At 58.6% G+C, this 57,671-nt stretch carries 51 protein-coding genes and 1 pseudogene (1 of these 52 running past the window's edge); 49 read left to right on the forward strand and 3 right to left on the reverse strand.

Features of this window, described 5'->3' with window-relative positions; all coding sequences use genetic code 11:
- From ACLBWT_RS21370 to ACLBWT_RS21440, 15 genes and pseudogenes are all read left to right on the forward strand, one after another.
- Positions 1–217, forward strand: a pseudogene (locus ACLBWT_RS21370) (polysaccharide biosynthesis protein); the annotation flags it as partial.
- A 750-nt stretch (positions 218–967) separates the two neighbouring features.
- Complete coding sequence (gene yabN / locus ACLBWT_RS21375) at positions 968–2,509, forward strand: bifunctional methyltransferase/pyrophosphohydrolase YabN (protein ID WP_447665142.1); 1,542 nt, start codon at positions 968–970, stop codon at positions 2,507–2,509.
- 231 nt (positions 2,510–2,740) lie between these two features.
- Positions 2,741–3,043: an HU family DNA-binding protein gene (locus tag ACLBWT_RS21380; RefSeq protein ID WP_159442458.1), complete on the forward strand. Its 303-nt coding sequence runs from the start codon at positions 2,741–2,743 to the stop codon at positions 3,041–3,043.
- Position 3,044: 1 nt separating this feature from the next.
- Positions 3,045–3,326 carry an RNA-binding S4 domain-containing protein gene (locus tag ACLBWT_RS21385; protein ID WP_021881315.1) on the forward strand — a complete coding sequence of 94 codons (282 nt, stop codon included), beginning with the start codon at positions 3,045–3,047 and terminating at the stop codon, positions 3,324–3,326.
- 243 nt (positions 3,327–3,569) lie between these two features.
- A complete protein-coding gene (locus tag ACLBWT_RS21390; protein ID WP_447665143.1) occupies positions 3,570–4,523 on the forward strand; it encodes an ABC transporter permease in 954 nt (317 codons plus the stop codon).
- A gap of 13 nt (positions 4,524–4,536) precedes the next feature.
- Positions 4,537–5,481 (forward strand): iron chelate uptake ABC transporter family permease subunit, encoded by a 945-nt coding sequence (locus ACLBWT_RS21395; RefSeq protein WP_447665189.1) that lies wholly within the window; start codon positions 4,537–4,539, stop codon positions 5,479–5,481.
- Complete coding sequence (locus ACLBWT_RS21400; RefSeq protein ID WP_447665144.1) at positions 5,478–6,236, forward strand: iron ABC transporter ATP-binding protein; 759 nt, start codon at positions 5,478–5,480, stop codon at positions 6,234–6,236. Before ACLBWT_RS21395 ends, ACLBWT_RS21400 begins: the two co-directional genes overlap by 4 nt.
- A 46-nt stretch (positions 6,237–6,282) precedes the next feature.
- Entirely contained in the window at positions 6,283–7,293 is a 1,011-nt protein-coding gene (locus tag ACLBWT_RS21405; protein ID WP_447665145.1) for a siderophore ABC transporter substrate-binding protein, read from the forward strand.
- A gap of 145 nt (positions 7,294–7,438) precedes the next feature.
- A complete protein-coding gene (gene yabP, locus ACLBWT_RS21410) occupies positions 7,439–7,723 on the forward strand; it encodes a sporulation protein YabP (RefSeq protein ID WP_447665146.1) in 285 nt (94 codons plus the stop codon).
- Complete coding sequence (gene yabQ / locus ACLBWT_RS21415) at positions 7,720–8,328, forward strand: spore cortex biosynthesis protein YabQ (protein ID WP_447665147.1); 609 nt, start codon at positions 7,720–7,722, stop codon at positions 8,326–8,328. Before yabP ends, yabQ begins: the two co-directional genes overlap by 4 nt.
- A 59-nt stretch (positions 8,329–8,387) precedes the next feature.
- Positions 8,388–8,669: an FtsB family cell division protein gene (locus ACLBWT_RS21420; RefSeq protein WP_447665148.1), complete on the forward strand. Its 282-nt coding sequence runs from the start codon at positions 8,388–8,390 to the stop codon at positions 8,667–8,669.
- A gap of 167 nt (positions 8,670–8,836) precedes the next feature.
- Positions 8,837–9,418, forward strand: a complete 582-nt coding sequence (locus ACLBWT_RS21425; protein WP_447665149.1) for a S1 domain-containing RNA-binding protein — start codon at positions 8,837–8,839, stop codon at positions 9,416–9,418.
- A gap of 254 nt (positions 9,419–9,672) precedes the next feature.
- Positions 9,673–10,251: a type IV pilus modification PilV family protein gene (locus tag ACLBWT_RS21430; protein ID WP_447665150.1), complete on the forward strand. Its 579-nt coding sequence runs from the start codon at positions 9,673–9,675 to the stop codon at positions 10,249–10,251.
- Positions 10,235–10,810 carry a PulJ/GspJ family protein gene (locus ACLBWT_RS21435; protein WP_447665151.1) on the forward strand — a complete coding sequence of 192 codons (576 nt, stop codon included), beginning with the start codon at positions 10,235–10,237 and terminating at the stop codon, positions 10,808–10,810. Before ACLBWT_RS21430 ends, ACLBWT_RS21435 begins: the two co-directional genes overlap by 17 nt.
- Complete coding sequence (locus tag ACLBWT_RS21440; RefSeq protein WP_447665152.1) at positions 10,776–12,899, forward strand: hypothetical protein; 2,124 nt, start codon at positions 10,776–10,778, stop codon at positions 12,897–12,899. The genes ACLBWT_RS21435 and ACLBWT_RS21440 overlap by 35 nt, the downstream gene beginning before the upstream one ends.
- A 74-nt stretch (positions 12,900–12,973) precedes the next feature.
- Here ACLBWT_RS21440 and ACLBWT_RS21445 read toward each other — a convergent pair whose 3' ends face one another.
- Positions 12,974–17,128 (reverse strand): DUF5057 domain-containing protein, encoded by a 4,155-nt coding sequence (locus ACLBWT_RS21445; protein ID WP_447665153.1) that lies wholly within the window; start codon positions 17,126–17,128, stop codon positions 12,974–12,976.
- A 305-nt stretch (positions 17,129–17,433) separates the two neighbouring features.
- On the opposite strand from ACLBWT_RS21445, the gene ACLBWT_RS21450 reads away from it, so the two are divergent.
- The 12 genes from ACLBWT_RS21450 to ACLBWT_RS21505 all read left to right on the forward strand — a co-directional run bounded on the left by ACLBWT_RS21450 (position 17,434) and on the right by ACLBWT_RS21505 (position 31,010).
- Complete coding sequence (locus ACLBWT_RS21450; RefSeq protein ID WP_447665154.1) at positions 17,434–19,098, forward strand: GspE/PulE family protein; 1,665 nt, start codon at positions 17,434–17,436, stop codon at positions 19,096–19,098.
- A gap of 96 nt (positions 19,099–19,194) precedes the next feature.
- Positions 19,195–20,238 carry a type IV pilus twitching motility protein PilT gene (locus ACLBWT_RS21455; RefSeq protein WP_447665190.1) on the forward strand — a complete coding sequence of 348 codons (1,044 nt, stop codon included), beginning with the start codon at positions 19,195–19,197 and terminating at the stop codon, positions 20,236–20,238.
- 3 nt (positions 20,239–20,241) lie between these two features.
- Complete coding sequence (locus tag ACLBWT_RS21460; RefSeq protein WP_447665155.1) at positions 20,242–21,450, forward strand: type II secretion system F family protein; 1,209 nt, start codon at positions 20,242–20,244, stop codon at positions 21,448–21,450.
- Positions 21,451–21,485: 35 nt separating this feature from the next.
- On the forward strand, positions 21,486–22,001 hold the full coding sequence (locus tag ACLBWT_RS21465) for a type II secretion system protein (protein WP_447665156.1): 516 nt from the start codon (positions 21,486–21,488) through the stop codon (positions 21,999–22,001).
- 13 nt (positions 22,002–22,014) lie between these two features.
- Positions 22,015–22,782, forward strand: a complete 768-nt coding sequence (locus ACLBWT_RS21470; protein ID WP_447665157.1) for a prepilin peptidase — start codon at positions 22,015–22,017, stop codon at positions 22,780–22,782.
- Between the two features lie 18 nt (positions 22,783–22,800).
- Positions 22,801–24,324: a type IV pilus biogenesis protein PilM gene (gene pilM, locus ACLBWT_RS21475; protein WP_447665158.1), complete on the forward strand. Its 1,524-nt coding sequence runs from the start codon at positions 22,801–22,803 to the stop codon at positions 24,322–24,324.
- Complete coding sequence (locus tag ACLBWT_RS21480) at positions 24,308–25,081, forward strand: hypothetical protein (RefSeq protein ID WP_447665159.1); 774 nt, start codon at positions 24,308–24,310, stop codon at positions 25,079–25,081. The genes pilM and ACLBWT_RS21480 overlap by 17 nt, the downstream gene beginning before the upstream one ends.
- A 434-nt stretch (positions 25,082–25,515) precedes the next feature.
- Positions 25,516–28,011 (forward strand): stage II sporulation protein E, encoded by a 2,496-nt coding sequence (gene spoIIE, locus ACLBWT_RS21485; RefSeq protein ID WP_447665160.1) that lies wholly within the window; start codon positions 25,516–25,518, stop codon positions 28,009–28,011.
- Between the two features lie 117 nt (positions 28,012–28,128).
- Entirely contained in the window at positions 28,129–28,884 is a 756-nt protein-coding gene (locus tag ACLBWT_RS21490; RefSeq protein WP_447665161.1) for a hypothetical protein, read from the forward strand.
- A 170-nt stretch (positions 28,885–29,054) separates the two neighbouring features.
- Positions 29,055–29,426, forward strand: a complete 372-nt coding sequence (locus tag ACLBWT_RS21495; RefSeq protein WP_447665162.1) for a GntR family transcriptional regulator — start codon at positions 29,055–29,057, stop codon at positions 29,424–29,426.
- Position 29,427: 1 nt separating this feature from the next.
- Positions 29,428–30,318: an ABC transporter ATP-binding protein gene (locus tag ACLBWT_RS21500; RefSeq protein ID WP_447665163.1), complete on the forward strand. Its 891-nt coding sequence runs from the start codon at positions 29,428–29,430 to the stop codon at positions 30,316–30,318.
- Positions 30,315–31,010: a hypothetical protein gene (locus tag ACLBWT_RS21505; RefSeq protein WP_447665164.1), complete on the forward strand. Its 696-nt coding sequence runs from the start codon at positions 30,315–30,317 to the stop codon at positions 31,008–31,010. The genes ACLBWT_RS21500 and ACLBWT_RS21505 overlap by 4 nt, the downstream gene beginning before the upstream one ends.
- 74 nt (positions 31,011–31,084) lie before the next feature.
- Here ACLBWT_RS21505 and mgrA read toward each other — a convergent pair whose 3' ends face one another.
- Positions 31,085–32,077 (reverse strand): L-glyceraldehyde 3-phosphate reductase, encoded by a 993-nt coding sequence (gene mgrA / locus ACLBWT_RS21510; protein WP_447665165.1) that lies wholly within the window; start codon positions 32,075–32,077, stop codon positions 31,085–31,087.
- A 103-nt stretch (positions 32,078–32,180) separates the two neighbouring features.
- A complete protein-coding gene (locus ACLBWT_RS21515; RefSeq protein WP_447665166.1) occupies positions 32,181–32,783 on the reverse strand; it encodes a hypothetical protein in 603 nt (200 codons plus the stop codon).
- A 240-nt stretch (positions 32,784–33,023) separates the two neighbouring features.
- Between ACLBWT_RS21515 and ACLBWT_RS21520 the strand changes: the two genes are divergently transcribed.
- The 22 genes from ACLBWT_RS21520 to folP all read left to right on the forward strand — a co-directional run.
- Positions 33,024–33,848 (forward strand): AraC family transcriptional regulator, encoded by an 825-nt coding sequence (locus ACLBWT_RS21520; RefSeq protein ID WP_447665167.1) that lies wholly within the window; start codon positions 33,024–33,026, stop codon positions 33,846–33,848.
- A 392-nt stretch (positions 33,849–34,240) separates the two neighbouring features.
- A complete protein-coding gene (locus ACLBWT_RS21525; RefSeq protein WP_447665168.1) occupies positions 34,241–35,275 on the forward strand; it encodes an NADH:flavin oxidoreductase/NADH oxidase in 1,035 nt (344 codons plus the stop codon).
- An 89-nt stretch (positions 35,276–35,364) separates the two neighbouring features.
- Positions 35,365–36,090 (forward strand): hypothetical protein, encoded by a 726-nt coding sequence (locus ACLBWT_RS21530; RefSeq protein WP_447665169.1) that lies wholly within the window; start codon positions 35,365–35,367, stop codon positions 36,088–36,090.
- Positions 36,074–37,012 (forward strand): protein kinase domain-containing protein, encoded by a 939-nt coding sequence (locus tag ACLBWT_RS21535; protein ID WP_447665170.1) that lies wholly within the window; start codon positions 36,074–36,076, stop codon positions 37,010–37,012. The genes ACLBWT_RS21530 and ACLBWT_RS21535 overlap by 17 nt, the downstream gene beginning before the upstream one ends.
- Before the next feature lie 33 nt (positions 37,013–37,045).
- On the forward strand, positions 37,046–38,497 hold the full coding sequence (gene tilS, locus ACLBWT_RS21540) for a tRNA lysidine(34) synthetase TilS (protein WP_447665171.1): 1,452 nt from the start codon (positions 37,046–37,048) through the stop codon (positions 38,495–38,497).
- Positions 38,498–38,551: 54 nt separating this feature from the next.
- Complete coding sequence (gene hpt, locus ACLBWT_RS21545) at positions 38,552–39,091, forward strand: hypoxanthine phosphoribosyltransferase (protein ID WP_021878939.1); 540 nt, start codon at positions 38,552–38,554, stop codon at positions 39,089–39,091.
- A gap of 101 nt (positions 39,092–39,192) precedes the next feature.
- On the forward strand, positions 39,193–41,238 hold the full coding sequence (gene ftsH, locus ACLBWT_RS21550) for an ATP-dependent zinc metalloprotease FtsH (RefSeq protein WP_447665172.1): 2,046 nt from the start codon (positions 39,193–39,195) through the stop codon (positions 41,236–41,238).
- A gap of 329 nt (positions 41,239–41,567) precedes the next feature.
- On the forward strand, positions 41,568–42,659 hold the full coding sequence (locus ACLBWT_RS21555; RefSeq protein ID WP_447665173.1) for a BMP family lipoprotein: 1,092 nt from the start codon (positions 41,568–41,570) through the stop codon (positions 42,657–42,659).
- An 80-nt stretch (positions 42,660–42,739) separates the two neighbouring features.
- The gene (locus tag ACLBWT_RS21560; RefSeq protein WP_447665174.1) at positions 42,740–44,281 is read left to right on the forward strand and encodes an ABC transporter ATP-binding protein; all 1,542 of its coding nucleotides are present in this window, start codon (positions 42,740–42,742) and stop codon (positions 44,279–44,281) included.
- Positions 44,282–44,297: 16 nt separating this feature from the next.
- Positions 44,298–45,380: an ABC transporter permease gene (locus ACLBWT_RS21565; RefSeq protein WP_076360012.1), complete on the forward strand. Its 1,083-nt coding sequence runs from the start codon at positions 44,298–44,300 to the stop codon at positions 45,378–45,380.
- Positions 45,381–46,337, forward strand: a complete 957-nt coding sequence (locus ACLBWT_RS21570) for an ABC transporter permease (RefSeq protein WP_076360014.1) — start codon at positions 45,381–45,383, stop codon at positions 46,335–46,337.
- Between the two features lie 417 nt (positions 46,338–46,754).
- A complete protein-coding gene (gene nadA, locus ACLBWT_RS21575) occupies positions 46,755–47,693 on the forward strand; it encodes a quinolinate synthase NadA (RefSeq protein WP_447665175.1) in 939 nt (312 codons plus the stop codon).
- Positions 47,694–47,729: 36 nt separating this feature from the next.
- On the forward strand, positions 47,730–49,355 hold the full coding sequence (gene nadB, locus ACLBWT_RS21580) for an L-aspartate oxidase (protein ID WP_447665176.1): 1,626 nt from the start codon (positions 47,730–47,732) through the stop codon (positions 49,353–49,355).
- Positions 49,336–50,232: a carboxylating nicotinate-nucleotide diphosphorylase gene (gene nadC, locus ACLBWT_RS21585; RefSeq protein WP_447665177.1), complete on the forward strand. Its 897-nt coding sequence runs from the start codon at positions 49,336–49,338 to the stop codon at positions 50,230–50,232. The genes nadB and nadC overlap by 20 nt, the downstream gene beginning before the upstream one ends.
- Positions 50,233–50,235: 3 nt before the next feature.
- Entirely contained in the window at positions 50,236–51,012 is a 777-nt protein-coding gene (locus tag ACLBWT_RS21590; protein WP_447665178.1) for a type III pantothenate kinase, read from the forward strand.
- Between the two features lie 107 nt (positions 51,013–51,119).
- Positions 51,120–52,037 (forward strand): Hsp33 family molecular chaperone HslO, encoded by a 918-nt coding sequence (hslO, locus tag ACLBWT_RS21595; RefSeq protein ID WP_447665179.1) that lies wholly within the window; start codon positions 51,120–51,122, stop codon positions 52,035–52,037.
- A gap of 15 nt (positions 52,038–52,052) precedes the next feature.
- Entirely contained in the window at positions 52,053–53,015 is a 963-nt protein-coding gene (locus tag ACLBWT_RS21600) for a foldase protein PrsA (RefSeq protein ID WP_447665180.1), read from the forward strand.
- Between the two features lie 125 nt (positions 53,016–53,140).
- Positions 53,141–54,082, forward strand: a complete 942-nt coding sequence (gene cysK / locus ACLBWT_RS21605; protein ID WP_447665181.1) for a cysteine synthase A — start codon at positions 53,141–53,143, stop codon at positions 54,080–54,082.
- Positions 54,083–54,364: 282 nt separating this feature from the next.
- Positions 54,365–55,996, forward strand: coding sequence for an anthranilate synthase component I family protein (locus ACLBWT_RS21610; protein ID WP_447665182.1), 1,632 nt, complete (start codon positions 54,365–54,367; stop codon positions 55,994–55,996).
- Positions 55,997–56,011: 15 nt separating this feature from the next.
- Positions 56,012–56,587 carry an aminodeoxychorismate/anthranilate synthase component II gene (gene pabA / locus ACLBWT_RS21615; protein ID WP_076360028.1) on the forward strand — a complete coding sequence of 192 codons (576 nt, stop codon included), beginning with the start codon at positions 56,012–56,014 and terminating at the stop codon, positions 56,585–56,587.
- Positions 56,584–57,480: an aminotransferase class IV gene (locus ACLBWT_RS21620; RefSeq protein WP_447665183.1), complete on the forward strand. Its 897-nt coding sequence runs from the start codon at positions 56,584–56,586 to the stop codon at positions 57,478–57,480. The genes pabA and ACLBWT_RS21620 overlap by 4 nt, the downstream gene beginning before the upstream one ends.
- A gap of 93 nt (positions 57,481–57,573) precedes the next feature.
- Positions 57,574–57,671 carry the 5' portion of a dihydropteroate synthase gene (folP, locus tag ACLBWT_RS21625; RefSeq protein ID WP_447665184.1) on the forward strand. 763 nt of this gene lie beyond the right edge of the window, so 98 of the gene's 861 nt are visible here — the first part of the coding sequence; its start codon is at positions 57,574–57,576; its stop codon lies beyond the right edge, outside the window.

Below are 57,671 nucleotides of genomic sequence, written 5' to 3' on the forward strand. Positions count from 1 at the left end.
GGCCTCGCGCGGCCTCGAGCCGCTGCTCGCCGCCGCGCTGCCGCCGCGCCTGCTCGCCGCGGCGCTCACGCTCGCCGGCGTGCTGGCCGGCGGCGCGGCTTATGCCGCCGCCTTGCTGCGGCTGGGCGGCGTCAGCGCCGCGGAGCTTCGCCAGCTGCCTGGCGGCGAGACGCTCGAAGCCGGGCTGCGCCGCCTGAAGCTTCTGCCTCCGGCCTGAAACTCGCAGCTCAGACCCAGACCTAAATATTGTTGCTGTTATAAGGGCAGGCTTCCCGGGGAGGCTCAGCACTCAAAATAAGCTGCATGAGCGCTCCAAAAAACTGTTATTTGCCTATAGCATGGTGGTTAGCCATCATTTTCGCGTCCGATGACAACGACTCTTCCTTACGGGAACTGCCTCATAGACTCATAGTAATAGTACAGGAGCAAATCAAATGAACGGCATGTGGCATTTCGACGAATATCGGACATAGGATCCGTTATTTGCCCTTAAAATGGGTTTTTCGCAATTTATCGGACATAAGATCCGTTATTTGTGAACTTTTATCAAGATAGCGAGAGTGGAGAAGGAAATAGCGGAACCAATGTCCGATAGCCCAGCCACGGGCACGAAAACGGTCAAATAGCGGAACCAATGTCCGATAGCCCAGCCACGGGCACGAAAACGGTCAAATAGCGGAACCGATGTCCGATAGCCCGGCAGCGGACACGTAATCCCCCATGCCCTCCGCCCAGCTTAACGCCAATTCCCTCTGCCGCTTCCGCATTATCCCTGCCCAAAACCGAGTTTGAGGTTAAAATATCCTTATTTTCGGCCTCTGGAACCGGTCCGGCTTGCTTCCGGGGCTCGGGACAAGTAAAGTCAGAGGAGGGCCAAGCGCATGCGGAAGCCGCCCTTACCGGGGCTTTAGCTTCTTCTTGCCTCATAGAGCGCTCTTCTTCGTCCCAAAAGGAGGCATTCACAGCCATGACATCCGGATCATCCAGCCTGCCGGGAGCGGCTGAACACATAACGGCCCGGCCGTCCATCACCGTAGCCGGTCTCGGTACTGGCGACGCGGACCAGCTGACGCTGGGCATATGGCGGAGGCTGCAGGCAGCGGCCAAAGTCTATGTCCGCACCGAGAAACATCCTATGATGAGCATGCTTCACGAGCAAGGCATCGCCGTGGAGCCGTTCGACCGGTTCTACGAGGAATCGGATTCATTCCCGGAGGTATATGACCGGATCGTCGCCGAGCTGGCTTCCCTGGCCAAGGCGGACTTCGAATCGTCCGGCTCCGGCATCCTGTATGCCGTGCCCGGCCACCCGATGGTCGCCGAACGCACGGTGCAGCTGCTGCGTGAGGTTTGTCCGCAGGAGGACATCGAGCTGACCGTTCTCGGCGGCGAGAGCTTCCTCGACATGGCCTTCACCCGGCTCGGCTTCGACCCGATCGAGGGCTTCCAGCTGCTCGATTCGGCGGAGCTCAAGACGTCGATGCTGCGGCCGCAGCTGCATACGCTGATCGGCCAGGTCTACGATGCGTTCACCGCGTCGGACGTCAAGCTGACGCTGATGGAGCGGTATCCGGAGGACCATCCGGTCGTCATCGGCCATGCGCTCGGCGTGCCGGGCGAGGAGCGCATTCTCACCGTGCCTCTGTACGAGCTCGACAGGGGCCAAGAGTACGGCAATCTGAGCCTGATCTACATACCGGCCAGCTTCGATGAGCGGCTGCAGAACCGCAGCTTCGACCGGCTGCATGAGATCGTCTCCATTCTGCGCAGTCCCGGGGGCTGTCCGTGGGACCGGGAGCAGACTCATCAGTCCATCCGCAAGAACTTCATCGAAGAGCTGTACGAGGCGCTCGAAGCGATCGACCAGGACGACCCTGACGGCATGCGCGAGGAATTCGGCGACGTCATCCTGCAAGTCATGCTTCATAGCCAGATGGAAGAGGAGACCGGGGCGTTCAACGTCTACGACGTCATCCAGGAGCTGAACGAGAAGCTCGTGTTCCGCCATCCTCATGTGTTCGGCGATACGGGAGCTTCGGATTCCGGAGAGGCGCTCGCCAGCTGGGAACGCATGAAAGCCGAGGAGAAGCGGATCAAAGGCCGGGACGGGGACCGCATCTCCGTACTGGACGGAATTCCGCAGGATCTCCCCGCGCTTATGCGCGCTTACAAGCTGCAGAAGAAGGCCTCCAAGGTCGGCTTCGACTGGGACGAGCTCGGTCCGGTCCTCGCCAAGATCGAAGAGGAGCTTCGCGAGGTGCGGGAGGCTGCGGCGCTTGGAGACAAGGACGCCCAGGCCGGCGAGCTCGGCGACCTGCTCTTCGCGGTCGTCAATGCGGCCCGTTTCCTGGATGCGGATCCCGAAGAGGCGCTGGCCCGCACGAACGCCAAATTCCGCAGCCGCTTTCTCTATATCGAGGAGCAGCTCCGTATAAACGGCAAATCTTTTGACCAGACTGATCTACTAGAAATGGATCGCTGGTGGGATGAAGCGAAGAAGAAAGGTTAATAGCCTCCGTTCGACCCTATTCGCGGCTTCTCGACTCTTTTCCGCAAAAAAATTTGGGCAGGCAGCAGGATTTCTCCGTTCTTGAGACGAATACGTTACCCTCGTAAAATTTTCTCTCATGCTCTTGGGCACCGCTTGCGGGAGAGAAGGCAAGAAGCGGCAGGAAGCCGCCGCCTTGTCCGTCAATAAGGGAACGGCTGCTGCTTGCACAGGGCAACTGTCGCACTTTACATGAACATCCATTATCGGGAGGAAATTACTATGAACAAGAACGACCTGATCAACAGCATCGCAACGAAAAGCGGCCTGACCAAGCGCGACGTAGAATCCGTACTCAACAGCTTCCTCGGCGAAGTGACCGACGCCCTGGCATCCGGCGACAAAGTCCAACTGATCGGCTTCGGAACGTTCGAAACCCGCACTCGTTCCGGCCGCACCGGCCGCAACCCGCAAACGGGCCAAGAAATCACGATTCCGGAATCCAAAGTTCCGGCATTCAAAGCCGGCAACAAACTGAAAGAAGCCATCAAGTAAATTGCGTCTGGACAAATTCCTCAAGGTCTCCCGGCTCATCAAGCGGCGCACGGTCGCCAAGGATGTGTCGGAGCAAGGCCGGGTATGGGTGAACGGCCGCGAAGCCAAGCCGAGCAGCTCGGTCAAAGCCGGTGATGAGCTGCGCATCCAGTACGGGCAGAAGTACATCACCGTCCGCATCGAGCGGACGGCGGAGACGACCCGCAAGGACGAGGCTGCGACGATGTACACCTTGCTCAAGGAAGAAGCGCGCGAGCGGGAGGATGACGGCCTCGGCTTCTAGCCGTGATTCCCGAGACCCTCCATGCCGCGGGCGCGAATGAATAAGCCGATTGGAATGCAGGCCATCTGCATTCCAATCGGCTTTTTTGTCATGTTGTCAAGAAAATTTGAGAGAATGGCTATTATAGGGTTGACTCGACGAGCGTGCTTTATTATAGTGAACAAGGGGGTAAGTGATAATGATTCTCATTCTTATACAACTAAAAGATTTACAACTACATAGGCCTATGGAGATTTTCAGCCGGTGAGAATGGCCATTCTTTTGCCGCTGCTGGTGATTCTGTCTTTTACCTCCCTGTTTATCGGCGTGCAGCAGCTGTCTCTGACCGATCTGTTCTCCCTGACGGCCGACCAGAAGGAGCTCATCTGGATCAGCCGGATGCCGAGACTGATCAGCCTGATCATCGCCGGCATGAGCCTCAGCATCGCCGGCCTCATCATGCAGCAGCTCAGCCGCAACAAGTTCGTCTCCCCGTCGACGTCGGGAACGATGGAGGCCGCAGGGCTCGGCCTTCTCGTCGCGCTGCTGGTATTCGACAGCGCGAGCATGATGCAGAAGATGGCGATCAGCTTTGCCTTTGCCTTGGCCGGAACCTTCGTCTTCATGAAGATGCTGGAGAAGATCAAGTTCAAGGATGCGGTGTTCATTCCGCTTGTCGGACTTATGTTCGGCGGCGTGCTGGCCAGCGTGACGACCTTCTTCGCGTACAAATACGACCTCATCCAGAGCGTGAATTCCTGGATGCAGGGCAGCTTCTCCGGCGTGCTGAGAGGCCGCTACGAGCTGCTGTACATCAGCGTGCCGGCGACGATCGCGGCTTATCTGTTCGCCAGCCGCTTCACCATCGCGGGAATGGGCGAGGAATTCTCGGTCAACCTAGGCATCAGCTACAGCAAGATCGTCAACATCGGCCTCGTCCTGATCGCGCTGATCAGCTCCTCGGTCATCCTGACCGTCGGGTCGATTCCGTTCCTCGGGCTGATCGTCCCGAATCTCGTCTCCATCTTCCGTGGAGACAACCTGCAGCGCAACCTGCCGATCACGGCCGTCTTCGGCGCGATATTCGTCATCGGCTGCGACATTCTGAGCCGTGTCCTCATCCGCCCCTACGAGCTGCCGATCAGCCTGATCGTCGGCGTTCTCGGCAGCATCATCTTCCTGTACCTCATCATGAGGAGGGATGCGTATGCAAGCTGAGGCGTCCCGCGGATTGTCCGTGAAGAGCAAGCTGCTGGTGCTCGCAGGCCTGGCCGCCGTCATGGCGGCGCTGTTCCTTACGTACGGGGTGGACGATTGGAGCTACGCCCTTCCGAGAAGGCTCAAGAAAGCGGCGGCGATCGTGCTTACCGGCTTTGCGATCGCCTTGTCGACCGTAATCTTCCAGACGATTACGAACAACCGCATTCTGACGCCGAGCATTATCGGACTCGATGCGCTCTATAACTTGCTGCAGACGATCATCGTGTACGCATTCGGGGGCATGGCTTTCCTTGTCGTCAGCAAGCAGGCGAACTACCTGCTGTCGATCGTGCTCATGATGATTTTCTCGGCTTTGCTTTACCGGCTCATGTTCCGCCGCGAGAACAGCAGCATTTACCTGCTGCTGCTCACGGGACTCATCTTCGGCACCTTGTTCCAGAGCGGTTCATCCTTCATGCAGGCTCTCATCAATCCGGATGATTTCCTGGTCGTCCAGGCCAAGATGTTCGCCAGCTTCAACAACATCGAGTATGATCTGCTGGCGTTGTCCTACATGCTGATCGGAGCCGTCCTGCTGTGGTACTGGAGGCTGTCCAAGTACATGGATGCCTTGTCCCTCGGCAAGGATCACGCGCTCAATCTTGGCATTCCTTACGAGCGGGTCACACGACAGCTGCTCATCATCATCGCGGTGCTGGTCGCCGTATCGACGGCGCTTGTCGGTCCGATCACCTTCCTGGGCCTGCTCGTCGCCAACACGGCCTACCAGTTCCTCGGCACGTATCGCCATCCCGCTCTGATAACGGGCGCGGCGCTCGTCAGCTTCATCGCTCTCCTCGGAGGCCAGTTCCTGGTCGAGCATGTGTTCACCTTCTCAACGACAATCAGCGTCATCATCAACTTTGTAGGCGGAGCCTATTTCCTCTACCTGCTGCTAAAGGAGAATCGAGCGTGATTGAAGCCAGATCCGTATCCAAGAGTTATGCCGGCAAAAAAGTCATCGACGGCGTGTCGGTCACGATCCGTCCGGGAACGATCACCTCGTTCATCGGTCCGAACGGCGCAGGCAAGAGCACGCTGCTGTCGATGATGACCCGCCTGATGGCGCATGACGAGGGCGAGGTTCTCGTCGAAGGCAAGCCGATCGGCTCCTGGGACAACAAGGAGCTGGCGAAGAAGCTCTCCATTCTCAAGCAATCCAATCATATCAATGTCCGGCTTACCGTCCGGGAGCTGGTCAGCTTCGGCCGCTTTCCTTACTGTCAGGGCCGTCTTCGCAAGGAAGACTGGGCTTACGTCGAAGAAGCCATCGATTATATGGAGCTCGGTCCGATGCAGCATAAGTACATCGACCAGCTCAGCGGGGGACAGCGGCAGCGCGCGTATATCGCGATGGTCGTCGCCCAGAACACGGAGTATATCTTCCTCGACGAGCCGCTCAACAATCTGGACATGAAGCATGCCGTCGGCATCATGCATGTCCTGCGCCGCCTGGTGGAGGAGAAGGGGAAGACCGTCATTCTCGTCATCCATGACGTCAATTTCGCAAGCTTCCACTCGGATCATATCGTCGCTCTGAAGGACGGAAAGGTCGTCCAGGAAGGCACGACATCAACGATCGTCACGCAGGAAGTGCTCAAGGAGCTGTACGGGATGGATGTTCCGATCCAGGAAGTGGACGGCAGGCGGGTATGCGTTTATTTCGGCTGAAGAAGCAAGCGGAAATTCCAACTATGACTATATGGGGGCAACACATATGAAAAAGATGAAATGGCTCTCCTTGGCTGCGATCATGGTGCTGACGCTGGTGCTGTCGGCATGCGGCTCCTCGAATTCCAACAACGGCGGCAGCGCATCTCCTGCTCCAACGGCTTCCCCCGAAGCGAGCCCGGCAGCCCATGCAGGCGGCGAAGCGGCAGCGGACGGCGGCATGGTCACGATCAAGCACAAGCTCGGCGAAGCGACCATCGCGAAGAATCCGCAGAAGATCGTCGCCTTCGACTTCGGCGCTCTCGATACGCTGGACGCGCTTGGCCTGGAGGCGAATATCGCGGGCGTTCCCGCGACAAGCCTTCCTGCTTACCTGGAAAAGTACAAGAGCGGCCAGGTTGCGAACGTAGGCGGACTGAAAGAGCCCGACTTCGAGAAGATCAACTCCGTGAAGCCGGACCTGATCATCATCAGCGGTCGCCAGCAGGACTCTTATGACGAATTCAGCAAAATCGCTCCGACTCTGTTCGTCGAGCTGGACCAGACCGATTATTTCAACTCCTTCTCCACCAACGTGAAGACGCTGGCAAGCCTGTTCGGCAAGGAAGCCGACGCGGATGCGAAGCTGGCCGAGATCAAGACGAGCGTGGATGCCGTCAGCGAAAAAGCGAAAGCGGAAGGCAAAAAAGGCCTGATCGTGCTGGCTGCGGGCGGCAAGCTGAGCGCGTACGGAGTAGGCTCGCGCTTCGGCATCATCCACAACGCCATGGGAGTAGAAGCTGTAGATCCGACGTTGAAGGTTGAAACGCACGGCCAAAGCATCACCTCCGAATTCATTGGCGAGAAAAATCCGGATTATCTGTTCGTCATCGACCGCGACGCCGCTCTAGGCGAAGGGGACAACGCGAAGGGCGTCATCGAGAATGAACTCGTGAACAAAACGAATGCGGCCAAGGAAGGCAAAATCATCTACCTGAGCCCGCAATACTGGTATCTCTCCGGCGGCGGACTTCTGTCCGTGTCCGAAATGGTGAAAGAAGTCCAAGCCGGCATTTAAGTTCAGGACAAGGCATACAATAAATTTCGGGAGGCGTCTGTTTCAACTCTCCGGCAGGAGGTTAATGATGCCTACCCCCCACTCCTATAGGTTCTAAAACTCGTCCCCTCCTAATAAGCATAGGCTTATAAGGAGGGGACGAGGCATGATTGAACCTGTAAAAGGGCAGAAGCGGCAAGAGGTCAAGATGCTCAACCGCAAGCTGCTGGAGATAACGGGCGTACTCAACGTCGAAAGCTTCGACAACGAGGAGTTTTTGCTCGAGACAGAGCTTGGCTTTCTAGCCATTCGAGGCCAGAATCTGCATATGAAGCATCTCAGCCTGGAGCAAGAGCTCGTCGCGATCGAAGGGCTTGTCCATTCTCTCGCCTACCTGGACGGAAGCCAGAGCGCCAAATCCAAGGGATTATTCGGGAAGATCTTCAAGTGACGCTGGACACCCAAGGCTGGACGCTTGCCATGATGATGGCGACAGGCCTGCTGATGGGAGGCGTGTTCGACGGATACCGGGTCGTATCCCATGAGCTGCGCTTTCCCCGGTGGATTTTGCCTGCGCTTGATATCGGCTATTGGCTCGCGGCGGCGCTTGCCGCCTTCCGGATTCTGTACGCCACCAACAACGGCGAGGTGCGGGCGTATGTATATCTTGGAATCCTGATCGGGATCTGCTTCTACTTTCTGGCTCTGAGCGGGACGGTCATCGCGCTGGTCCGCTGGCTGATCGTCGCGACCAGAGCGGTCATACGCTTTTTGCTGCGCTGCATGGATCTGCTGCTGATTCGGCCTGTCATAGGCATCTACCGGATTCTTCGGGTTTTGGCCGGATTTTTGGTTGTCTTTTCTATTTTCGTGGTGAAGATTGTGCTACAATTATTGAGACCGCTCGCCAAATTGATTCTCTGGATGATCCGCCCGCTGACGCGGCCGCTCCTATCATGGCTGCAGGGAATAATGATTCGCTGGAAGGTGCAGGAGACTGCCCGCCGCGTGTCGAATGGATTCATTCAGGCTTGGAAGAGGCTTTTCCGCAAGTGATTGGAATGCTTTCCGGTCCTTCAAGCCTTAATCTACACGATGGAACGGGAGGAAATCACGTGACGGATGGTTCGCGCAGAAGATACAAGCTATGGCTTCTGTTCATGACGGTAGTTCTAGCGTGGGCAGGGTATACCCTGTTCTCTCAAATGCAGGCTCAGGCCGCGACTCGGGAACGTCTCGGGACCTCGGAAGCCCGCCTCGCGGAAATACAGAAGACGACGCAGGAGCTGCAGGCCAAGATCAAGCAGCTCAACGACCCGGAATATATCGCTCAGCTGGCAACCAAGCAGCAGGGACTCGTGAAGCCCGGGGAGCAGCTTATACAGCCTAATGACTAAGAAGCCTCAGGACAGCAGGGAAAGCAGGCTCGGGTCTGTTGACCTTGCTTTTGCGATTACGCTATAATTGATTCAAGCGTGCCCTCCTGAGGGAGGGTCGGCATGAACGGTCCCATGAGGAGCAGATCATGCTTCGCACATACTTTTAGGGAGGAACATTTTATTTTATGGCAATAGAAGTGGGCGCCAAATTACAGGGCAAAGTGACAGGCATTACTCATTTTGGGGCATTCGTCGATTTGTCGGGGGGTGTCACCGGCCTCGTACACATCTCCGAGATTGCCGATAACTACGTGAAGGACGTCAAGGACCATTTGAAGCTGGAGGATGTGGTGACGGTCAAAGTCATTAACATCGACCAAGGCGGCAAAATCGGTCTGTCCATCAAGCAGGCGATTGACCGGCCGGAAGGCAGCGCGCCACCTGCTCGCGAGCGCTTCAACCGCGAAGGCGGATCCGGAGGCCCGAGCGGCGGATTCGGACGCGGCCCAGGCGGACCCGGAGGTCCAGGCGGTGCCGGACGCGGTCCGGGCGGCGGCGGTGGAGGCTTCGGCGGCGGAGGCCGTGGACCTGGAGGCGGCGGCGGAGGCCGTCCGTTCAACAAGTCCGGCGCAGGCCGACCTGCTTTTGGCAAGCCCTCCTTTGAGGATAAGATGTCCCGTTTCCTAAAAGACAGCGAAGAACGGATCTCGTCGCTCAAGAAGAATACCGAAGGCAAACGCGGAGGACGCGGAGCCAAGCGGGTCTAACAGCACGCCGATCGGATAGACCCGGAGAACAGAGCCCTTTAGGGGGCTCTGTTCTTTTGCGTTTTGAGGACTTCGGGATGCTCGGCACCCTCTCCTTGACGGAAAACCGATGCTGCCTATCGGAATGACAATGAATACTGAGCCCTTAGACCCTATAAAGTTTCCGTGTTTATTCCAGAAGACCTAACGGAGACTCTCGATTTTGACGATGATATTTGAATATAGCATCAACCAGATTGCGGAGGTTATCGATCATGTGCAAACCAGGCGGCAGCGGGGGAGAAGAAGGGTTCACTCTGGTCGAAATCATGGCCTCGATCGTGATCCTGTCGGTCGTTTCGTTGACGCTGAGCGGGTTTTTCATTCAAGCGATGTCCTATGCCAAGCATAACCAGAGCAAGACGATCGCCGTTCAGCTCGGACGCAACGCGCTCTCCTATCTCCAGAAGCAGCCTTTCCAGCCGCTCAAGGATTATCTATCGGAAAAGGAGGATGGCGCCTCGCCTCGGATTCTAAGCGGCGAAGCCTGTTTGGATCCATCCGAACAGGAAGCATGCCAAGGATTGGCTAAAAATCCGGCCGTCCTCCAGCAGGTTCTGCATCCTGCCATCAACGGAGTTCTGTATACGGTATCAGTACGTTATCAGGAGAGCCTTGCTCCCGGACTCCAGCTCGCCCCCGACGAGCTGGATGAAGTGCGCAAGGGAGATGGAATGCAAAGCCAGATCGGCCGTTATCTGCTGCCTGTCGTCGTGACGGTCGCTCCGAATTCGGGAAGCCCCGGCGACAGCGTGGAAGTGGAGGGGTATTTGATCGATGAAACGATTCGTTGACCGTCTCCGCAGGGAGGATGGAGGGTTCACGCTGATCGAGCTGATTGCCGCTCTCAGCCTGCTGTCGGTTGTCCTGGGCGTTATCTACGCGACGATTACGTTCGGAATGAGCTCCTATGAGCGGGTAAAGATCCAGAATTCCCTGCGTGATGAAGGCGATCTGGCGATGACGGCCATTATGACCAAGCTGTATGCTTTCGGTCCGGCCGAGTTGTCTCAGCTGGGCTCGGGGAGCGGTGTCGAGCTTATTCCTGCTCTTGCGGTCGCAGGAGCGCCGCAGCAGGAATCGATTTGGATTGCAAAGGATAATCAGGGCAAAGGACAGCTGTACATGGGCAAAAAGGCCGGCTCGGAAGAGATGGAATCCGTCTCCGGACAGTCTCTGGCACTGACTTCTTCATTGGTGACGGAGGGCGAGAAGGCCTCGTCAATCGTACTCACCTGCGAGGGAGCCGGCAATAAATGCGCCAGCGGATTGCTGACGATCCGGCTGAGATTGCAACAAACCTACGGGGGGCGGGATTATGCGCTTGATCTGGAAAGCAGATTCGGTTTCTAGGGGACGAGGCAGCCTTCTTGGAGACGAGCGCGGTTCGTCCTTGCTGCTCGTCGTGTTTCTCATTCTCCTGCTCTCCATGCTCGGAGTGGCCGTGCTGGGAGCTGCCCTTGGAGGGGCGATGCGGACGGAGCGCAGCGAGGAGAACGTGCAGAGCCTTCATCTGGCGCAGAAGGGGCTGGACGAAGCAATCGCCGTCATTTACGAGAGGTTCAACAACCGGACCATCGATCCCGATGATCTGGGCAACCAGCTGACGAGCTTTACGCAGAGCTTCAATGAGCAGCTCGATAATGGGATTTCGACCGGAGCGATGAAAGGCGACAGCGAGTTGTCAGCGGGAGCGAAGCCGTTCTATCAGGTTGTCAGCGTACGCTGCACAAAAGAAGAGGAGGGGACGGGGCGCTGCCTTCCTCCCGGATCCAGCGGAGCGGAGGCGAATTACCAATACTCACTGACCGTGACGGCCGAGGCGGAGGTGGATGGAGCCAGGCGCCGGCTGCAGCAGGTCATCGTTCTCGATACATATCCCGATTTCCTCAAGTATGCATTCGGCACCGAGGGATTGCTGACCGTCAATGGCGCTCCCTACTTCATGGGCAATCTGTATGCCGGTCAGGGACTCCGGATGAACGATACAGCGGAATACATCTACAATTCAGCGGCACGGACGCAGACATCCCAGTTCATGTTCCTGGGCGCCAAGAAGGATAAGGACAACAAGGACATCGCCGGCTCCGGAAGGCTGATTACCGGTGCTCCGTTGAATTTGAAATATGGTTATGGACAAACGTACAGGAATAGAGGGGAAATTCCGAGCGGCTATGATCTTCCCTACGACAAGGATCTGGAGAAAGCGGTTGATTTTCCCGAAAAGGATAAGACCAAAAAGCTCGTCGATGTCATCGATCCTATGCCGCCTCAGAAGTTCGTGTCCATCGACGTGCTGAGCTCCTTCCTCGACAAGGTGCGGGATTCGCTCGGGAATTCAGTGAACGACCCGAAAGAGGTGCGTACGGTCATCCAGGATGTGTATGCAAACAATCAAGCACCCGGCCTGATTCAACTGCTGCTGGATAAGAACTATAGCGGAGCTTATGAAAAGCTGGGTTCGATGCCTACGCTTCGGGAGGAGCCGAAGCTGCCGGACATTCTGCTTAACCAGACGCCGAGCCCGGATCCAGTCGTCCCAGAAGATGGAGAAACGGAGGGCGGGATTCCAGATGGTGGAACGCCTGTCTCTGTCAATCTGCCCTCAGATGAGTATGAGGATGCTCTTGCCCGTTATCAGGCAGATCTCCTCGCGTATGAGCAAGAAAAAGCAGCTTACCAGATAAGCATGGATGAGCTGGCCGTTAAGCTGGCTTCCCTGGGCGACACGGCTCAGGGAAGCCCGGGATCAGCCATTCTCGATGGTTCCCTGGAGCTCGGTCCCAGTCTGAAGACCGTTGATTTTGCCAACAAGGGACGCAACAATTGGCTGATCGTGAATGGGGATTTGATTCTGCGAGGGAACAAGCAGGATGCGACGGATAAGCTGCTGCTGCGGGGCAATCTGCTCGTCACCGGCAATGTCCAGATCTCGGGTGATGTAGATGTCGACGCCACCATCCTGACGCTCGGACGCACGGATATCCGCGACGCCAAAATCCGTGGTCTGAAGACGGACGGGCAGGCCGGAAGCAAGAAGGAACTCGTGTTGATCGGGCTCGGTTCTATCGACCTGTACCGGGTGGATTCATTCCAACAGCTGGACGAGCAAGGGTATAATTCGGCATCCGAGCGCGAGCAGCAAGTGCTGGACGCGTTCCTGTACACGGACAGCTCGGCCAGCCTATACGGTGTAGGCAGCGCATTTTGGATGAACGGCGGCTTCTTCGCCAAGCGCAATCTGACGCTCAACGCCACTCTCGGCACCACAATGGAGAACGCGGCTGAGGACCGGCTGGGTTTTGCGGAACAGACCGGTCTTGGCAAGGAACAAGCGCGTTTCATCATCGAATACAACGATCAAGTCTTTGCCCATCAGAATGTCGCTCTGCCGCGCGTGAACAAGGTCCGGCTGACAACGGGGCCGCTTAAGCTTCTGTAGAACAATAAAAGTTAAAATAATAACCAACCCCCGCAATCCCTGCGGGGGTTGGTTATTATTTTTCAATCCGTGATTCAGTAACGGTCGCCTGAAGGGGCGGTAACGGTCAATTGAATCGTTTTTACGACGTCGGTTTGACCATATTTCGCTGTCAGGGTAGCAGTACCGCGGTTTTTAGCGACGATCTGGCCTTGACTGACGTCAGCGATGTTAGGATTGCTGCTGGTCCAGGTCAACATGGAACTGACCTTGGCATAATAGGACTTGTCCGGCAGCACGGTAAGCACTTTATCAAGCGGAATGGTATCCTTCTGGATCAGGGTCAGGCTGGGAGCAAGCCTGTAATCAACGACGGTAAAGACCTTACTGGCGGAAACCGTGTACGCATCTGTAAGCTTGACGCCAGCCTGGAGGGTGACCGGGCCGGGTGATAGGGCGTTGAGCTTCATGCCTGGTGATCCTGAAATCGGAGTTAGCTGAACCCGCGCGGCTCCGCTCCCCAGCGACCAGGAGAGGGGGCTCAGCGGCAAATCTTCGCCAGACGACCAGATGGCGGAGCTTACCGCCGATTGGCCGGATAGGAGCAGCTCTCCGATACCGTTGATCTGCAGAATCGGTGTCCGCACAGATGCAGCGGTCTGAAGCGGGAACGTATATCCGGTATCTCTCATGCTTATTATGGCTTCGATGCTGCCGGCAGGGCTCACCGGCTTCAAGGCCGTCAAGGTGGCGCCTGCGTTGCTGCTGTCCGAAATGTCCAGTCCGTTTCCGGCTGTCCAGGATACAGAGTAGGGAGGAGCTGCGCCGGCCCATCGAATCGCAAGATTACTCGTCTGAGAAGGCAGCAGGCTGCTCTTGCCGATAGCCAGCTCGGGCTTGGCCACGATGTTGACATTAATGGTCCGGATGCTGAGGGTAATGGCCTCGCTATCCTTATCTCCCGCACGCAGCTTCTGCAGAGCTTCAAGCCTCAGGATGCCGCTGCCCGGCGCTATCGCTTCCATTTTCCTGCTCAAAGAATCCGAATTCCCGGACAAGGCTCCGGAAGCGCCGTTCAGCGGGCTCCACGACCAGCGGTAAATGAGTGGCCTGGATGGATCGCCGACAGGAACGATATCTCCCCAGGAGCGGCTCCACTGTGCCCTGTTGTCGCCGGTGACGATATGATTAGGACCAGTCAGCGTAAGATCCGGTTCGACCACATCAAGGACAAGCGTATTGCTCTCGTATGCACCGCCGGTGGTGTTCACGACAGCTTTGATCGTGTATCTCTTGGGAACAGTCGGATAAAAGGAGCCGCTCCAAGTCTTGCTGTCGATCGCAGCCGTGTCCTCGATGCCCATGTCCGTTGCTTGCAGCGGAGAGACGGTCCAGATGGCATTGCTGGTCACGTTTCTGCCCGTTGACTTCACTAGAGCGGCCTGAAGATCGATCCGGCTGCCCAGGACATATGTGAGCTGATTGCTCTTCACCGAGATGGTCAGGCCGGTCTGAATGACCATGACCTCGGCGGAGGAGCTGAGGTCGGTAATCTTGTCCGTGACGGTGATGATGGAGCGGGTGCCTTGCTGCAGTCCCGTCACGATGCCGGTATCGGTGACGCTGACTGCAGATGGATTGCTCGAGCTCCAGTTGAGTCTCGTAATCGTCGCATCTGCAGGCTCATAGACCGGAATCAGCTTGTAGCTGTCGCCGACGCCGAGCTCGGCACCTGCAATCTCCAGCTTCGTCAGCGGCACGACCGCCTCCAGCGATACGGCGTTGAACGTGGCTTGCGAGGGCGTCAGCTGGCCGATGTTGCGGAAGCTGAGCGCAGCGGCATTCATGGAATACCTGTCGGTCTTCGCTGCATTGGCAGTCACGGTGAACGAAATGGGATCGGCGGAGTATGACGACCCGGACGCATCCGGCCGGTACTGGATATCGGCCAGATTGCCGCTTATCGTATAGCCCTCGGCAAGGGTGCCCGATTTGGTGAAGCCGGATGGGAGGCCGCTCACCTCGATGTTGGCGGGCAGCTTCTCCGTGAAGACGGGCGAGGCTATTACCATGCGGCTAGCTTCTCCCTGGCGATTCTGCACCGGTTTGGGAAGGATCCGGTAGTTGAGCTGGAAGTCCTTGCCGCGTATGGCCATGGGGTCCTTGTACAGACCGTCTATGCTTCGGGATACCTCGAGATTCGCGGATACGACCTCAATCTTGACCGGAATGGAGATCTCCGATCGGGCTCCCTGCTTGTCCTGCACCGAGATTTTAACCTCGATATCCCCGCCTTGCGGGAGGGGATTGGAATACGATTCCGAGATGAGGGCTCCCGAAAGCGCTTGGCTGGACTGGTATTTGGTTTCCGTGACCTTTTTGCCGTTCTTGGTGTAGGTGAACTCGACCTTTGCCTGAAGCTTGCGGTCGTTCAGGTCGAGATCCTCCGGAGTGAAGCTCACTGGAATGTCCTGGTAAGCCGGAATGATGTTGGCCGCGGCAGCGCTGTAGGCGACCGGAAGCTGCACGTTCAGCTCCGGCTTGTGATTGGACCCCATGTAGGCCCGGTACATCGTGTTGACGAACAGCTGCTGCTCCCACGGCGGGAAGCTCAGGTCGTGTCCTGTGCCCGAATAAGTGACATTCCCTTTGGAATAGGTGTAGTAGTGGTTATAGCTGTCATAGCTTTTTTTGCCGCTGTCATCGCGGAGTCCACCGGATATGTTGTACCAGGGCACGATGCTCGGGTCCTCCAGATCCAGCACAAAATACTGATCGTGCGTCTTCGCGACCTCTGGAGTCCGCGCGTTTCCTGCCGAATCTGTAATGAGGTTGAACGGGAAGCGCGTCAATAATCCGTCGTTGACATTTTGAACGGTCGTCGAGGTGAGTGGAGCTCCGTAGCCGATGTTTGTATACGTTTTGGTCTGGCCCGTAATCGTTTTGAAGTTGCTCGTCCAGATATTATCCGTGGTGCCGCCGCTGATGAAGACGGTATCGTGGGTGAACATGACGCTTTGTCCCGTCCCGATGAAGTCCTTGACGGCATCTGCCGCGGCCTGCGAGATGCCGGCGGTGGTGTTGTAGGAATCCTTGAATCCAAAGATAAGCATGTCGTAACGACCGTTGCCGATCATGTCGTAGCTTGTTTCCGTTCCTTTGCGGTTGAAGCCGGTCATATCTATGGTGCGGATGCTGATCTTATAGTCGTCTGAAGTCAAATAGGACTGGTTCATACGAGTGCTGCTGGTCAAAGCGCTGCTCGCATCGTTATTGGGCATGACCTGCAGTACGCTGATTTGGGTCTGCTTGTCGCGAAAGCGAATGATGCCGGAGGTGTAGCTTTTGAGGCCGCTCTCCATATCCAAAAGCTCCAGCTTCCAATAATACAGTCCGGAGAAGCCGCGGGGCAACCTGAACTCGAGGCTGCCTGTCGGGCCGGACGTATCGGATGTAGCCACGATTTGATCCGTTGCATAAGGAAGTGAGGAATCTTGATTCAGATAGAGATTGGTGCGGAGCCCGCTGCGGTCCGGTTTTTCGAATTGAAAGGACAGCGTTTCTCCCGACCGATAGATCTGATTCGGATTTTTGGAATAGTTGACAGGGGAAGCGGTGAGCTTTAGCTGCGGCCGCTGGTTCAGCATGGAAGCATATTTAGGTTGAGAGAGTGTGGCGGCGAGAGTTTGAAGCCCTGCCGCATTGATATAAAGGACATTGTCTCTTCTCCCTGAAGCGGTACTGAAGGGACTGAATTTTTCATTCAGTACTCCGGGAGTCAGGACTCCGGCGCTCGTCTGCTGGTACAGCAAGCCGTTCTTGCTGGCCGCGTCGCTGTAGAGCAAGACAAGCAGACCTTTGTTGACATAGCCGTCCAGGATGGCCTGGGCCTTGAGGTTGGTGATGTCATTGAGCTTGTTGAGAGTATTATGCTTGTCCTGGCGGTTGGCGGCCGTCGTCTCTGTCATACCCTCGGGACTGTACAGGCCCTTGCCGATGTATACGGCGTCGTACAGGCCGTCGATATCGGTCCGCAAAGCGACAAACCTCTTCATGGGAAAGGTGTCGATCTGGTACCCGGCTCCGAGGCTGAGGTCGCTTTTGCCGGATTCGGTGATTTCCAGAATGCGGACGGGGTCGCCCGCGCTGGCAGCAGAGACATGCGAGGCAGCTTTTCCTAGCGGAAGGCATTGGATCAGAAGGAACAGGATGAGCGAATAGAAGACGAAGGCGCGCCGGCTGCGTGGCATGATAAACTCTCCTTCCGAATGTCGAAAGTTTTATAGGGAATATAGACTATTTTAGGCATCTAAGATTATAATTCAAATGCCTGAATAAGGATATATTTCGGTAAAAAAATAGTTTCAAAGGATTGGTATCGAGCCGAAATCGGCCATGATTATGAGAGTTTATAACGATATATCAATACTTGTTAAATGTTATTTCACATTCCGTCCTGAAAATAGAGTTAAATTCCAGACCTAAGACCTAAAAAAATTGATTCCAATTGCCGAATTACTACTACATAGAGCAACGGACGGAGGGCGGAGCAGGCATGAGCATGGGGAAAAAGAGGCTGGGCGACCTGCTTGTGGAGAGCGGTGTCATTACGGAGGCGGAGCTTCAGGAAGCGCTGCGCGAGCAGGGGAAATCCAAGCAGAAGCTGGGCGACCTTCTGATCGCGCAGGGATATATCACGGAGCAGCAGCTCATCGAAGTGCTGGAGTTCCAGCTCGGCATCCCGCATGTCAGCTTGTTCAAATATCAGATCGACCCTTCGATCGCCCAGATCATTCCGGAGAGCCTTGCCCGCCGCTACCAGGTCATCCCGCTGCACAAGGAAGGCGGCAAGCTGATGGTCGCCATGGCGGACCCGCTCGACTACTTCGCGATCGAGGAGCTGCGGATGAGCACGGGCTTCCGGATCGAGCCGGCCATCTCCAGCAAGGAGGAGCTGAACCGGGCGATCGCGCGATTCTACGGCCTGCAGGACTCTATGAGCCAGATCATGGGAGATCTGCCGCTGCAGGAAGACATCGGGGAGATGGAGATCACCGACGAGGATTCTCCTGTCGTGCGGCTCGTCAACGGCATGATCCAGCAGGCGGTCCAGCTTCAGGTATCCGACATCCACGTCGATCCCGGCGAGAGCCAGGTCGTCATCCGCTACCGGATCGACGGCATGCTGCGCTCGGAGCGGATCATTCCGAAGCAGATGCAGGGCTTCATTACGGCACGACTCAAGATCATGGCCCGGCTCAACATCGCGGAACGCCGGCTGCCTCAGGACGGACGCATCAAGATGCAGGTGGATTACCGCACCGTCGATATCCGGGTCTCTTCGCTTCCGACGATACACGGCGAAAAGCTCGTGCTCCGGATTCTGGATCTCAGCGTCGGCGTCAAGGGCATCGACCAGCTCGGCTTCAGCGCTCCGAACTACAGCCTGTTCAAAGGCATGGTGGAATCGCCTTACGGCATCGTGCTTCTGACCGGGCCTACCGGCAGCGGCAAAACGACGACCCTGTACTCTGCGCTGCAGCATCTCAACAAGGACAGCGAAAACATCATCACCATCGAGGATCCGGTCGAGTACCAGCTTGAAGGCATCAACCAGGTCCACGTCAATCCGGCGATCGGCCTGACGTTCGCAGCCGGCCTGCGCTCGATTCTCCGGCAGGATCCCAACATCGTCATGGTCGGGGAAATCCGGGATTCGGAGACGGCGGAGATCGCCATCCGCGCCTCGCTCACGGGCCATCTCGTGCTGTCGACGCTGCATACGAACGACGCGGTCAGCACGGTGACCCGGTTCCGGGACATGGGCATCGCGCCTTACCTGATCGCCAGCTCGCTCGTCGGCGTCGTCGCGCAGCGGCTCGTGCGCCGGGTATGCCCCGACTGCAAGCAGGCGCATGCCCCGACGGAGCAGGAAGCCATCCTGCTCCGCAGCTACGGCGTGGAGACAGATACGCTGTATCGCGGCACGGGCTGCGGCAACTGCAGCAAGACCGGCTACCGGGGACGGATCGCCATCCACGAGGTGCTGGCCGTATCCGACGAGCTGCGCCGGATGATCGGCAGCGAGGCATCGGTGCTGGAGATGCGAGCCGCTGCGGAGCGGGCCGGACTGGCAGGCCTCCTGCAGGACGGCATGGAGAAGGCAAGGCAAGGGCTGACCACGCTTCAGGAGGTCATGCGCGAAGCGGTCATGCAATAGAAGAGCGGCCGGCTCTTCTTCAATAATAGGATTTCACCTAGTTGCATGTGGAATGAATCGGAACCGGAGAATGAGCATGAGACAGGAGAGATCGCGATGAAGCAGCCGCTGGACAGGATGCTGGAGCTGCTCGGCGAAGCCCGCCGCAGAGGAAGCTCCGATCTTCATTTGTCGCCTGGCGCGCCTCCGATGCTGAGGACGGCCGGACGATTGGAGAGCTGGGGAACGCCGCTCGCCGCCGCCGATACGGAGGCGATGATCCTGCCGCTGCTCGGCAGCGTCATGGAGACCAGCCTGCGCGAGCAAGGCGAGGCCGATCTCGCTTATGAGGCGGATGGAGCGAGGTTCCGCCTTCATGCTTTTCGCCAGCGGGGAGGCATCAGTCTTGCCGCGCGGGTCATACCTGCCTCGGTGCCTTCGCTCGAAGAGCTCGGAGTGCCGGCCGTCGCACGGGAATGGGCAGAGCGCCGTCAAGGGCTGCTGCTCATTACGGGTCCGACGGGAAGCGGCAAATCTTCCACGCTGGCTTCGTTGATCGGGCATATCAATCGGACATCGAGCCGCCATATCGTGACGCTGGAGGATCCGGTCGAGTACGTCCACCCCCACGGAAAGTCGCTGATCGACCAACGGGAGGTCGGAGTCGACACGGCCAGCTTCGAGAGCGGACTGCGCGCGGCGATGCGGGAGGCGCCCGATGTCATCCTGGTCGGCGAAATGCGCGATCCGGAGACGATGGCCGCCGCTCTGACGGCGGCAGAGACGGGGCATCTCGTCCTGTCGACGCTGCATACGGCCGACGCCCCGCAGACGGTGGACCGCATCATCGATTCGTTCCCGGCATCCAGGCAGGGGCAGATCCGCTCCCAGCTCGCCTCGCTGCTCATTGCCGTGCAGTCGCAGCGGCTGCTGCGGCGGGCGGGCGGCACGGGCCGCCTGTGCGCGGCGGAGATCATGGTGAACACTCCGGCGGTGGCCAACCTGATCCGGACGGAGAAGGTGCACCAGATCCGCAGCGTCATGCAGACCGGCAGGGCGCAAGGCATGTGCACGCTGGAGGGCAGCGTGAGGATGCTGCTCGAGCAGGGGCTGGCCGATTCGGCGGAAGCCAGGGCTTATTTGAGCGAAAGGGGCGAATGACGCTTGGCGCAATTTCAATACCACGTCAAAAGCGGCAGCGGCAAGCAGCTGAAGGGCATGCTCACGGCGATGGACAAGGCGTCCGCGATGGAAGAGCTGCGCCGGCGCGGCCTCATCGTCCTTTCGCTGGATGAGCACCGGAACACCGTGTTCAACATGGACATCTATATCGGCAATCCCGTCAAGATGGCTCATTTCATCGTTTACTGCCGCCAGTTCGCCACCTTGATCCGCGCCGGCGTCACGATCGTGGACGCGACCGAGATTCTCGCGCAGCAGACGGAGAGCAAGGCGCTGCGCAAGGCTTTGCAGGATGTGCACTCCGCCCTGCTGAGGGGCAGCTCGTTTTCCCAAGCCGCGCAGGATCACAAGCGGATCTTTCCGGTCATGTTCACCAGCATGATTCGAGCCGGCGAGGAATCCGGCGATCTGGAAGGGACGCTCGAGAGGCTGGCGACGTTCTTCGAGAAGGGGCATGTGACGCGGGAGAAGATCAAGTCTGCGCTTACGTATCCCGTCATCGTCGGCCTGCTGGCGATTGCTGCGGTCGTGTACCTGCTCAAGGCGATCGTGCCGCAGTTCGTCGCGATGTTCGAGTCGATGAACGCGGAGCTGCCGGCGATCACCAAGATCGTCATGGCGATGAGCAAAAGCGTCGAGAACCAATGGTACGTCTGGATTCTCGTCGCGATTGCGGTCGTAGGCGGCATCTATGGCATTTCGCGTACGGACCGGGGCGGATACGGGCTTGATTACCTCAAGCTGAAGATGCCGGTATTCGGCAAGCTGCAGCAGAAGGGCGCCATCGCCCAGGTGTCGCGCACGCTGTCCTCGCTCTATGCGAGCTCGGTGCCGATGCTGCAGTCTCTCCACATCGTGGAGGAGGCTGTCGGCAACAGGGTCATCGCCGGTTATCTGCGCAAGTCGGCGGACTCGCTGCGGCGGGGCAACCCGCTGTCCGAGCCGCTCAAGAAGGCGTGGGTGTTCCCGCCTCTGGTGACGCAGATGATCGCGATCGGCGAAGAGACCGGCGCGCTCGATCAGATGCTCGCCAAGGTCGCGGACTTCTACGAGATGGACGTCGACAACACCGTCGACCGGCTGAAGTCGCTGATCGAGCCGCTTCTGATCGTGTTCCTGGCGGGGGTTGTAGGCCTCATCGTCGCGGCGATCATGCTGCCGATGTTCAGCTTGTATGGGCAGATGGGATAGACAACAAGAATGGATGACATAGATGGATTGGCAGGTTGGAAGGCAAGGCGGGGCATACAGTGAACCCTGATGCCCTTGAGAATGACAACAAATCAATGAATATGGGAGTGATCGACATGACAGCAGTATTGAAACGTCTGAAGAAGGATGAGAAGGGCTTCACGCTGATCGAGCTTTTGGCTGTTATCGTTATTTTGGGTATTATTGCTGCGATTGCGATTCCTTTGATTGGGAGAGTAATGGACAATTCTAGAGACACTTCCGATTTGAACACGGCTCGTCAAATTAGAGATGCAGCTAAATTGTATGTAACAAGTGAAATGAATGGAAATGCAGGAGCTGGCGATCGAGTAATTCCTATTTATGGATCTGCAACCAGTCCTGGACTCGCTTCAGAGGGTTTTCTAGAGAACAATCTCACTTTACCGAGTACTGGAGCAGCTATCTCAGGAGGAAATGTCACATTTACGGACAATGAATTTGCGAGTATCAGTATTGATGTAGCAAACTCAGCTACTGATGTAGTATTCACAGCTGACCAATTACAATGATTTTAAGGTAAGCATGATCGTCATAATCACTCTTTACCTCTTCCTCCTAGGCCTCGCCTGCGGCTCGTTCTTCAACGTCGTCGGCCTGCGCGTGCCGCTCGGCCAGTCGCTCGTCGCGCCGCCGTCGAGCTGCCCGTCCTGCGGGCAGCGGCTCGCCGCGCGGGACCTCGTGCCCGTGCTGAGCTATGCGCTCAGCCGGGGACGCTGCCGACACTGCGCTGCGCCCGTGTCGGCGCTCTATCCGGCCGGCGAGCTGGCGGCCGGCCTGCTGTTCGTCTGGGCCTACCTCCGGTTCGGCCTGACGGCGCAGGGGGCGATCGGCATGCTGCTGGCCAGCCTCGCCGTCATCGTCACCGTGTCGGACATCCGCTATATGCGGATTCCCAACGCGGTGCTGCTGGCTTTCGCGCCGATACTTCTGGCGCTGCGCATATTCTGCCCCGGCGAGCACACCATCCTCTATTACCTGCTGGGCGCATTGGCAGGCGGAGGCATTCTGCTCGCCGCCGCCCTGCTCAGCCGGGGAGGGATGGGGCTCGGCGACGTCAAGCTGCTCGCGGTGCTCGGTCTCGCGCTCGGCTGGCCGGGAACGCTGCTGGCGCTCATGCTCGGCAGCCTGGCAGGCACGATCGGCGGCAGTATCCAGCTCCGGGCCAAGAAACGAAGCGGCGGCGCTGCGCGGCAGCCGATTCCGTTCGGGCCTTACCTGGCGCTGGGCGCGCTCATTGCTTACGGATACGGAGATGCGCTGATTGACGGTTACCTGACTTTATTCACATAGCGGGAAGTGATGATATCTATGCTCGCAATGGGCAGCAAGCGGATCGGGATGACGGTGGACGCCTCCGGAATCCGGTATGCGACTCTACGGAAGAAAAATGGATGGGAGATCGAGAAGACCGGCTTCTACCCGTTCCCGCCCGGGCTCATCGAGCAGGACGGAATCATCAATGACGAAAGCCTGCGCATCTCCATCCGCCAGTGGGCCAAGGAAGAGCGGCTGCAGGGGGCCTCGGCCATCCTCGCCGTGCCGACTTCCCAGGTCATCGTCCGGCGGCTGATGATTCCGGCGGTGAACGACAGGGAGCTTCGCGAGCTCATCCACCTCGAGGTGGAGACAGCGATGCATCTTCCCTTCGACAATCCCGTCTACGATTACGTGCCGGTCGTTCGCGGAGAGGAGACGACACAGGTTCTCGTCTACGCGGCTCCGCGCAGTTGGATCGATCCGCTCGTCTCCATGCTCCGGGAAGCCCGGATCAAGGTTGTCGGCACGGGCATCGCGGCGACGGCCATCCAGGGAGCGGTGAATCCGCTCAACCTGGAGCCGCCTTCGGGCCATATGTACATTCATCTCAAGGGAGCTTCGGTGGAGATCGCCATGTTCCACGAGGGGAATCCTGTCTTCATTCGTTCCATCGACGAAGACGGAACCTCGGAAGGGCTGAGCGGCCTGCGCGTCGGAGAGCTGACGGCCGAGATTTCGCGGATGCTCAGCTTCTACCAGTTCGGCATCCATGAAGGAAGCTCCAAGATTACGAAGGGCATCCTGTCCGGCGGAGGCGACAGCGCCAAAACGCTGATGAACGCTCTGCGCCAAGCGCTGCCGGATGTAGACTTCTATGAGGCGGGAGCGGCTTCCATCGCGGCCGGCATGGAATCGGACATCGCCGAGAATTATTTGATTCCCGGCGGCCTGCTCGTCCGCAGCGAATCGGTTCGGCGGCTCACGCTGCTGCCGCGCATCGATCGCGAGAAACGCTACGCTCCGCTGGCCGTGTCGCTGATCGCGGTCGCCTGGATCGCCTGCGCCGCTCTGTCCGTCTACGGCTATGCGGCGGCAACGGCAGATGCGTCCCGCAAAGAAGAGCGGATACTCGCTTTGGGCCAGGAGCGGCTTGCGCTGCAGCGGCAGATCAGCAAGGCCGGCAGCTCCGCGGCAAGCGGCTCCGATCCGTACGAGCAAGCCGAGCTGCTGCGCGCCTCCAAGCAGGATGTTGCCGCGCTCGCCCGCGGTCTGGAGGACATTCTGCCTCCGGCTTCCCGGCTCGTCAACTTCCGGTATGCCAAGGGAGGCCAGCTCCTCGCCGACGTCCGAATGGCGACGCTGGGCGATGCCTCGAAGTACCTGTTCGATCTGCGGAGGGTTTCCTGGATCGGCCATGCGGAGATGAACACGATCGCCGCCGCCGATTCGGGAGCCGTCCTTGGCCCGGGCGATGCCCGCACCGCTTCGGCTTTGACGGTTTCCTATTCCATCCGCATCATGCCGGCCAATCAACAGCAAGAGAAGGAGGCGACAGCCGATGGCACGGCGCCGTAATACGCTTATCCTGCTCACGGCTGTCATTCTGTTCCTGCTTCTGCTGCTGTACGCTTTCTACTTCGTCAAGCCGGCCTTCGACAAGTCCGCCTCTCTGGACGGAGAGATCGCCCAGCAAGAGAGGCTGACCGAAGTGCTGCGCAAGAAGCTGGCGGAAAAGCAGGTTGCAGCCGATGCCCGTCCCGTCGACGGCGTCCAGGGAGCGCTGCCCTACTGGGACAATACCGAGCAGCTGGCGCTCGATCTGGAGCGCATCGGCGCCGAAGCCAAGGTCAGCCATGCTTCGCTGAGCTTCGCCGGCGACTTGTCCGCGTCGGAGCCGCTGCTCGAACGCAGCGGGACGGCAGCCGGAACCGGCAGCGTCCAAGGCGCTGCCGCAGGCTCGGATGAAGCGGCTCCCGACGCCGCGTCCGATTCTCTGGCCGCTGCTGCGGAAGGCCAGACGGCATCGCCGGACGGGGCAGCCCAAGATGGCGGACAAGCCCAAGCCGCAGCGTCCGAACCCAAAAAGCTGCAGGTCGCTGCTGTGATCAAAGGCAGCTACGAGTCCATATTGGCTTACGTGGAACAGGTGAACCTCATGGAACGGATTACGACCGTCGACTCGCTCGAGATCGCCCGGGGCGCCTCCGGCTCGGAGGACGGACGGGAGCTGACCGTGAACTTCGCCTTCACGGCCTACTTCGACCCTTCCTACCGCAGCCAGGTCGAAGACGCCCTGCTTCCTTTCGCGGAGTCCTCCGCGCCAAGCCAGTAATTGCAAGCACTTCTTCATCCAAGCCGGTCCTCATGGACCGGCTTTTTCGCGTCTTTTCGGCCCCGAAGCTTCGACTGCAGCAGCCCTTCTTTCGCCTTATACCCGATTATGCCAAAAACTTTTCCCCTGATCTCCTTCAATCCCGACAGGCGCCACCTCCATTCGACGGGTTAAGCAATGAACTAAATCCCGTTAAGAATCTTTCAGAAGGTGAAATTCCCCGCATGGCCTGCAAGGTATGGACGCAGCCGCGCATCCCGCCGCTTCAAGCGCGGCAAGCTTTCTTGCCTGCCGCCGACAAACGCGCGCGGCGTATTCGCCAAGCCGGAGGTTTTGTCGGAAAAAACTTTTGGCGCGGACCCTTGTTCTGACAAACTTTCTTAAAACGGCCCTCTATAATCAGACCTACACAAAGCGGAAATGGTGGTGCCGGTATGAAGGAAAAGGCCAACATCGTCCTGTTCCCGGGACAGCAGCGGACAAGCCGTACGGCGGACGCGCTGCGCAAAGGAAAGGAAAGAGCCGCCTCCCTGAGAGCGGTGCAGCTGATCGCCTCGAAGAGGTGGACGATCTTGCTGGCTCTGGTCGGGTTCCTGCTCGGAAGGGCGGTCATTCTGGAAAATTTGATGCCGTTCGCTCCCGCATACTTCGCGGTCGTCTTCTTCCTCCGAAGGGACGTGTACAAGCTGGCGGCCGTGTCGCTCGTCGCGGGAAGCCTGCTGGCGGCGACGCCGAGCGTGATCCCGATCGCGATGGAGATCGCCGTGCTGTTCCTGCTCCTCAAGGGACTGGAAATGTACGAGAAGGCGGAGCTGTCCCAAGCCCCCATCCTCGTCTTCGCCGCCACGCTGGTCGTGAAGCTGTTCGGGGCGTTCGTCCACTCTACGCTCGGCTGGTACGATCTCATGATGGTCGGCGTGGAGTCGGCGCTGGCATTCGTCCTGACGCTCGTGTTCGTCCAGGCGATCCCGGTGCTGACGCTCACCCGCAAGAGCAATGCGCTCAAGAATGAGGAGATCATCTGCCTCATGATCCTGATGGCGTCGGTGATGACCGGGGCGGTCGGATGGAGCGTCTCGGGCTTGTCCCTGGAGCATGTGCTCTCCCGTTACATGCTGCTGCTGTTCGCGCTGGCGGGCGGAGCCCCCCTCGGCGCATCGGTCGGCGTCGTCGCCGGCCTCATCCTCAGCCTCGCCAACCTGAATGCGATCGTGCAGATGAGCCTGCTCGCGTTCTCCGGAATGCTTGCCGGGCTGATGAAGGAAGGCGGCCGGATGGCCGTTGCTTTCGGGATGCTGCTCGGTTCCTCCATTCTCTCTCTTTATATAGGAGGCCAGACGGATGTGATGGCCAGCACCTGGGAGTCGGTCGCAGCGGCGGCGCTGTTCCTGCTCACCCCCAAGATCGTGGTGAAGATGATCTCGAGGTATGTGCCCGGCACGAGCGAGCATGTGAAGTCCCAGCATGAATATGCGAAAAGAGTGCGGGAAGTAACGGCCCAGCGGGTCACGCAGTTCTCGGAAGTGTTCCGCCAGCTGGCGAGCAGCTTCGGACAGCTCAATACGCCGGCGGCGCAGAAGCCCGCGGAGGAAGAGATCCAGCATTTTATGAATGCAGCCTCCCAGAAGGTCTGCTCGAACTGCCACCGCAAGGATATGTGCTGGAACGGCAAGTTCTACGACACTTATAAGATGATGACGGAAATGATGACGGCGGTGGACGAGGGCCATGACGGAATCCGGAAGGACAAGCCCCGCACCTGGACGAGCCATTGCAGCAAAACCCATCTGGTGATAGCGGCGCTGCAGCAGCAGCATGAGCGGTACAAGCATGATCTTCATTGGAAAAAGCAGATCTTCGAATCGCGTCAGCTCGTTGCGGATCAGCTGAGCGGCGTCTCGCAGATCATGGAGGATCTCGCGCGGGAGATCCAGAGAGAGGGCCAGACGCTTCATCTGCAGGAGGAGCAGATCCGCGACGCGCTGGAGTCGCTGGGATTGTCCATACATGGACTCGATATTATCAGCCTGGAGGAAGGAAATGTTGAGATTGAGGTGTACCACACGTTCCCTAAGGGGCATGACGAAAGCCGCAAGATCATCGCGCCGCTGCTTAGTGATATCCTGGGCGAGCATGTCGCGGTAAAGGCGGAGCGGAATCCCGCCAAGCACGGAGAGCCGAACCTGGTCGTCTTCGGTTCCGCCAAGGAGTACGAGATCGTGACGGGCATCGCCGGAGCGGCCAAGGGCGGCGACCTGCTGTCGGGAGACAGCTTCAGCACCGTCGAGCTTGGCAACGGCAAGTTCGCGGTCGCCATCAGCGACGGCATGGGTAACGGGGAGCGGGCGCGGCTGGAGAGCAGCACAGCGCTCAGCATCCTGCAGCAGCTGCTGCAGTCCGGCATGGACGAGCAGCTGGCGATCAAGTCGGTCAACTCGGTGCTGATGCTCCGATCGCCGGATGAGATGTTCGCCACGGTCGACGTGGCTCTGATCGATATGTACACGGCCAATACGACCTTCATGAAGATCGGGTCGACGCCAAGCTTCATCAAGAGGGGCAATGAGGTCATACCCGTGGCGGCCAACAACCTGCCGATCGGCATTTTGCAGGAAATCGACGTCGATCTCATCAGCATGCAGCTGCAGCCGGGGGACACGCTCATCATGATGACGGACGGAATCTACGATGCGCCGGGCCACGCGGTGAACAAGGAGCTGTGGATGAAAAGGGTGATCCAGGAGATGCAGACGACGGATCCGCAGGAGATTGCCGATACGCTGCTGGAGCGGGTCGTTCGCCACTACAAAGGCGAGATCGTCGACGACATGACGGTCGTCGTGGCGAAGATTGAGAAGCATGTGCCGGAATGGGCGTCCTTCCGCTGGCAGGGAGTGAACAAGTTCGAGCGTCCCCGCACGGTGAGCTGAAGTCGCTTTGTTTTCCCCCCAAGTCCGTTCCTTGCGCCCGAGATCGGCGTGAGGGCTATGATAGCCGTCTCCCTTGCGGAGCGTCCAAAACCCAATTATTTAGGAGGAACAATTCCCATGGCGATATCCATCCGTAAAAGCGGTGCCCGTTCCCGTAAAAAGCGCGAGAATCTGCTCATGAAGCAGCTTCAAAGGCTGGAGGAGATCAAGCGGCAGGAAGAGGAGGCCCGCAAGCTGGAGGAAGAGCGGCGGCGCGAGGCGGAGCGGGCCAAGCGCCGCGAGGAAGAGCTGAGGCTCGAGGAGCTGCGCTTGCAGGAGATGCTGCTGAGGGAGATGGACCGGATGCGCCTGCGGACCGACCGCAAGCGCGGCAAGCGGCTCTGGACAGCGGAAGAGCGGATGGCGCAGCGCGTCTTCGCGGCGGCTTTGATGGAGACGGCAGCAGCGTCGGCAGCCGCCCATCAGGCAGAGCAGAGAGGGTATGCCGAAGGCAGGATGGAGGTGCTGTCCGCGGGCGGCGGCAAGCCGGGCTTGCATCGACAAGCGGAGCGGTCGTCGCAGCTGGTCGCGGTGCAGGGCGGACGATCGGCGTCTCAAGCGAGGGATGGCTCGCCGACAGGCCGGCTTGCGGAGCAGCAAGCCTCCGGGGATGACAGCATGAGTGCGGATAAGAGAACGAAGTCAGCAGGATTTCATCCGAAGATAGAGGTTGTCGTCGCACAGCTTGAGGAGAAGCCGGCCATGCGTCGACGAACGGCCTGGCTCCATGACCGCCGAATGCGGCTCGGTCCGGCAAGAAGTCCATGCGGCGAGTGCGTGGAGAGAGGCTCCTTCGGGAGCCGGAAAGAGGAGGTGACGAAAGGCCTGGACTAAGACCCGATTCCAATATCGCCCGCCCTCATCCGGGCAAGGCGTTCCCATAAAGCAGACCGGCAGCCCCCATTCGGGCTGCCGGTCTTTTTTTGCCTGCACCTCTTGACAGGGTGATGCATAGGTTATATGGTTAGTTACATGAGTAATTAACCAATTGGGTGGTGGATATAGTGACGTTTCCGGTGGATGACGGCCGCCCGATTTTCATGCAGGTTGCCGAGCGGATTGAGGACGACATCGTCGATGGAAGTCTGGCGGAGGAAGCGCAGGCGCCGTCGACCACTCATTTCGCCCAGTTCTACGGAATCAATCCGGCGACGGCGGCCAAGGGAGTGAATCTATTGGTGGATCAAGGCATTCTCTACAAGAAGCGGGGAATCGGCATGTTCGTGGCGGAGGGCGCAAGGGAGAAGCTGCTGGCGCGCAGGCGCAATCAGTTCTACGAGCAGTATATCGTGCCGCTGCTGCAGGAGGCGGAGAAGCTGGGCATAAGCGGGGAGCAGCTCGCTTCGCTCATAACGGACAAAGGGAGGGGCGGATGACATGCATGCCGTGGAACTGAATGGGCTTACGAAGACCTATGGAGGGCAGCACGCGCTGGACGGCATTACGCTGAAGATGGAGGAGAACCGGATCTATGGGCTGCTCGGACGCAATGGGGCGGGCAAGACGACTCTTATGCATGTGCTGACCGCCCAGTTGTTCGCCACATCGGGAGAAGTCAAGGTGTTCGGCAGCCATCCTTTCGAGAACGAAGAGATGCTCCGCAAAATCTGCTTCATTAAAGAGAGCCAGAAATACCCGGAAAACTTCCATGTGCACGATGTCCTGGCCGTAGCTTCGTCGCTGTACCCGCGCTGGAGCCAGGAGACGGCGGAGCAGCTGCTCAAGGAATTCCGTCTGCCGGTGAAGAAGCGCGTGAAGAAGCTCTCCCGCGGCATGCTGTCTGCTGTCGGCATCATCGTCGGCCTTGCCAGCCGCGCCGAGCTGACGCTGTTCGATGAGCCTTACCTCGGCCTGGATGCGGTCGCGCGGGAAATCTTCTATCGCAATCTGATTCAGGAATACGCCGAGCTTCCCCGTACGATCGTGCTTTCATCCCACCTTATCGACGAAGTGAGCGGGCTGCTGGAGCACATCTATCTGATCGACCGCGGCAGGCTTATTCTGGACGAGGAAGCGGAGCTGCTTCGGTCGCGGGCGTACAGCGTGGCAGGTCCGGCAGCCAAGGTGGACGCCTTCCTTCGGGGACGAAGCGTGCTGGGCAAGGAGCCTCTGGGTGGATTTCTCCGCGCCTCAGTGTTCGGAGAGCTGGGCGACGGCGGCATGGCGGCAGCCAAGACGGCTGGCCTTGAGGCGGCGCCGCTCACCCTGCAGCAGCTGGTCGTGCAGATGACCGCAAATGAATCCGGAAACGAGGAGGGATCGGCATGAACCGGACGGCAAGCGTAGCGCTCATGCATGCCAGGGACAAGTGGACCTGGCTGTACATTCCCTGGATGGTGCTCCTGTCAAGCTTCATCGTCAATTTTGCGATCGGACTCATCGCGCGGCCGGAAAATTTCACGACGGGCGGACTGTTGTCCATCCTGATCTATATGCTGGTGGCCGGCATGGTCGTCATCCACCAGACGTTCTCCTTCTCGCTCGGGCTTTGTATCACCCGCCGCAGCTATTTTGCCGGGACGGCCGCGGCGGCCGGCGGATTCATTCTCCTGTCGGCCTTGCTGCTGACCGTTATGCTTCTGCTGGAACAGGCGACCGATGGCTGGGGAGTCGGTCTTCATTTCTTCGAGATTCCTTACCTCAGCGATTCCGGAGCGGGACTCGCGCTATGGACGTTCTTCAGCCTGCTGCTGTTCATGTTTTTCGGAGGCATGGCGACGGGAAGCCTGTTCCGCCGCTTCGGCAAGAAAGGATTGTTCTCCTTCTTCCTCCTGTCGATGCTCGGCTTAGGAGGCTGGACGGCGGTCGTGACGGCCAAAAACTGGTGGCGGGGCGTCGGCAGTTGGCTCATGAAGCTCGACTTTACGATCGTCCAGACGACATTCCTCCTGCTCGCCTGCACGTTGGCGCTGGCCGCCGTCTCGTACATGCTGCTCCGGCGTTCCACGGTTCAGGCGTAGAAAATCGAAAGAGGCTGTCCCATTAAGTCACCAACAATGACTTATGAGACAGCCTCTTATAGCAGAGACAAAGGTTACGGTTTCAAAATGTCATCGATTTTTTGCAATTCCTCGGTGCTGAATTCAAGGTTGTTTAGAGCGGCAACATTTTCTTCGATTTGGCTTACTTTGCTCGCTCCGATCAGTGCGGAGGTTACTCTGCCGCCGCGAAGCACCCAAGCAAGAGACATTTGCGCGAGGCTTTGTCCGCGTGCGGCCGCCACCTCATTCAGTTTTCTCACCTTCTGGACCGTCTCTTCCTTGACGTCGTTCTCGCGAAGAAACGTGTTCGGCTTTGCTGCTCTGGAATCGCTCGGAACTCCAGACAAATAGCGGCTTGTCAACAGCCCTTGAGCCAGCGGACAGAAGGCGATGCTGCCTGTACCATTTTCTTCAAGCACATCAAGCAGACCATCCTCCACCCAACGATTGAGCATCGAGTAGGAAGGTTGATGAATGAGCATCGGCGTGCCGAGCTGCTTCAAAATCTGGATGGCTTCGGCCGATTGTTCGGGGCTGTAGCTCGAAATGCCTACGTAAAGCGCTTTCCCTTGACGAACGACTTGATCGAGCGCCGCCATCGTTTCTTCCATTGGTGTTTCCGGGTCCGGTCGATGAGAATAGAAAATATCGACGTAGTCCAGTCCCATCCGTTTCAAGCTTTGGTCCAAGCTGGCAATCAGGTACTTCCTGGAACCCCATTCTCCGTAAGGACCTTCCCACATCCCATATCCGGCTTTCGTCGAGACGACGAGCTCGTCCCGATAAGGTTTCAAATCCTTTCGCAGCACTTCGCCGAACGTTTCTTCTGCAGATCCTGGAGGCGGCCCATAATTGTTAGCCAAATCGAAATGCGTAATCCCCAGATCGAATGCCCGGAGCAGCATGGCTCGGGAATTTTCGAAACTATCGACCCCCCCGAAATTATGCCACAAGCCGAGCGAAATTCCGGGGAGCTTAAGTCCGGATTTTCCGGTGCGGAAATATTTCATGGAACCGTAGCGGTTTTTATTTGCTTGATAAGGCACGATATCACGATCCTTTCATCTGTGCTTCGTATGGTTTGCATGGGTAATCAAAAGAAACGGCTATTCTGCGGGCAATTCTTGGATTTTGGGTTATGACCGCTGATTATTCGAGAGTAATGTCATTTACAACAGCCGTGGTGGCAGCTTCGCTTGCATGTGAAGTAATAGCCAGACCTAAATAAAATTCATGAGAAAGCTTCATCGTAAATTGAGTATAGCGCTTCCAAGACCGACCGTCCGAGCTGTGAAATGCCGTGAATTCGTCGCCAATCCGTTTCAGACGCAGCCATGTATCCGGATATTGGACAGGGAACTCCGGCGGCACCGTTGTATAATCATCGGGATAGATTGCAACGCTATCGCCGCCCGCTGTCTCACGGTATTGAAACTCGCAGCCTCCGTTGTTTTTATTTCGCAGGCTATTATCGGGGAATGCCATCATATATACGTGAGGGCTGTCGGCGTCCAGAGCTGCACGAGCCATTATCCCTGCCTTCGTATATAAGTGAGGCATGTCCAGCGACTCCAAACGGACTTTAAAATCAAAGTCGCCTGTATGAATGACATAGGCAAAATGGAACTGATCTCTGACACCCCATATGTCTTCGCCGCCCGCGACAATTTCGTAACGTCCGGCTTGCTGTTTGAATGAACCTTGTATCGAAGGGTCTCCAATATTCGCGCTTGATAAGATGATATTTCCCACATCTATCCCTCAATCCGATTTATATTATTCAGCTATCTTCCCGTTCTCAGGCTTTGATTGAGACTGGCGGCATTCTTTTTGATCCCACTCGTCTTAGGAACCTTCCCATATGCAGTTCCCGGTTTAATCTCCTCCTATCTGTGCTTATTCAAAAATAAAGGAAGCGAAGGAATAATTCCATGTTGTCATGAAAGATTAATATGGCATAATGAAAGGAATTGTTGGTGAGGGGGAGTCGAAATGGATACCGGGTTTGACTTACTTTATCATTATCACGGCAAGAAATCCGGCTGTCCTGGTCATAACTGGGGGCCTGGGGTCAAGGACCACTATAAGTTCCATTTCATTCATTCCGGAAAAGGTGTCTTCAAGGCGGAAGGGAAGACCTGGTCTCTGGGCAGGGGGCAAGGTTTTTTGATTTACCCCGATTCGGTATCGCAATATACCGCCGACGAAACGGATCCGTGGATTTGTTCGTGGCTGGCGTTCAGCGGCAGTTCTGCGGAACCATTGCTTGCGGAAATTAATTTGACGCGAGACAATCCCATATTCTTCGCTGCAGACTACTCGTGGTTTGAGACGTTCATCCATGCATTCGATGCTCATAGCGCATATAGTGCAAGCTTGGCATTCGCTCGCCAAAGTTCGCTATACCGCTTTTTCAAAGAGCTCGCCGACCTGGCTGTTGTCACGCAACGAAACCAGAGCGGTAGGCCGCAGGGCCAGAAAGAGCGGTATATCCGTCAAGCAATAGGGTATGTGCACATGAATTTCGGCAACCGGATTTACATATCCGACATCGCGCTTAACGTCGGCATCGATCGGATTTACCTGGCAAGCCTGTTCAAGGAGGCCTTGTCCATGTCGCCACAGGACTATCTGATGAAATACCGAATGGAGAAAGCCTGCGAACTGCTTCGCGACTCCCGTTTGTCGATCGCCGACATTGCGCGCTCTGTCGGATATGAGGACCCGCTTCTTTTTTCCAAAATGTTTAAGAAGAAAATAGGAATACCGCCCCGGAATTTTCGAACGATTAGGTCTATTCGAAATAATGCCGAATAATTGAAAGAAATAACTAGAGGCCGTTGTTGCTTCATGACCATAAAACTCCCTTTTGTGTACGGGTTAATTGAGTTTGGTTGGAGTATGGCCGGAATGATTTATTGCCTGAGCACGTAGAATCAGTTCGAATCACGCTCAATCGGGTCTGTAGATGGAGGCTCATGAAGCTCGACTTTACGATCGTCCAGACGACATTCCTCCTGCTCGCCTGCGCCTTGACTGGCCGCCGTCTCTTATATGCTGCTGCGGCGCTCCACCGTCCAGGCCTAAAGGCCGCTTTCTATCCGCGTTCCCCTGCCGAGGGGAACGCGGTTTTTTTGTTTTGCCTGCGGAATGGATATAATAGAGGCAAGTCGATATTACCGGAAGCAGAGAAAGAAGGAGAGAGTGGAATGGCCAAGCTGTCGGACAAGATCATCGTCAAGAACCTCGAGCTGAAGAACCGGATCGTCATGCCGCCGATGTGCCAATACTCGGTTGATGCCGAGGACGGCACGCCGAACGAATGGCATTATGTGCATTATGTCTCGCGGGCGGTTGGTGGAGCCGGGCTGATTATTATGGAAATGACCAATGTCGAGCCGGACGGACGGATTACGAACCGCTGCCTCGGCCTGTGGTCGGATGAGCAGATTCCGGCCTATAAGCGCATCGTGGACGAGTGCCGGCGCTACGGCGCCAAGGTCGGGGTGCAGATCGCGCATGCCGGACGCAAGGCGACCGATGCGGCGGTGCCGGTCAGCTCTTCTCCGATTCCCGTCGAGCCGGAGGGCTGGAAGACTCCCCGGGAGCTTACGACGGAGGAGGCGGAAGCCCAGGTGGAGCTGTTCCGTCAAGCCGCCCGCCGCGCGGTGGAAGCCGGGTTCGACACGATCGAGCTGCATGGCGCCCACGGCTATTTGATCCATCAGTTCCATTCCCCGTCTCTCAACCATCGGACGGACAAGTACGGACAGGACAAAATGCTCTTCGGCTGCGAGGTGATCCGGGCGGTCAAAGAGGTGCTGCCGGAAGGCATGCCGCTCGTCATGCGGATCTCGGCCATCGAATACATCGCAGGAGGGTACGATCTGGACTACGGCGCCGAGCTGGCCCGCCGCTATCAGGAAGCCGGAGTCGATGCCTTTCATGTTTCCTCCGGCGGCGAGGCGCCTCCGAACGGCGATCTGAAGCCGGGCAACTACCCTGCCTATCAGGTTCCGATGGCTCGCAGGATCAAGGAAGAGACGGGCCTCCCCGTCATCGCTGTCGGCATGCTCGACGAGCCCGAAGTCGCCGCCGCGGTCGTCGGAACGGGCGATGCGGATCTGGCGGCCGTCGGCCGCGGGATGCTGCGCAATCCTTACTGGGCGGTCAATGCCATCCTCAAGACGGAGGGCGGCCGCACGGAGCAGGTTCCTTACAAACGGGGATATCCTCTGCGCTAAGTTATGAATCCTTCCAGAATCGGGAAAGCTGGTAGATAGATAAGTTGATTTCTAGACTTACCTGCATCCCAAGTTCTGGAGGGCAAATCATGAAACAAATTCTGCTTATAACGGACGGCTGCTCCAATGTCGGCCTCAGCCCCGTCGTGGCGGCGGCTCAGGCGCTGTCGGACGGCATTACGGTGAATGTGGTCGGCGTGCTCGACGGCGGGGACCTCGGCGAATACGGAGCCAAGGAAATTCAGGAGATCGCCCATGCGGGCGGCGGCATGAGCCGGATGGCGAGCACCCGCCAGCTGTCGCAGACAGTGCAGATGATGACGCGCAAAACCGTCGTGCAGACGATCCAGCAGGTCGTGCAGAAGGAACTGAAGTCGGTGCTCGGCGGCCAAGGCGCCATCGAGGAGCTGCCGCCGGAGAAGCGCAGCGAGGTCGTGCGCGTGATGGACGAGCTCGGAGAGACGAGCAAGCTGCGGGTCGCGCTGCTCATCGACGCCAGCGCAAGCATGAAGCCCAAGATGGCGGCCGTGGAGGAAGCCATCCGCGACCTGATGCTCAGCCTGCAGTCGAGGCAGGGAATCAGCGAGCTGTCCGTCTTTCATTTCCCAGGCAATGGGCATGGCGACGACGCTTCCCTGGATATGGACTGGACGACGAACCTGAGCGGCGTGCAGTCTCTGTTTCCCAAGCTGCAGATGCGCGGCACGACGCCGACAGGCCCCGCTCTGCTGCAGGTCATCGAGCATTATCGCGGCAGGGACGACCGGCGGCGGGGCGGCGAAGAGGACGGGATGATGAGTGGATACGTCGTTTAAGCTTCATTTGGATAAAGGCATGGTCATCACCGGCAAGTGGCGCAAACGCCGCTACCGGGTCGAGCGCATGCTCGGAGAAGGGGCCAACGGCAAAGTGTACCTGGTCGAGCGGGACCGGCGCCTGCTGGCGCTGAAGGTCGGCTCGGACACGGTCGACCTGCAGTCCGAGATCAACGTGCTGCAGGCGCTGGAAGGCCGGGCCGGGAGCCGGGCCGAGCCTTTCCTGCATGACGTCGACGATTTGAAGCTCGCAGGCGGCAAGGAATATCCATTCTATGTGATGAAATATGTGCGGGGAACGAAGCTCCCCGCCTTTCTTGCTGCCCGGGGGCCGGAATGGTTTCCGATCGCGGGCTACAACCTGCTGCAGCGTCTGGCCGAGCTGCATGAGTCGGGATGGGCCTTCGGCGATCTCAAGATGGACAATATTCTCGCAGCCGAATACGGGCATGTGGAGCTGGTCGATTACGGAGGCGTTACAGCGTTCGGCAAGAGCATCCGCCAATTCACGGAGATTTACGACCGCGGCTATTGGAATGCGGGCACTCGCGCTTCGGACGCGGCCTACGACCTTTTCTCCTTCGGGGTGCTGTGCGTCCAGCTGTTTCAAGAAAAGGCGCTCTACCGCCATACGGCCGGCACCTTGCCGCAAAACCGCTCGCCGCAGGAGCTGCTGAAGCTTGCTTCAGAATGCCCCGAGCTGCGTCCGTTCGCAGGCTGGCTGGAGAGGGCGTTTGCCGGCGGCTTCCGAAATGCGGAGGAGGCGGGCGCGGCATGGAGCGTCGTCATGCGGAGAATCGGGACGGGAGGCGGCCCCAAGAAGCGGAAGGGCGCCGTTCCGGGATGGACGAAGGCGCTGTTCCTGCTGTCGTCCGGGGCGCTCGCCGCGGTCCTGTACTGGCTTCTGCTCGGCCAGGGATAAGAAAAGGCGTTCTTAAAGGGGGAGGGTTGGAGCATGGAGAGGCTGGTCGAAGAGCTGGAGCGCGGATTCAAGGATCGCCTCTGGGAACGGGGGGCGGCGATCGTCGTCGCCGTCAGCGGGGGGCCGGATTCCATGGCTTTGCTGCATGCGCTCCATGCAGCTGCCGGGCGCTGGGAGCTGCGGCTTGGGGCGGCCCATGCGAATCACGGCTTCAGGCCGGAGGAGTCAAGGTCCGAGCATGAGGGAGTGCGGGCTTTCGCCGAGCGGCTCGGCATCCCTTTTTATTCCGCGGAGCTGGATGTGCCGGCTTATCTGGAGAGAAGAGGCGGCAACAAGCAGGATGCGGCCCGCAAGCTGCGCTACAAGTTCCTGCATGAAGCCGCGGCAGCCCACGGGGCGTCGGCGATCGCGCTTGCCCACCATGCGGACGACCAGGCGGAGACCGTGCTGATGCGGATCATCCGTGGCACGGCGCCGTCCGGCCTTGCGGGCATTGCGCCCCGGCGCACCGAAGGGGGAGTGGAACTTATCCGTCCTCTCCTGCGTATAGGCAAGTCGGACCTCCTGGATTACTGCAGCCGCTTCGGCGTTCCTTCCTTCACGGACAGCAGCAACGAACATCCGGATTACTTCCGCAACGCCGTTCGGCTCGAGGCGATTCCTTCGCTGGAGCGTTTCAACTCCCGGCTCCGACCGTCGCTGTGCCGGCTTGCCGAGGCCGCCTCGGCGGAAGCGGATTTCCTGGACCGGGAAACGGAGTCCCTCCATCGGTCTCTGGTCGCCTCCACCGCAGGCGGAATGACGATGCGGGGCGCGGATTTGGCGGGTCTCCACGTCGCTTTACAAAGGAGATTGATTAAACTAATATTAGATTATCTCGCTCTGGAAAAGGAACCCACCGGGTTTGAAGAGGTGGAGAATATACGTCTTGGCGCCCTGGCGGCGGAGCCGTCCAACTGGCGCATCGACCTCTCCCGCGGACTGCGCTTCCGCCGGGAATACGGGCAGCTCTCCTGGGAGCGGCGCCCCGCCGTGAAGGCAGCCCTGGAGGAACGCGAGGCTCCGCTGGACGGACGGCTCGTTCTTGAAGAGGCGGGCCTTCTGTTTGCATTCCGGACGCTGGAAGATCTGGACGGGGACGCAGTCGGGAAGGCTGCGCAGGCTGGTCCGCACCGCGCCGTATTCGACCTGGATAAGCTGTCGCTTCCTCTTGCCGTGCGGCCCCGCAGGGCAGGCGACCGGATGAGCGCCATGGGACTAAACGGCACCAAAAAGGTGCAAGATATGTTCGTTGACGCCAAGGTTCCGCCTTCCCGCAGGGACTTGCTGCCGCTTCTGTGCGACGGCGAGGGAACAATCCTTTGGATTCCGGGCATCCGCCGCTCGGCGGAAGCTGCGGCGGAGCCGGAGAGCCGGCGGCTGCTCGTCGTCGAATCGGCGCCGAATCCGGCCCGAGGCCTCGGCAGCGAAGAGAATGGAGAATAACCAGGCTTATTGGATTCATAATTATAGGATTAAGGTCATCGGGAGGAACACAACTTGCATAACGACATTCAAGAGATTCTGCACAGCGAGGAAGAGATCCAGAGGAAGGTCAAGGAGCTCGGAGAGATTCTGACCGGCGATTACGAAGGCCGCAATCCGCTTGTCATCTGTGTGCTCAAGGGCGCGTTTATCTTCATGGCGGACCTGGTTAAGGAAATACGCGTGCCTCTGGAAATGGACTTCATGGCCGTATCGAGCTACGGAGCTTCAACGAAATCCTCCGGGGTCGTCAAGATCATCAAGGATCTGGACGTTTCCGTGGAAGGCCGCGACGTGCTGATCGTGGAGGATATCATCGACAGCGGGCTCACGCTCAGCTATCTGATCGACGTGCTTGAGAGGCGCAACGCCAAGTCCGTCACGGTCGTCACCCTCTTCGACAAGCCGTCGGGACGCTCGGTCGATCTCGATGCCGACTATACCGGCTTCACGCTGCCGGATGCTTTCGTCGTCGGATACGGCCTCGACTATGCGGAATACTACCGCAATCTCCCTTACATCGGCATCCTGAAACCGGAAGTCTACACCAAATAGTCCCTTTGCGATTTCCCTTGCCTGCCCTGAACCGGGGTTCTGTTGAGATGGTCAGACAGGCTATGGTAAAATATTTGAAGCGTCTTGAGAGGAGGTAGGGGATGAATCGAATCATCCGGAACACTGGATTTTACCTGCTTATTTTCCTGGTAACCGTCGGAATTGTCCAATTCATCAGCAATCAGGACGAAAACAGCACCCAGATTCGTTACGACGAGTTCCAACATCAGCTCCAGGCTGACAATATCGACAAGCTGACGGTTCAATTCGACAGTTACACGTATCTGGTGACCGGTGAATACAAGAAAGCGCCAGCGGGGTCTGAAAGCAATTCGCTCAAGTTCTTCACCTACACAAATGCGGAGGAATACACCTCCAAGCAGATTTCGGATACAGCCTTGAAGAATGGAATCGCGATCGAGTACAAGAAAATGAAAGGCCAGAGCATCTGGCTTACATTCCTGACCTCCATCATTCCGTTCGTGATCATCTTCATCCTGTTCTTCTTCCTGATCAATCAGGCACAGGGCGGCGGCGGCAAGGTCATGAACTTTGGCAAGAGCAAAGCCCGTTTGTATAACGAAGAGAAGAAGCGGGTCACGTTCGAGGACGTCGCCGGCGCCGACGAGGAGAAGCAAGAGCTCGTCGAGGTCGTCGAATTCCTCAAGGATCCGCGCAAGTTCGCCGCAGTCGGCGCCCGCATTCCGAAAGGCGTGCTGCTGGTGGGCCCTCCGGGTACCGGCAAGACGCTCCTGGCCCGCGCTGTCGCAGGCGAAGCCGGAGTTCCTTTCTTCAGCATCTCCGGCTCCGACTTCGTCGAGATGTTCGTCGGCGTAGGCGCATCCCGTGTCCGCGACCTGTTCGAGAACGCCAAGAAGAACGCGCCTTGCATCATCTTCATCGACGAGATCGATGCTGTCGGACGCCAGCGGGGCGCAGGCCTCGGCGGCGGACATGACGAGCGCGAGCAGACGCTCAACCAATTGCTCGTCGAGATGGACGGCTTCGGCGCCAACGAAGGCATCATCATCGTAGCTGCCACCAACCGTCCGGACATTCTGGATCCCGCGCTGCTTCGTCCAGGCCGCTTCGACCGTCAGATCACGGTTGACCGTCCGGATGTTAAAGGACGCGAAGCCGTCCTCAAAGTCCATGCGCGGAACAAGCCGCTCAACAAGGACGTCAAGCTGGAGATCATCGCGAAGCGGACGACCGGCTTTACCGGCGCCGATCTCGAGAACCTTCTTAATGAAGCGGCATTGCTTGCCGCAAGACGCAACAAGAAGGATATCGGCATGACCGAGGTCGATGAAGCGATCGACCGCGTCATCGTGGGCACGGAGAAGAAGAGCCGCGTCATCAGCGATCGCGAGAAGCGCATCGTGGCTTACCACGAGGCGGGCCACACCATCATCGGCTACTTCCTGGAGAATGCCGACATGGTGCACAAGGTCACGATCATTCCTCGCGGACGCGCCGGCGGTTATGTCATCATGCTTCCTAAGGAAGACCGCATGCTCATCACCAAGCAGGAAATGCTCGACAAGATCACCGGCTTGCTGGGCGGCCGCGTAGCCGAAGAACTGTTCATCGGAGAAATCGGCACCGGTGCCTACAGCGACTTCAAGCAAGCGACCGGAATCGTCCGCAGCATGGTCATGGAATACGGCATGAGCGACAAGCTCGGCCCGATGCAGTTCGGCAGCACGCAAGGCCAAGTATTCCTTGGACGGGATATCGGCCACGAGCAGAACTACTCCGACAAGATCGCTTACGAGATCGACCAGGAGATGCAGAACTTCATCAACGAGAGCTACAACCGCGCGAAGCAGCTGCTTACCGAGAAGAGCAAGGAAGTGCATCTGATCGCTCAGACGCTGCTTCGCCTCGAGACGCTCGACCTGGAGCAGATCCGCAACCTGATCGAGACCGGCTCCGAGAACGGCGACGGTTCGGGCAGCGGCGACGCAGGCGGCGAAGAACCTTCCAGCGAGCCGACGATCGACACGATCGGCGGTGTCAAGATCCGCATCCAGCCTCGCGATCCCGGCGAAGGATCGACTGCAGGCGAGAGCATTACTGACGCCAATACAGGCGGCTCCGACATCGGCGGAGACGGTACCGGCAGCGGTCCGGACAAAGTCTAAGTTATCGATTGAAACCTTGCAGCCCTCATGCACAATTGTGCATGAGGGCTGTTGCTTATGCTCAGGCGGTCCGGTATAATATCCGAGGGTGAGGGAAAGGTAACAGGGTAGAAATAATTCCCTCTGTAAGGGCTATGTAAGTTTTATAGATGAATAGAGGTCATATTTATCCAATTTATTTCATGAAAAATGAAAATGCTTTGGATTATTCAGATGTAAATGCTTTCACCGTGTAAGTTTTAATAACATTTTCTCATTGACTCTTATTGATTATAGGCTATAATAACTATATCCAATCAAAACGTATAGGACAGGGGAGAAATACACAGATGAAATGGACAAGCAAGCCGTTCCAAGTGCTGAGTGTATCTGCGCTCGCTATGATGCTCGTTGTTTCCGGTTGCGGTTCGAAGAATAATAACAACTCCGAGAATGCGGGCGGAGCAGCGGGTACCAACACACCTGCCAATACGGAGAATGCAGGCGGCTCCAACGCCGACTACTCCAAGCTCAAGATCGGCATGGTTACGGACGGCGGCGGCATCAACGACAAGTCCTTCAACCAATCCGCTTGGGAAGGCCTCCAGAAGCTCGAGAAAGACACCGGCATCAAGGTAAAGGCTCTTGAATCGAAGGGCGACGCCGACTTCGAGCCTAACCTGAACACGCTGATCAAAGGCGGCTACGACCTCACTTGGGGCATCGGCTTCATGATGAATAAAGCGATGACCAATGTGGCCACTCAAAACCCGGATGCGAAGCTCGCGAGCATCGACTCCGTAGTAGACGCTCCTAACGTAGAATCTGTCATGTTCGCCGAGAACGAAGGCTCCTTCCTCGTCGGCGTCGTTGCGGGCCTGACGACCAAGACGAACAAAATCGGCTTCGTCGGCGGCGTAGAAGGGGACCTGATCGGCAAATTCGAAGCTGGCTTCACGGCTGGCGTGAAAGCTGTCAATCCGGATGCTACGGTAAAAGTCAGCTATGTGGGCGACTTCACGAAGCCTGACCTTGGCAAAGCGGCAGCAGCTACGATCTACAACGATGGCGCCGACATCATCTACCATGCAGCAGGCGGCAGCGGCAACGGCGTCTTCACCGAAGCCAAAGAGCGCGTCAGCAAAGGTCAAAAAGTATGGGTTATCGGCGTCGACAAAGACCAATCCGTCGACTTCGGCAATGACATCACGCTGACTTCCATGATCAAGCGCGTTGACCAAGCGGTAGAAATGGTTTCCAAAGATCTGGCCGACGGCAAATTCGAAGGCGGATCGACTCGTACGCTGAGCCTGAAAGACGGCGGCGTAGGTCTTCCTGAGAACAACCCTAACGTCCCTGAGGATGTAATGGCCAAAGTAAAAGAGTACGAAGCGAAAATTACGGGCGGAGAAATCACGGTACCAACCGCGCCAAGCAAGTAAGATTGTCCGAGCCCAAAGACAAGGCCAGCCTCTAGAGCCGGCCTTGTTCTTTTTGCCGTAAAAGGGAAGGAGATGCAAGGATGGAGCAAAGGCCGATCGTAGCAGAACTGAAAGGAATCACCAAGAGATTTCCCGGCATTGTCGCGAACGACAACATCAGCCTGCAGCTTGGAAAGGGAGAGATCCACGCCCTTCTAGGAGAGAACGGCGCCGGCAAGTCGACTCTCATGAATATCCTTTTCGGGCTCTATCAGCCTGACGAGGGGCATATCGAAATCAACGGCAGCCCCGTGGTTATCGACGGTGCCGGCAAGGCGATCGAGCTGCGGATCGGCATGGTCCATCAGCACTTCAAGCTGGTCAAGCCTTTTACAGTAGCGGAGAATATCATTTTGGGCAACGAGCCTACCAAAGGCGCTACGATCGATATCAAAAGCGCCAATGAACGCGTGAAGCAGATTTCCGAGCAGTACGGCCTGAAAGTGGATCCGCGCGTAAAGATCGAGGATATTACCGTAGGCATGCAGCAGCGGGTCGAAATTCTGAAGACGCTTTACCGCGGCGCGGACATTCTCATCTTCGACGAGCCTACAGCCGTTCTGACCGTTCAGGAGATCGAAGAGCTGATCGTCATTCTGCGCAATCTGGCTCGCGAAGGCAAATCGATCATTCTCATCACGCATAAGCTCAAGGAAATCATGGAGATTGCGGACACCTGCACCGTCATCCGGCGCGGCAAGGTCATCGGCACCGTTTCCGTGAAGGAATCCAACGAGCGCCAGCTGGCGGAAATGATGGTCGGCCGTTCGGTCAGCTTCCAAGTGGACAAGCAGAAGAGCAAGCCGGGCAAGCCGGTGCTGGAAGTGAAGGATCTGGTCGTTCCGGGCGAGCACGGCAAGCCGGTCGTCGACCATGTCACCTTCGACATCCGCGCAGGCGAAGTGTTCGGCATCGCCGGCGTCGACGGCAACGGACAGACGCAGCTCGTCGAGGCGATCACCGGCATGCGCAAGGCAAGCGGCGGCTCGGTGAAGGTGCTCGGCAAGGAATTGCTGGGAACCTCCGTACGTACGGTGACGGAAGCCGGCGTATCGCATATTCCCGAAGACAGGCACAAGCACGGTCTCGTGCTCGACTTCAGCGTCAGCGAGAATATGGTGCTGAACAACTATTACAAAGAGCCTTTTACCCACAAAGGTTTATTGAACTACAAGGCGATGGACCAGAACGCCAAGAAGCTCTCCGAGCAGTTCGACGTGCGGATGTCCGGCATCCATACGGAGGCCCGCTCCTTGTCGGGCGGCAACCAGCAGAAGGCGATCATCGCCCGGGAGCTTACCCGCGATCCGGAGCTGATCATCGCCGTGCAGCCGACTCGCGGTCTTGACGTCGGCGCCATCGAATTCGTGCACAAGCAGCTGATCGAAGCCCGCAACGAAGGCAAAGCGGTGCTGCTCGTCTCCTTCGAGCTGGAGGAGCTGTATGGCCTCTCCGACCGCCTAGCGGTCATCTATGAGGGACGGTTCATGGGCCAGATGGAAGCCGACGAGAAAAACGAAGAGCAAATCGGACTCATGATGGCGGGCAACGCCATGGGAGCCGGCGCCGGCCATACAGGCTGAGACAGGAGGACAACGGATGCAGCGTCTCAATCAAATCTTTACGAAACAGTCCACCTATGTTCCGATTCTGGCCATCATTCTCGGCCTGATCGTCGGCGCCATCGTCATGTGGATGGGCGGATTCAACCCTTTCGAAGCCTATAAAGCGATGCTGGTCAAAATTTTCGGGACAACCTATGACTTCGGCGAAGCCATCCGCCAGGTTACGCCGCTCATTTTCACCGGCTTGTCGGTTGCGTTCGCGTTCCGCGCGGGATTGTTCAATATCGGCGCGGAAGGCCAGTTCATCATGGGAATGACGGCCGCCACATGGGTCGGCATCAACACCGATCTGCCTTGGTTCATCCATCTTCCGCTGGCCGTTCTGGCAGGCGGCCTCGCAGGCGCAATCTGGTCGGGCCTTGCCGGCTGGCTCAAAGCGACTCGCGGAATCAACGAAGTCATTTCGACGATCATGCTGAACTGGATCGCTTATTACTTCGCGAACTTCATGGTTCGCGTCGTCATGATCGAGAAAGGGCAGAACCGCTCCCAGGATGTGCTGCCGTCGGCTTCGGCATCCATCGACTGGCTGTCCGCTCTGATGGACAATGCCCGCGTCCACTGGGGCACGGTCATCGCCCTGCTTTGCTCCGGTATTTTCTACTACATTCTTTGGAAGACCCGTCAAGGGTACGAGCTTCGCGCCAGCGGCCACAACGCGGATGCCGCTTTCTACGCGGGCATCAACGTCAAGGGCAGCATCGTCAAGGCGATGATGATCTCCGGCGCTTTCGCCGGTCTCGGCGGCGCCTTCGAGATTCTCGGCGTGTTCAAGTCCATGGCGGTCATGAACGCGCAGCCAGGCTACGGATTCGACGGCATCGCCGTTTCCCTGCTCGGCGGCAACAACCCGTTCGGCATCGTGTTCGGCGCGATTCTGTTCGGCTTCCTCAGCTACGGCTCGCAAGGCATGAACTTCGAGCTTGAGGTTCCGAACGAAATCATCCGGATCGTCATCGGCTCGGTCATCTTCTTCGTAGCCAGCCACGGCATCGTCAAATGGTTCCTCAAGCCGTTCTTCAAAAAACGGCGGGAAGAAAAGAAGGGGGCGGCGTAAATGGATCTTTTGGCTCAGTTGATCAACACGACGCTGGTCTTCTCGACCGCCCTGATTCTGGCCGCGCTCGGCGGCATCTTCTCGGAGCGCTCCGGCGTCGTCAACATCGGCCTTGAAGGCCTCATGATCGTCGGCGCGTTCAGCGCTGCCGTGTTCACGTATTTCTCCAGCGAATGGGGCTTCGGCGGCGGCTCGCCATGGTTCGGCCTCCTCATGGCGGTCGTCTGCGGCGTCATCTTCTCTCTGCTGCATGCGGTGGCTTCCATCACGCTGAAGGCCAACCAGGTCATTATCGGGGTCGTCATCAATATACTTGCTCTGGGCGCGACCATCTATCTGGTCAAGAGCCTGTTCGACGGCCAGGGCCAGTCGGAGAACCTGACCGGCATCGCCTTCACCAAATGGAACATTCCGGGCCTGTCCGATATCCCGTTCATCGGCGAAGCGCTGTTCAAGGCCTACCCGACCACGTACATCTGCTACGTGCTCGTGTTCCTGAGCTGGTTCGTCCTGTACCGGACCCGCTTCGGCCTGCGCCTGCGCGCCGTCGGCGAGCATCCGGGCGCGGCGGACACCGTCGGCATCAGCGTCACGAAGTACCGCTACATCGGCGTCATGCTGAGCGGCGCGTTCGCCGGTCTCGGCGGCGCGGCGATCTCGCTGACGACGACGTACGATTTCTCGCACACGACAATCAGCGGCCAGGGCTTCATCGCGATCGCGGCGATCATCTTCGGGCGCTGGCATCCGATCGGCGCGGCAGGGGCGGCCTTGTTCTTCGGCTTTGCCCAGGCTCTGCGGTTCCAAGCCCAGCTGTTCGAATGGTCCAAGGCCATTCCGAACGAGTTCCTGTACATGCTGCCTTACGTGCTCACGCTTCTGCTGCTCGCGTTCGCGGCGGGCAAGAACCGTGCTCCGGCGGCGGCGGGAGAGCCTTACGATCCCGGCAAGCGTTAATATCGACTCACAGCCTCTTGCATTCATATGCAAGAGGCTTTTTTTACAACCTCGAAAACGGAGAGAACAAGAAAGCAAGGAGGACGGCCATGTTGGCCATGCGTCAAAAAAAGGATTCCAGCCGCAGAAGCGATGGAGCTCTCTGCCCCCATTTTCACCGAAGGGACCTATAAGCTCCAGACAGCCGGTCATCCTTGAAAATCGCGGCTCCGCAAGCAAAATTCCTTGGTTGACAGCCTCGGAGCAGGGGTGTAAATTAGGTGGTACTGAATCGTCACATCTTATCAACATTGTGAATCATTTCACGAGTTAAAAGGGGCATCCGGCATGGAATGTCCGGATGGTTGAGCATACTATAACGGGTCCGCGCCTGCGTCGACGCAAGGCAGTGACGGACTTTGAAGGAGATGGATCGACGTGGAAGCTTTGGCTCTGGAGCGCAAGGCGGAACAGAACCGGGAACTGCGCGAGAGGCTGCTGCAGCTGAAGAAAGAACGCAACGCCATCATTCTCGCCCACTATTATCAGAGGGATGAAATTCAAGAGGTTGCCGATTTCCGGGGCGATTCGTTCCTGCTGGCGCAAAAGGCGGCAGAAACCGACGCGGATACGATCGTATTCTGCGGCGTCCACTTCATGGGCGAGAGCGCCAAGATTCTGGCTCCGGGCAAGACCGTCATCATTCCCGACGAGCGGGCCGGCTGCCCGATGGCCGACATGGTCAATGTCGAGGGCCTGCGCAAGCTGAAGGCGCAGCATCCCAATGCGAAGGTCGTCACCTATATCAACTCTTCGGCCGAGATCAAGGCGGAGACGGATATTTGCTGCACGTCGGCCAACGCCGTGAAGGTCGTCAACTCGGTCGACAGTGACGAGATCATCTGGGTGCCGGACAAGAACCTGGGCCATTATGTCCAGCAGAAGACCGACAAGAAGATGATCATCTGGGAAGGCTACTGCAATACCCATGACATGCTGACCGTCAAGGACGTCGAGGAGATGAAGGCCAAATACCCGAACGCGGAATTTGTCGTCCATCCCGAATGCCGTCCGGAAGTCGTCGAGCTCGGCGATTTTGTCGGAAGCACGACGGCCATCATCAAATATTGCAAGGAATCGCCCAATAAGGAATTCATCGTCGGAACCGAGGACGGCACCGGCTACCAGCTTCGTCTGGACAGCCCGGATAAGACGTTCCATTTCGCGACCAAATACCTGGTATGCCCCAACATGAAGGTCAACAACCTCAAGAAGCTTGTGCGCTGCCTGGAAAACATGTCTCCGCAAATCTATGTGCCGGATGCCGTTGCCGACAAGGCGCGTCTGTCCCTGGAGCGCATGCTGCTGGTGAAGTAGCATGCGCTACTCCCATGTCCGGAGGAGCTTGCACCTATGATACCTAGATATTTAGTCGATCTGAATCTCGACGAGCTGCCTGTCGTGGAGAAGGATGTCATCGTCATCGGGGCCGGCATTGCCGGTCTTTTTACCGCTATACGGGCCAGCGAACGCAATTCGGTCCTGATGATCACCAAGAAATCGCTCATGGACAGCAACACGCGCTACGCGCAGGGGGGCATTGCCGCCGTCATCTCCGACGAGGATTCTCCCGACTTCCATCTGGAGGATACGCTCGTGGCCGGCGCCGGCCTATGCGATCGCGACGCTGTGGAGGTGCTGGTGCATGAAGGGCCCAAGGGCGTGCGCAGCCTGATCGGCATGGGCACCCAATTCGACCTGGAGAACGGGGAGTTCGCCCTGACGAAGGAGGGCGCGCACAGCCAGCGGCGCATCCTGCACGCCAACGGCGACGCGACCGGCTTCGAGATCGTCCGCGCCTTGTCGGAGAAGGCGATGTCCGCCGAGAGGATCGAAGTGTGGGACGACCACTTCGCCATCGACCTCATCACGCGGGACAATGAATGCTGCGGCGCCCTTGTGCAGAAGCCGGACGGCAGCCGGGTATTCGTCCGCGGCAAGGCGACGATTCTGTGCACAGGCGGCACGGGACAGATGTTCCGGTATACGACCAATCCGGAAGTGGCGACCGGAGACGGCGTCGCGATGGCTTACCGTGCCGGAGCCTACATAAGAGACATGGAATTCATCCAGTTCCATCCGACGACGCTTTGCTATCCGGGCGCGCCCCGCTTCCTCATCTCGGAGGCTGTCCGCGGGGAAGGAGCGATTCTGCGCAACATCCACGGCGACCGCTTCATGGAGCGCTACCATCCGCAGCTGGAGCTGGCGCCGCGCGACGTCGTGGCCAATGCCATCGTCAGCGAGCTGGAGCAGACGCGGTCGACATTCGTCTATCTGGACGTGACGCATGAGTCGGAGGAGATGGTTCGCCACCGGTTCCCGACGATCTACGAAACCTGCCTGCAATACGGCCTCGATCTGACGACGGACTGGATTCCGGTCGCTCCGGCGGCTCATTATACGATGGGCGGCGTCAAGACGGATCTGAACGGAGAGACGAATCTCTCCCGCCTGTTCGCCTGCGGCGAAGTGTCTTCGACCGGCGTGCATGGCGCGAACCGGCTGGCGAGCAACTCGCTGTCGGAGGCGATCGTGTTCGGGCGCCGCATCATCCACCGCATCGAGGAGCTGCCGCCGCTTGAGGGCGCGGTTCATGTACGGGAAGAAAAGGAAGGGCATAGCGCCATCTCCAGACAGGCGGTCGTGGAGAAGCGGCTCAAGCTGCAGAAGGTCATGGTCCGATATGTCGGCTTGCGCCGCAGCTCGGACAGCCTGGCCAAAGGGCTTGTCGAGCTGAAGAGGCAATTGCCGTTCCTTTCGTCGGTCATGGCCAAATGGGAAGATTTCGAGTTCGCCAATCTGCTGACCATCTCCATGCTGACTGCAGAGTCCGCGGCTGCACGCGAGGAAAGCCGCGGCGCGCATTACCGGGTGGATCATCCTCAGCGGGATGACCGCAATTGGCGCAAACATACGGTTCTGCACCGAGTGCAGGGCATTACGGAGGAATCGGTATATGATGGATCAGCGATTTGAGGCCGGCCTAGGCCTCGGCGGTTATGATAAAAGTCTTCGGGACAGCATCCAGAGCTGGTTGGCCGAGGATATCGGCACCGGGGATGTGACGACCCGCACGACTATTCCGGCTGGCAGCAACATGAAAGCCGTCATCCACGTCAAGGAGGACGGGATTATCGCCGGCCTGCCCGTCGCGCAGACCGTCTTCTCTGTCGTCGATCCCTCCCTTGCCTTCACGGCTCATGTACAGGACGGAGACCGGGTAACGGCCGGCACGGTCATCGCGGAAGTAGAAGGCAGCACGCACAGCATTCTGACGGGCGAGCGCCTCGCGCTCAATCTGATGCAGCGCTTGTCGGGCATCGCGACCAAAACGAGCCGCTTCGTCGACATTCTGGACGGGCTTCCGACACGTCTGGTCGACACCCGCAAGACGACTCCGGGCCACCGGATGCTGGAGAAGTACGCCGTCCGCGTCGGCGGCGGCGCCAATCACCGCTTCGGCTTGTACGACGCCGTCATGATCAAGGACAACCATATCAAGGGAGCCGGCGGCATCACGGCGGCCGTGACCGCGTCCCGTTCCGCCATCCCGCACACGATGAAGATCGAGGTTGAGACGGAATCGATGGAGCAGGTCGGCGAAGCCCTTGATTGCGGCGCGGACATCATCATGCTCGACAATATGAAGCCGGAGCTTATGGCGGAGGCCGTTCGTCTTGTCAAGAGCCGTTCTCCTCATGTCCGGACGGAAGCCTCGGGCGGAGTGCGGCTGGAAACGATCCGGGCCATCGCCGAGACCGGCGTGGACATCATTTCCGTCGGCGCCCTCACGTATTCGTTCGAAGCTCTCGATATCAGCCTCGACCTGGGCGGCAAGAAGGGGAGGTCGTAATCCGTGATTGTCGTCATTGACGTAGGCAATACGAACATCGTGCTCGGCATCTATCGCGGACAGGAGCTGCTCCATCACTGGCGCATGAGCACCAACCGCTCGGCGACGAGCGACGAGTACGGCATGATGGTGTACAACTTCTTCCAATTCGCCGGCATCTCCATCGATGCCATCGACGGAGTCGTCGTCTCCTCGGTCGTGCCGCCGCTCATGAGGACGCTGGAGCAGCTGTCGGTCAACTACCTTCGGCACTCCCCTCTCGTCATCGGTCCCGGCATCAAGACGGGACTCAACATCCGGTACGAGAATCCGCGCGAGGTCGGTGCGGACCGCATCGTGAATTCTGTCGCCGGAATCGAGAAATACGGCTCGCCGCTCATCGTCGTCGACTTCGGGACGGCGACGACGTTCGATTATATCGATCCGAGCGGCGCTTATCTGGGCGGCGCCATCGTGCCGGGCATCGGCATCTCGACGGAAGCGCTTTATCAGAAAGCGGCCAAGCTGCCGCGCATCGAGCTTGTCCGGCCGCGCAGCGTCATCGGCCGCAATCCGGTGACTTCGATGCAGGCCGGCATCATTTTCGGCTATGCCGGACAGGTGGACGGCATCGTCCGCCGGATCCGCCAGGAGTTCGGAACCGACCCGCGCGTCATCGCGACGGGCGGCCTGGCCGACATGATCGCGGAGGAATCGGAGACGATCGAGAAGGTGGACCAGCTGCTCACGCTCGAAGGGCTGCGCATCATTTATGAGCGCAACCAGGACCAGCATGGTTAATAAAGTCGGAGAACGAGCAAATTTAAATAGGAGCAAGTGAGATAGGCTGAAATCTTGAGCATCAACGGCAATGAAGAAACCAATAGAGGACAAGGAGGGATTCATTGATGAGCGATTACAAGGAAGGAGCCCGCGAGGGCGACTATCTCGTCCGGGGAACGGCATGGGGCGGCAAAGTCCGCGTATTCGCGGCGCGCACGACCGAGCTGGTCGGCGAGCTGCAGCGGCGTCACGGAACCTACCCGACCGCTTCCGCAGCGCTGGGACGCACAGCGACGATCGGGTCGATGATGGGCATGATGCTCAAGGGCGAGGAGAAGCTGACGCTTCAGGTCAAAGGCGACGGTCCGATCGGCCAGATCGTCGTGGATGCCAACGCCAAGGGCGAGGTGCGCGGTTATGTCGACAATCCGGAGGCGCATGTGCCGAGCAATTCGCTCGGCAAGCTCGATGTGGCAGGCGTCGTCGGTACGACGGGCTTCGTCCATGTCACCAAGGATCTAGGCCTCAAGGAGCCTTATCGCGGCAGCGTTCCGATCGTCTCCGGCGAGCTGGGCGAGGATTTCACCTATTACTTCGCTTCCTCCGAGCAGACGCCTTCGGCGGTCGGAGTGGGCGTGCTGGTGGACGTGGACGGAAGGGTCCTGCATGCAGGAGGCTTCATTCTCCAGCTGCTGCCGGGCTTGACCGATGAGGAGATCGAGCGGCTCGAGACGGCTCTGGGCGGACTGCCGCATGTCACGGCCCTTCTGGATCAGGGAGAGACCCCGGAAGAAATTCTGCGGTGGGTCGTCGGCGACGAGCTGACTGTGCATGAGACGATGGACGTGAGGTTCGTCTGCCAATGCTCTCCGGAAAAGGTGGAGCAGACGCTGATCAGCATGGGCGAGGCCGAGCTGAGGAACTTGATCGAAGAGGAAGGGTCGGCGGAGGTCGTCTGCCACTTCTGCAACGAGGCCTACACGTTCGACAAGCCTCATCTGGAAAGGCTGCTTCAAGAAGCCACCGCCGGCAAGAACGGGTAAGGGAAGACTGGAGATATGGGCAAGGACAAAATGCTCAAGGGAATCATCGGCTTGCAGGCGGTCTGCATGATCGTGCTCGCCGTTTTCGTTGTCCTCCAGCAGCTTCCCGAGTCGGCTCCTGCATCGGGCGACATGCCTGGAGCGGGAGCCGGAGGCTCGGACGGCGAAGCGGCTGTCGTCGGGGACCAGTCCATCCGGAATTCGGACTGGGTGGAGCATCTCAAGCAGCAGTACGGAGACAGCGTGCTGAGGATGCTGATGCTGCGCAGCGCGCTGGACCAGGAGAGCGCCAAGGGGAGCCTGGAAGTGACGGCCGAAGAGATTCAGTCGGAGCTGGCTTCCCAGATGGAAGGCTACGAGGATGAGGACGCCTTCTACCGGGAAATGAAGGAGCAGCTCGGCATGAGCCGGGATGACGTATGGAGCGACGCCATGTACCGCCTGCTTCTGGAAAAGTGGATGACGCGCGGCATCGAGGTTCCGGACAAGGAAGTAGACGCTTATATGAAGGAGCATCAGGCAGAGCTCTCCCCTTCCTCGCGCCTGCATCTCCGCTGGATCGTGCTTGCGGATTCGGACAAGGCCTCTGCGGTGTTGGATGAGCTGGAGCAGGGGGCCGACTTCGAGGAGCTGGCGCAGCGGGAATCGCTGGATGAAGGAACGGCTTCAAGCGGTGGAGATCTCGGCCTGATCGACGAGCGGGATCCATTCCTCGACCCGGGGGCGGCCAAGGCGGCCGCCGGCCTGCAGCCCGGCGACATCGCCGGGCCAGTGGAGGTGGCCGGAGGTTATGCGGTCATTGAGCTGCTGGAGCGGATCACGCCTCCGGACCCCGGCAAGGCCGCCATGCGCGAGCGGGTCAAGCGCATGATCGCCCTGGACGAAGCAGGGTCCCTGAAGGATGGGGAAGAGAAGCTTCTCAAGCAATATCAGGCAACGGTGCTGCCCGATCCGACACCGGAACCGACCAAAGGATAGCGAAATGACGATACGGTCATGCTGTCCTCCGCGATTCTATTGACAAGGGCCGAAAGGCCTTGTTAAGATAGAAACAGTTATAACCTACTATTTTAGTCGGAATATAGATGAGGAGGCAGTTGACTATGGCCAGAATTGTGCAGAATGTGACCGAACTGATCGGAGATACGCCGCTTGTCCGCTTGAACCGCTTGGTGCCGGAGGGAAGCGCCGAAGTGTACGTGAAGCTGGAATATCAGAACCCAGGCTCCAGCGTCAAGGACCGCATCGCCATCAGCATGATCAATGTTGCGGAAGAGCAAGGTCTGATCCAACCGGGCGTGACGACAATCGTCGAACCGACGAGCGGCAACACAGGAATCGGTCTGGCCATGGTTGCTGCAGCCAAAGGCTACCGTTCCGTGCTCGTCATGCCGGAGACGATGAGCCTTGAGCGCCGCAACCTGCTTCGCGCTTACGGCGCTGAGCTGGTGCTGACGCCTGGAGCGGAAGGAATGAACGGCGCCGTCAAGAAGGCGGAGCAGCTGGCGGAGGAGAACGAGAACTACTTCATCCCGCAGCAGTTCAAGAACCCGGCCAACGTCAAGGTCCACCGCGAGACGACGGGACCTGAGATCGTCGAGGCGATCAACGGCTACGACGGCAAGCTGGATGCGTTCGTAGCGGGCATCGGCACCGGCGGCACGATCAGCGGCACGGGCGAAGTGCTGCGCAAGAGCTTCCCGAACATCCACATCGTCGCGGTCGAGCCTGCGGCATCACCGCTGCTGTCCGGCGGCAAGCCTGGCGGCCACAAGATCCAGGGCATCGGCGCCAACTTCATTCCGGATATCCTGGATCGCGAGATCTACGATGAGGTCATTACGGTCGAGAACGAGGAAGCATTCGAGTATGCGCGCCGCGCTGCCAAGGAAGAAGGCCTGCTCGTCGGCATCAGCTCCGGCGCAGCCATCTCTGCAGCGCTGCAGGTCGCCAAGAAGCTGGGCCCGGGCAAGCGCGTCATCGCGGTTGTGCCGAGCAACGGCGAGCGCTACCTGAGCACACCGCTGTTCAACTTCGAGAACTAGGTTCCGGATAACACGAAGGCTCGCCGACGATCGGAGGCAGAGGCTTCATGCAGGGCAAGCCGTTCCGACGCCATCTCTATCGATGGCGCGGGGCGGTTTTTTCATGGCCGGAAACGCCATCCCGCAGAGGAGGGGTTCCGTGTTTCCATGGCAAGCGCTTTCGGAGGCGAGCGGTTTCCATCAGGGTGGAATGGGGTCTTTTTCAGCTTGATTTTGCCCTATCAAAAGGATACGATCAGTCGATAGAGAAAAGGACGAAGCATGAACGGGGGAAGCGGGGCCATGGCAGAGATCATCGGATGCACATCTTGGGAGCGGTGGAAATCTTGGCTGGGCGGGGAGAAGAGGTACACGACTCTGCCGGTGCTGGCCAGCCTGCCGCTGCCGGAGGAGAGCCTGCTGCCGGAATCCTGGGAAGTGATGTGGCTGGAGGCGGGGCCTTGCTCCATCGTTCTGGAGAGCGGCAAAAGCGGAAGGTACACCTATATGGGACGGCGGCCCGCCGAGCTGCTGCAGGGCAAGGGCGGTTATGCCGAACAGCTCCGGCTTCGGACCGGAGAGGATGGCGAGCCGGCAGATTACGAACTGGTCGAGCGCTTCGAGGCCGCTCCGCTGGAGGCGGTCAGGCGATGGATGCGAGGATCGGAGGGGCCGAGGCTTCCTGCGGAAGAAGGTCCGGCGTGGACCGGGGGCATCGGCGGGTTCTGGAGCTACGACATCATCCGCTCCATCGAGCGTCTCCCGGAGCTGGCCGAAGACGACCTCGGCTTGCCGGACTATCTGTTCATGCGGCTGGACGAGCTGTGGATCGTCGACCACCAGGAGCGTCTGCTGTACGCTTCGGTTCATGTCCCGCTGGCCGGCCAAGCTGATGCAGGCGCCATAAGAGCTGCATACGATGCGGCTGTCATCCGGGCGGAAGAAATGCTTCGGGAATGGGCGGACTGGAGCGCCGCATCCGGTGCGGCAGCGGAGCTTGCCGATTCCCGCCGCCAGCTCCTGGCGCGGGAGCGGGACGGCTCTGCCCCTCCTTTCGCGGATGTGCCCGAAGGGGCCGCGAGCCCGTTCCTCAAGGATCGCTATATGAATGCTGTCCGCCGGATCCAGGAATACATCGCGGCGGGCGACGTCTTTCAAGTCAATCTCTCGCTCAGGCAGCAGTGCCGGACGGAGACGTCTCCGGAAGAGCTGTATGAATGGCTTCGGCTCATCAATCCTTCTCCTTATATGGGCTTGCTGCGCACGCCGGCCTTCCAGCTGGTGTCCGCCTCGCCGGAGCTGCTCGTCGAGATGAAGGACGGCCGGCTGGCCACGCGTCCGATCGCCGGAACAAGGCGGCGCGGGCGCACTCCGGAGGAGGACGCAGCGATGGAGCGGGAGCTTAGAGCGAGCGAGAAGGAGACCGCCGAGCATATCATGCTCGTCGACCTGGAACGCAACGACCTCGGACGCGTGTCGAGCTATGGCAGCGTGCGCGTGGAGGAGCTGATGGCGGTGGAGCGCTACTCCCATGTCATGCATATGGCTTCCCAGGTGGAAGGCCGCCTTGCCGAAGGGCTCGATGCATTCGACGTCATCTCCGGGGTGTTTCCCGGGGGAACGATTACCGGCGCGCCCAAAATCCGCACGATGGAAATCATCGAGGAGCTGGAACCGGTCCGCCGCGGTCCGTATACGGGCTCGATGGGCTGGATTGACTACAGCGGGGATATGGAATTTAATATTATTATCCGCACGATGGCCGTCCGGGACGGTCAAGTGCATATCCAGGCCGGGGCCGGCATCGTGATCGATTCCGACCCCGAGCGGGAATACAAGGAATCCATCAGCAAGGCAAGAGCGCTGTGGCGCGCTTTCCAATACGCGGAGCTGCATCGTGCCGCGGATGCCGCGCCGGCATCCGACACCAACTGACAGGGGGCTATCGAGATGATTCTCGTACTCGACAATTACGATTCCTTCACGTACAACCTCGTGCAGTACCTGGGCGAGCTGAACGAAGAGATCGTCGTGAAGCGCAATGACGAGATTACGCTGGAGGAGGTCGCCCGGCTGGCTCCGGATCACATCCTGATTTCTCCGGGACCTTGCTCGCCGAACGAAGCCGGCATCAGCCTCGCTCTGATCGAGCGCTTCAAGGGCGAGATTCCGATCTTCGGCGTCTGCCTGGGGCACCAGGCGATCGGACAAGCCTTCGGAGGCGAAGTGGTGCGGGCGGAGCGGCTCATGCACGGCAAGACGTCTCCGATCCTTCACGAGGGAAGGGGCGTATTCCGGGGCTTGCCGTCGCCGTTCACCGCTACCCGCTACCACTCCCTCATCGTGCGGCGCGAGACGCTGCCGGACGAGCTGGAGATCACGGCTGAGACGGCCGAAGGCGAGATCATGGGCTTGCGGCACAAGAAATATGCCGTTGAAGGCGTGCAGTTCCATCCGGAATCCATCATTACGGAGAACGGATTGGCGCTGCTGCGCAATTTCCTGTCGGAGACGGCCGTTCGATGAAGATTGGTTATAACGGATCCGTGGCCGATTCCGAAGATGTCCGCATCTCGGTTTTCGATCACGGATTTTTATATGGAATGGGACTGTTCGAGACGTTCCGCACGTATGGCGGCGAACCGTACTTGCTGGAGCGGCATTTGCAGCGGCTGGAGGACGGCTGCATGCGTCTTCAGATCTCCTATCGGCCGGAGCCGGCTGCCATCCGCAGGCTGGTCCGCGAGCTGATGGCTGCCGCAGCAATCGACGGCGATGCCTATGTCCGCATGACGGTGTCCGCCGGCGACGAAGGACTTGGCTTGCCGGCCGGTCCTTACACTTCGCCTTCGGAGATCGTCATGGTCAAGCATCTGCCGCCTTCGTCTCCGGATCTATATGTCCGGGGGCGCGAACTTCGCCTGCTCCGGACAACGCGCAATACGCCCGAGCTCGGCATTCGGATGAAGTCGCTGCATTACATGAACAGCATTGTTGCCAAACAGGAGCTGATGGCCTCCGGAGCTTCACCCGGATCCGAAGGGCTGATGCTTACAGCCGATGGATGGCTGGCGGAGGGGATCGTCAGCAATCTGTTCTTCGTATCGGGCGGCATCGTCCGCACGCCTTCCCTGGAGACGGGGATCCTGCCCGGAATCACGCGCGGCCGCGTCATGGAGCTGGCGCGGGAAGCGGGGATGCCGGTCGAGGAAGGGCTGTACCGGTGGAAGGATCTTTTGGAGGCGGACGAGGTTTGGACGACCGGGTCGGTGCAGGAGCTGGTTCCGGTCACCTTGCTGGTTGACGGTTCGGGGAAACCCGCCCATCCACGTGGAGGAGCGGCGGCGGGTCCGATATGCAGCCAATTGATCGAGCGGTATCGCGCAGACTCGCAGACCGGCTGTTCAGGCGATGCCTGACGAGCGGATCCGGCAGAGCCATCCAGATGAAGCCTGAATGGCTGATACGGCAGCATAACGAGCTTGACCGTCAACCTATTTGGGAGGGATCCGATGTATTTTCAACGAAAGCGACATACGATTCCGAAGCGGAGCTATGAACTGGGAGGCGGCGTCAAGCTCGAGCTTGGAGAGCGAACCTTGATCATGGG

It is taken from the genome of Paenibacillus sp. D51F, assembly GCF_053345695.1.

Excerpts from the sequence above, each read along its gene's own strand:
- ACLBWT_RS21555 (WP_447665173.1), top strand. The coding sequence starts at position 41,568 with ATGAAATGGACAAGCAAGCCGTTCCAAGTGCTGAGTGTATCTGCGCTC.
- ACLBWT_RS21450 (WP_447665154.1), top strand. The coding sequence starts at position 17,434 with ATGAGCATGGGGAAAAAGAGGCTGGGCGACCTGCTTGTGGAGAGCGGT.
- ACLBWT_RS21405 (WP_447665145.1), top strand. The coding sequence starts at position 6,283 with ATGAAAAAGATGAAATGGCTCTCCTTGGCTGCGATCATGGTGCTGACG.
- ACLBWT_RS21600 (WP_447665180.1), top strand. The coding sequence starts at position 52,053 with ATGGGCAAGGACAAAATGCTCAAGGGAATCATCGGCTTGCAGGCGGTC.
- yabN (WP_447665142.1), top strand. The coding sequence starts at position 968 with ATGACATCCGGATCATCCAGCCTGCCGGGAGCGGCTGAACACATAACG.
- ACLBWT_RS21570 (WP_076360014.1), top strand. The coding sequence starts at position 45,381 with ATGGATCTTTTGGCTCAGTTGATCAACACGACGCTGGTCTTCTCGACC.
- ACLBWT_RS21560 (WP_447665174.1), top strand. The coding sequence starts at position 42,740 with ATGGAGCAAAGGCCGATCGTAGCAGAACTGAAAGGAATCACCAAGAGA.
- ACLBWT_RS21620 (WP_447665183.1), top strand. The coding sequence starts at position 56,584 with ATGAAGATTGGTTATAACGGATCCGTGGCCGATTCCGAAGATGTCCGC.
- ACLBWT_RS21480 (WP_447665159.1), top strand. The coding sequence starts at position 24,308 with ATGGCACGGCGCCGTAATACGCTTATCCTGCTCACGGCTGTCATTCTG.
- cysK (WP_447665181.1), top strand. The coding sequence starts at position 53,141 with ATGGCCAGAATTGTGCAGAATGTGACCGAACTGATCGGAGATACGCCG.
- spoIIE (WP_447665160.1), top strand. The coding sequence starts at position 25,516 with ATGAAGGAAAAGGCCAACATCGTCCTGTTCCCGGGACAGCAGCGGACA.
- ACLBWT_RS21500 (WP_447665163.1), top strand. The coding sequence starts at position 29,428 with ATGCATGCCGTGGAACTGAATGGGCTTACGAAGACCTATGGAGGGCAG.
- ftsH (WP_447665172.1), top strand. The coding sequence starts at position 39,193 with ATGAATCGAATCATCCGGAACACTGGATTTTACCTGCTTATTTTCCTG.
- ACLBWT_RS21445 (WP_447665153.1), bottom strand. The coding sequence starts at position 17,128 with ATGCCACGCAGCCGGCGCGCCTTCGTCTTCTATTCGCTCATCCTGTTC.
- ACLBWT_RS21610 (WP_447665182.1), top strand. The coding sequence starts at position 54,365 with ATGGCAGAGATCATCGGATGCACATCTTGGGAGCGGTGGAAATCTTGG.
- ACLBWT_RS21525 (WP_447665168.1), top strand. The coding sequence starts at position 34,241 with ATGGCCAAGCTGTCGGACAAGATCATCGTCAAGAACCTCGAGCTGAAG.
- ACLBWT_RS21520 (WP_447665167.1), top strand. The coding sequence starts at position 33,024 with ATGGATACCGGGTTTGACTTACTTTATCATTATCACGGCAAGAAATCC.
- nadB (WP_447665176.1), top strand. The coding sequence starts at position 47,730 with ATGATACCTAGATATTTAGTCGATCTGAATCTCGACGAGCTGCCTGTC.
- ACLBWT_RS21430 (WP_447665150.1), top strand. The coding sequence starts at position 9,673 with ATGTGCAAACCAGGCGGCAGCGGGGGAGAAGAAGGGTTCACTCTGGTC.
- yabP (WP_447665146.1), top strand. The coding sequence starts at position 7,439 with ATGATTGAACCTGTAAAAGGGCAGAAGCGGCAAGAGGTCAAGATGCTC.
- ACLBWT_RS21455 (WP_447665190.1), top strand. The coding sequence starts at position 19,195 with ATGAAGCAGCCGCTGGACAGGATGCTGGAGCTGCTCGGCGAAGCCCGC.
- pabA (WP_076360028.1), top strand. The coding sequence starts at position 56,012 with ATGATTCTCGTACTCGACAATTACGATTCCTTCACGTACAACCTCGTG.
- ACLBWT_RS21490 (WP_447665161.1), top strand. The coding sequence starts at position 28,129 with ATGGCGATATCCATCCGTAAAAGCGGTGCCCGTTCCCGTAAAAAGCGC.
- hslO (WP_447665179.1), top strand. The coding sequence starts at position 51,120 with ATGAGCGATTACAAGGAAGGAGCCCGCGAGGGCGACTATCTCGTCCGG.
- ACLBWT_RS21530 (WP_447665169.1), top strand. The coding sequence starts at position 35,365 with ATGAAACAAATTCTGCTTATAACGGACGGCTGCTCCAATGTCGGCCTC.
- nadC (WP_447665177.1), top strand. The coding sequence starts at position 49,336 with ATGATGGATCAGCGATTTGAGGCCGGCCTAGGCCTCGGCGGTTATGAT.
- tilS (WP_447665171.1), top strand. The coding sequence starts at position 37,046 with ATGGAGAGGCTGGTCGAAGAGCTGGAGCGCGGATTCAAGGATCGCCTC.
- ACLBWT_RS21435 (WP_447665151.1), top strand. The coding sequence starts at position 10,235 with ATGAAACGATTCGTTGACCGTCTCCGCAGGGAGGATGGAGGGTTCACG.
- pilM (WP_447665158.1), top strand. The coding sequence starts at position 22,801 with ATGCTCGCAATGGGCAGCAAGCGGATCGGGATGACGGTGGACGCCTCC.
- ACLBWT_RS21565 (WP_076360012.1), top strand. The coding sequence starts at position 44,298 with ATGCAGCGTCTCAATCAAATCTTTACGAAACAGTCCACCTATGTTCCG.
- ACLBWT_RS21380 (WP_159442458.1), top strand. The coding sequence starts at position 2,741 with ATGAACATCCATTATCGGGAGGAAATTACTATGAACAAGAACGACCTG.
- ACLBWT_RS21470 (WP_447665157.1), top strand. The coding sequence starts at position 22,015 with ATGATCGTCATAATCACTCTTTACCTCTTCCTCCTAGGCCTCGCCTGC.
- ACLBWT_RS21425 (WP_447665149.1), top strand. The coding sequence starts at position 8,837 with ATGGCAATAGAAGTGGGCGCCAAATTACAGGGCAAAGTGACAGGCATT.
- ACLBWT_RS21505 (WP_447665164.1), top strand. The coding sequence starts at position 30,315 with ATGAACCGGACGGCAAGCGTAGCGCTCATGCATGCCAGGGACAAGTGG.
- ACLBWT_RS21440 (WP_447665152.1), top strand. The coding sequence starts at position 10,776 with ATGCGCTTGATCTGGAAAGCAGATTCGGTTTCTAGGGGACGAGGCAGC.